The sequence below is a fragment of the Saccharophagus degradans 2-40 genome, assembly GCF_000013665.1.
GTDB lineage: Bacteria > Pseudomonadota > Gammaproteobacteria > Pseudomonadales > Cellvibrionaceae > Saccharophagus > Saccharophagus degradans.
Genome location: NC_007912.1, coordinates 1,931,545 through 1,989,215 on the forward strand (window position 1 = coordinate 1,931,545; position 57,671 = coordinate 1,989,215).

Sequence of the window (57,671 nt, forward strand, 5' to 3'; positions counted from 1 at the left end):
GATGAAGAGCCCGACGTAGTGAGAAGGCCAGAAGCGTTACCCTACTGGAGCCATAAGCGCGGAGTTGTGGCGAGTGACGGGTTGTATATGCCAGAGCACAATAATACAGATTTCGATGGTATTACCGCTGCTACACCTAAGGTAGATTATCAGGTAGATATGCCTTTGCCCAGTACGGGGCAATATAAGTTGATGGTTGAAGTGAACCGCTCTTACGATTTTAATGAGTACTACAGTAAAACCCGTTTCCCTGATGATACTGTGTATAGCGGGCCTGGGTCCTCTGGACAGCCATCGTTAGTGTATGAAGCGATTGTAAACTCTGCTAAAGCAAAGCAATTTATATTTAATTTAGTTGGACACGGACATCATTCAGGTAAAGATGGTGTGCTTTACCGCGGCCTAGAAAATATTACTACGGCCAAAAATATATTGGATTTTATTGTCGCTACATTAGATTAATGTATGCGATAGAAACCTGAATTAAAGACTGAAAAAAGTGTATCTGCAAGTTTATGTATCTCTGCTAAGGCCCTCGTTGTTGATAGTTAACTAGGTGTTTGTGAAGCCTAGAGGTGCTATTAGGTGTCAATTTGGCCGGAGATACGATTTAAGCTGCTTGTTTCTGATAGTTCTATTGGTTATGTTAGGTAGCTATATTAATCTAGATTAAAGGAGCTGTTGCATGCAGACTCATTTGTTGCCTAAATTACTTAAGGGCGGCATCTCTGCAACTGGAGAGGCGCGGGTCATGTTCTCGATGAAGCCCAATCGAAAAGCTATTGTGTTTATCCATGGATTTAATGGGAATGCAATTAAGACTTGGGCAGATTTTCATGAGCTCTTACCCAATTCGCCCAAAAGTGAAGGTCGTGATATTTATTTTTATGGCTACGATGGTTTAAGGTCAGAATTAATAGCTAGCGCGGCTATATTTGGCAATTTTCTAAACCAATTGTTTAATAATATTACCCCAATACTAAAAGACAATTTATCGCAACCTGCGCAACGCTCTTCAAGCTTTGCTTATGATGAAATTCTTATTGTGGCGCATTCGTTGGGGGCTGTTATTTCTCGACGAGCATTATTAGATGCGCCCAAAAGGGGATTTGATTGGGGTAATAAAACAAAACTTGTTTTATATGCTCCAGCACATATGGGGGCAAGGGTAGTAGCTTTAGCCATTGAGACTTCAAGTGCAATTCCAATACTAAAGTACTTTTGTTCATTGGTACGTTTTTCATCCCCATTGGTAGAACAGCTTCAGCCTGGTTCTGCTGTGTTGCAAGCTCTAAAGGCCGATACATTGTCTGCAATTGTTAATAGTAAAAATAAACATTTGGTGGCAAAGAAAGTCATTATCGCCGAATACGAAAAGATTGTTAGCAATGATACTTTTGCCGGTGATCCTCCGCCTGTTGCAATTCCTGGAGTGAATCATATTGGTGTATGCAAACCTACAAAAAGTTTTAACTCGCCACTGCTTCATCTGGAGGATTGTTTATGAATATTAAACAGGCCAATTATGAAGAGTTAATTGCTACCTATTACGAAGAGTCAGATGCGAAATCTGTAGTGGTTGAGCTTGCGAAATTAATTGATGAAGGTGATGAAAACAAAATTAATTGGTTGCTTCGGGATTATCATGTCGCTGCGGTTGTTGATAAGTCTGAAATATTGTTTCGAAGAAGGGCCGATAAGTTCATGAAATGTTGCTCTGTTATAGAGGTGGCGGCTCTAGCGGACTTTATCCCAGATGTGGCTACAAGCGAATTTGCTGGAGAAATTAAAGATGTTCTATTGCATCAGTCTGTGAAGCCATACTACACGGAATTTTATCCAGAGTATTTGCCTCAAGAGCTGTCGAAGAGGATGGAAGGCGTATATAACATAACGGAAGATATCTCCGATTCTGAGGCATATAGAATTATGCTTTCTTTTTTGGAGTTGGATCAGCATTTCGAAGAGAATTTAGCCAATGGATATTTACTAAGGTTGTTGGACTCGTTCACTATAACAAAAAAGAGGCGTAGTATAGGAGTTAAAGAAACAGTTAGATTTAAAGACTTGGTTGCTTTAATGCATTCTCCACAAAAATTTATTGATAGCTTGTTTATGGATGTAAGGAAGCAGGGCGTGTTGGAAAAGGCGGTAAATGAATTTTCTTTGTTTATCCAGTTTTGTTTCGACTTAACCGATCTATTAAAGCTTTGCGATAATTACCCCCTAATACAGCGTGCAATTTGGAGTTGCTATAGTTATTGGTTTGGTGTTCTGGGCGAAAAGCTTGAGGCCAAACTAGGTAAAGCTTTAGATGGATTTTTATCGTGGGTACCCCCAGGTGATTTAGAGATAAATGCGGATGAAGCTATTGCTGATATACAAAAATATGTGGGAGAGGCGCGTTCCGTTTTGGTGGGTTTGGTTTCTTATCGAAATAGATATGACTCAATAGCGCTAAACAGTATTTAATAATTCTATACTTTTTTCTGCTGGTACGCTCGAGCTGTTCTTCTTAAATAGTATGGCTAGGCGAGTTGAGGTGGTCTGCTTCAAATCCTTGGGTGAGTATTTTTGATGATTGTTTTGAGCTGGCTGGCAATACCTACTATACGAGATCGGTTGGTTGTTATGTCTAAAATATTTATTTTAAGCCTACCTAGAACCGGCACCACAAGCACGTGTATTTATCTGCTTGAGAGCGGTTATAAAGTTGCTCACACCGCGTTTAATGAAGCTGCATTTGAGTTGGCAGAAGTGGTTGCCGACACGCCTGTATTTATCGACTACGCAAGCTTGTATTCGCGATACCCAAATTCCAAATTTATTTACTTGCAACGCCCTGAGGGAGACTGGTTGGAGTCTATTCGAAGGTTGTTGCTTAGTATGCGCAAGCGATGGCTAGCCGATAGCAATTTTTTTGAAAGTGATATTAAGCGCTGCTTTTTGGCGGCGTTTCCAGAGTTCTGTTCAAAAAAAGAATTTAGTAATGAGTATTTACTTTCTTGCTATCGTAAGCATCAAATAGCTGTGGATAGGTTCTTTAACGATAAGCCCGAGCAGCTATTAAGGGTAGATATAACCCAGCTCGGTGCAGGTGAAAAAATCCTGAAGTTTTGCGGTAAAGCTCTCGGTGGTTCATCGAATGAGTTACCGCATGTAAATAAAGGGCGGCGTATTACTTACTGGGAAACTATTGAGCACCCAAATAAAGTATTCTCTAAATAAAAGGGGTTCTAGCTATTTTTTCTGGCTACGCCCCGGGGTTTTTAGGCATTCGCGTGCTCCTCGGATTTGAATCCACGTAGGTTTGGAGTGTTGGCCCTATAGAAATACCTCTAGGGCCAGCACGTGTTAAAAGTTGTATGCCAAAGAGGTGAAGTAAGAGTGATCTACATGCTCTAACTCGCCTACTGGTTTGCTATCGTATTGCGTTTCTAGGGTAACTTTTAATGCGAGTTTTTCACTAATTTTTACGGTAAACGCAAGGTTGTTATACGCGTAGCTATCGGCAATGTCGCCTAAGCGAGGCTGCCAGTAAAGTGTGTTGCTGAACGATGTGCTTTGGGTAAGCTGTTTGGCGTAATTTATATAGCTGTTGGCGCGGGCATATTGTTCTTCGCGCTCTTCGTCGGTTGCGGTTTCTGGCAGGTTGTATACTTCTTGGGTGTAATATGCGCCTAATCCAAAATTAAATAAGTAATCGTCGTCTTTTTGCGATACTTTAAATCTGGCGCCTGCACCAATAAGTGCTCTGGAATCCAAAAGCTTAAATGTATCCTCTTGGTACTGCACAAATCCTTCAATGGCTAGCTTGTTGGAGTTGTGGTGAATGTAACGCTGATGGATAAATTTATTATCTGTATCTTTAACTTTATTACTTTCACCGTATTCTGCACTTGCTGATGTTAGCCATTGGTGTGCACCTGCTCGGTAGCTAAGTTGGCCAGCTATGCTGTGGGTTTGCCTGTTACTGTTACCCGATTTGCCTTTTAAAGATAATTCAATATTCCCGTGTAACCCATCTTGTTCACCTTGTTTGTGAAGATACTCCATATTTGTAATGGCTGCTGCTGTAGCGCTGTGTAATGCCGCGGCTGCAATAATTGCTTTGATAAAAGTTCGCATAATTTACTGGGAATTCCTGATTGTAATTTGTTTGAAAATATTAAGCGTGTAAGCGGGAGAGGCGTTGATTGTTGCCTGCCATTGGCAGGTGGCTGGTATGTGTCGCCCTTGTGGGGCTGGCATCATAAAGAAAGCGGTATTGTGCTGCAAGGATCATTTAGGCGCCTAAGTGGAGATGCAGGAGACAGTGCTTTTTATTACCGGCTGACCGATATACAAATTGGAAGACAATGTAATTAAATATTAGTGTAACCAAACGTATCGGCGTGTTACATTTCTCTACGATGTTACCGGATAGGTAACACGCTAATTAAAATTACATAGCGGAGATTTGTTGTGAAAATCATACGGTTGCTTGTTTTGTGTTTGGGGGTAGTAAGTTCTGTGGTTGCGGTAGCTAGTAGCTCAGAGCCACATGATGAAGGTAATGCATTAGAGAGTGCATTGTGGGATACGTTAACTATTCCTGTGTGCTGGGAGAATCCAGAGGCTTTTCCTGTAGAAGAGCAAGCTTGGGTAAGAAAAGCGGTTGAGCGTACTTGGGAGCAGGAGTCATTAGTCCGCTTCACCGGTTGGGGCGAGTGTGGGGCGAACGATGATGGGATACGTATTTTAGTGGATGATGTTGGGCCGCATGTTAAGCAGCTAGGCTCGCGTTTGGATGGCTATGTTAATGGCATGGTACTAAACCATACATTCCAAAATTGGGGCACCAGCTGCAGTTACCGTCGTCAATATTGTGCAGAAGTGATTGCAGTTCATGAGTTTGGTCATGCTCTAGGCTTTGCCCATGAACAAAACAGAGATGACACCGATGATATGTGCGCGGCCGAGGCGCAGGGTACTGACGGCGACATTTATGTCGGCGCCTGGGACTTGGATTCGGTTTTAAACTATTGCAACCCTGAGTGGAATGGCGCGGGCAATCTAAGCGATACCGATATAGAGATGGTTCAGCTGTTTTACGGTCAGCCCATTGAAACGTCTGGTAACGAGCCTGTAGCTATTTGTAGTGTTAGCGCCAGTTCAAGCGATGGCAATATTGCAGAAAATACGCTAGACGGCGATTACGCTACGCGTTGGTCTGCAAACGGCGACGGCGAGTGGATACAATTTAATTTGTGTGAAAGCCAAGTCGCGGATCGTGTCGAGTTAGCTTGGTATAAGGGAGATACTCGCTCAAGTACCTTCTCTATTGAGTATATAACTACCGATGGTTACGTTTGGTATACCACGCCTGTTCGTCGATATTCTTCCGGTGCTTCGCTAGGCTTGGAATCTGCGTCATTTACTGCAGCTGAAATTCAGTCCTTGCGTATTACTGGCTACGGCAACTCGTCTAACACTTGGAATAGTATTACCGAAGCGGTAATTTATACTCCAAGCGCTGGGCTAGATTACCCTAACTTAGTTGCACCTACAGATGTGGCGGCTACGGTAACAGGGCAATCGCAAATTACTATTTCATGGGCAGATACTAATAGCGAAGAAGAAAGCTATTTTGTTGAGGCGCGTATTGGTGGCAACGATTTTTTCGCTATAGGTCTTACTGAGGCGAACGCAACATCTTATACGCATACCGACCTTATTGCTGAAGGCCTTTACGAGTATCGTGTTACTGCCGTAAGCGGCATTATTCGCTCAAACTTTGCAGCTGCAAGTGTATATTTTCAACCTGCAGGCGGCTCGCAGGCTAATCTTGTGCGCCCAGAAAACTTCACTGTAACAGCTAATGCGCAAGGGCAAATAGCACTAAGTTGGGTGGATGTAAGTGAAGGCGAAGAGGGTTATACCTTAGAGTATAAGCTTAGTAGTGAAGCTGAATTTACTGTAATTGAGCTAGCTGCGAATGCCGATTCTGCAATTGTTAGCGATTTGGCTGCGGGTAGTTACTATTTTCGTGTAAGCAGTTATTTCGGCAACAATGCTTCTGAATACAGCGAGCTTTTGGTTACTGTGTTTGCATCAGAAGCGACTATTGTGCCGGTTGATGTTTATGCATCTAGTGATGATGGCAATGTGGCAAGCAATGTTTTTGATAATGATTACTCTACGCGATGGTCGGCTTTTGGTGTAGGTGAGAATTTAACCATTGCGCTGGGGGATAATTATCTCGTTACCGATATGCGCATAGCGTGGTACAAAGGTGATCAACGTCAAACCCGCTTTCAGGTAGAGGTGAGTGATGATAACCAAACCTGGGTGCAAGTGTTTGATGGGATTAACTCGGGTGAGTCGTTAAGTTTAGAGACGACGTTTGGCGGTGATTATCGCGCAAGCTATATTCGAATTATCGGTTTGGGTAATGAGTTTAATAACTGGAACAGTATTACTGAGGTAAGCATTAAAGGGCACCTCTAGATTAGTTATTAATTAGTTATTGATTGGGTATAAGTTACGCAGAAAGGGCGGCCTTACAGGGGCGCTCTTTTTTGTGATTACTTCTCTATAAATACGATAGGTCTAGCAGGGGGGTGAGCACATCTAGCCAAAGTGATTTATTATTTAGTGGTGTAGCTTCGGGTAAATAGGGGTTGGGTAGGCTAAATAATTTTCTGTTTTCTAGCTTCGCTTTGTTTAGCGCTTCTTTAACTAATTCATCGTTAAAAAAATAGTTGTCGAAGCTTCCATCGGCAATCGCTTGATTTAGCCCAGCTTCTATTATTGCCGCCAATTCGGGCTGGTGAGGCGAAACAAAAAGATAGGCTGGCATGGGGTAGGCAATAACCAAGCTTTGCTCTATGGCGAGCGTATCGCCATTTAATTCTCGTAACTCGCCCCAAGGTTCCATTACGCCACGCGGTAGCATATCGAACCGTTTTGCTTCAAGCATGTTATATAGCTTGTGAATATCGCTTGCGGTAATAACGGAAAAACCAGCGTCTTTTAGTATAAGAGTGTCAGACCAGTCAGAGCCCTGGCCAACGGTAAAGCGCTTTAAATCATCTAAGTTATTAACATGTAAAAAGTGGGGTTGATCCTGTTTGCGTATTACGGCTAGGCGAACGCCAAGCAACCCTTTGTATATAGGTATCCTAATGGGGATAAGGTTGACTTCTAATTCAGGCTTTGTGGCGGCCCATAGTAGTGATGATTTGTCCTGTTCTACCAACTGCGCTTCACGTTTTTGGCTGCAGGTTAGGTAATCTTTAGAAAGGCTGTAGGTGGCATCGCTATAGCTAAACGCGAGTTTTACTAAGCCTTCTGTATATTCGTTGCCCCTTACTTTTCCGCTACCGCAACTTTTGTGAATATTAAAGTGCAGGCAAGCTTGGGGCGCTGCGTGGGCGGCTGCGGGTTGTAAGCCGCAGGCTAGCGCCGTAATGGCAGTAATGACGAGTTTGGCCGCCTTGAATACGTTGGCGTTATGCGAACCAAGTCTATTCAGCAAGTGTTTATATTCCTACGTTAGGTATTTAATTTTTCTTGGTGTTGAATCGGTATTGTTTGTTACCGATTAAGCGACGGCTGGGTATTAGCGTTCCTTGTTAAGTGTAGCAGGCAAATAAGGGAGTATGCGCCTGTGCGGTGTATGTTAAATTACCTAATTGAATGCCAAACTCAATTATTATGAGAGCTATGAACCCATATGCAAAAACTTAAGTATGCTGCAAAGCTTGCTACTGCCGAAAATACGGCACTACCCTTTGCTGTTTATACGTCGCTCAAAGAGCAAACGATATTAAATGTGCCAATTGTTAAGCCCTTACTTGTTTTCGTGTTAGATGGTTGTAAAAAGCTGGGTGCTAACGGAGATGTGCGATGTGTAAATGGTCGTTTTGTTTTTTTATCTAACGGTACTAAAATTGATATGCGGAATATTGCTGAAAGTGATGAATATTTTGCGCTGCTAATAGAATTTGACTATACAGATTTCAATTGCCTTCATCAAAAGGCTGTAAATATTAATGCTGCGCCATACTTTTTGGGGGAGATAACCCCTCTTTTAGAGGGCACGCTACAGCAATTTATAGAGTGGGCAGCAATTGCACCAGCTGAACTTTGGCATATTCGCAGGCAGGAGCTTTTGCAAACGCTGTTTCATTTAGGGTATACGCAAGTGTGCTCTATTGCCGGGGCTCCAAGCCTTAGCGCTAAAGTTCACGCCATTATAAGTACAGATTTAACCTACGATTGGACAATGGATGTTATTACCCAAAAGCTCGCGATGAGCGAGTCCACTATTCGCCGCAAGCTTACTGCTGAAGGCACAAGTTTGCAGGCTGTTAAAGATAGTGCCCGGCTAAGTTTTGGGTTGCATCAGGTTCAGTCTACTTTTCAACCCATTAACCATATTGCAGAGCAGTGCGGTTACTTATCTCAATCTAGGTTTACCAATAAGTTTAAGCAGTTGTTTGGTGTTACACCTACGGCGTTAAGAAAAACACGCTTGAGCGATTAGGGCGAAAGTTTGAATGTTTTGCCTGTAAATAAAAGGGTAAACCTTAATTACAATAACCCCACTTTCTACAACAATAGTGAGGTTACTATGAAAAAATCATTCATTCGGGCTTTCGCCAATACCGCAATAACGGCTGTAGCTTTTAGCGTGAGCTGCGCGGTGTATGCTGGCTCACTTGTGCTTACTAGTAGTGATATAGGCGATGGTAAGCATATGGCCAAAACGCAGGAGTATACGGGGTTTGGTTGTGCTGGTGGCAACTTGTCCCCCCAGCTTAGCTGGCGTGGTGCGCCAGAGGGCACAAAAGCATTTGCATTACTGGTGCACGACCCCGATGCGCCTACAGGCAGTGGGTGGTGGCACTGGCAGGTGGTTAACATTCCCGCCGGTACCACGTCGCTACCCGCTGGCGCGGGGGCGGTGAATAGTAAGTTGTTGCCAAAAGGTGCTTCCCAAAACACTAACGATTATGGTGAGAAAGCCTTTGGCGGTGCTTGCCCACCGGTTGGCCACGGCGTGCATCGCTATAGATTTACTTTGCATGCTTTGTCCAAACCACTAGAGCTACCTGAAAATGCTTCAGCCGCTTTAACTGGGTATATGGTTAAAGCGCACACTATAGAGGAAGCAACAATAGAGGCCTTGTACAAACGCGACTAACTTTTTTACGTGACAGCTGTGTTGGAGTGGTTGTCACGTAATTCCCGCTTTTATCGTCCCTTTTTATTTCTTTCTTATCCATTCGCGACCACCTCAAACATGGGCAGCTTTTGAATTGGTTGTGCATACGGTGAAAATTGGTTAACAATTTAAATAAAATATTTTTTTGGTAATAACATAATGTTGTTTTCTGCGTCGTACTCCTTTACCAATTTGTATTTAATTTGGTATATGCATTTTTAAAATATTCCTATTCATTTTTAATCAGTAATCAATATAGGCTTGGATATTATAATTCTTAAATTATTTAATCGTTAAGCTACTATTCATCACAAGACCAACAAAAAATAAAAGGAGGTGATGATAGTAAGAGCGCTGGTTTACATTTGATAAAAATAATAACAACAACCAATAAATTTATATTGGAATTTTTTGTAGCCAAGTTAGATCAAGTCCTTTTCTAATTAGTAGAATATTTTACAAACATTTTTCTTCTTGTTTTAAGAGGGTGGGGTCTTATTGTCTGCAGATTTCTTAGAAATGGATTTATGTACTAACAAAAAACAATGCATCTAACCAGAAAAGATTTTAAGGAAATAATAATGAGAAACAAGAAAATACCCAGGTTACCCAGTGTATTTATGGCTGTTTTTACGCTGTTTTTTGCGTTTTCAGCTTATGCAATAGAACCGATTGCACTTAGTGCGAGCGGTGATGATGGCAACGGCCCAAATAATACGTTAGATAATAATTTAGGCACGCGTTGGTCGGCGAACGGCAATGGCGTATGGATTGAATATGACTTCGGAGCAGAAGTTACAATGGGAGCGGTTGAGATAGCCTTCTATAAGGGCGATCAACGCAGTGCCACATTTGAAGTGCAAAGCTCGCTAGATGGAGCAAGTTGGGATGTTAATTTAAACACATTCTCAAGCGGTTCAACTTTGGCTATGGAACCCTATACGCTAAATGTTCAGGCGAGATACTTCCGAATAGTTGGTTATGGAAATACAAGTAATACTTGGACGAGCATTACTGAAGTGAACTTCGTGGAAGGGGATGGCCCAATTCCACCCGAGCCCCCTGTAGAAGGGCAGCTAGATGTACATTCTGTGGTTGCAAGTAGTGATGACGGGAATGTAGCGAGTAACACTCTAGATGGCTCGCTAAGTACGCGCTGGTCGGCGAATGGGAATGGTCAAACCATTACTTACAATTTGGGCAGTATGCAATTGGTAAAAAGTGTGAGCATGGCTTTTTATAAAGGCGATCAGCGAAGCGCTACTTTCGATATTCAAGTAAGCCCAGATGGATCTAATTTTTCCACTGTGTTTAGCGGGGAAAGCTCGGGTAACACGCTTGCGTTGGAAGAGTTTGATATACCCAATATGCCTGCACAATTTGTACGTATTGTAGGGTACGGTAACAGCGCTAACTCTTGGAACAGCATTACAGAAGTAGAAATATATGGCGGTGGTGATATTAGCAATGTGCCTCCTGTTGCCAGCTTTGATATTGATGACGAAGTTTCGATTGATGTGGCGTTAGTTTTCGACGGTTCGAATTCCTTTGACCCCGATGGCGGCAGCTTAGCTTCATACAGTTGGGATTTTGGCGATGGCAGCGATGCAACCGGGGCAGTGGTTAACCACACATACAGCGCTGGCGGTAGCTATATTGTTAGCTTAACTGTAACTGACGATGAAGGGGATAGCGCAACGGCTACCCATGCCATTACTGTTGACGACAATAAAGAACCGCCTGTTGTGGTGATTGGCGCACCCGCAAGTACCGCGCCGAATGTTGTGCTAAATATTGATGGTAGTGCTTCGTTTGACCCTGATGGCGGTAACCTTGCAAGCTACTTATGGGATTTTGGCGATGGCACGTCCAGCTCGGACGTAGCGCCGCAAAAATCGTATAGCTCAGATGGTGTGTTTGAATTGTCTTTAACTGTAGTCGATGATGAAGGTGAATCTACAACGGCAACTCAAACTATTCGAGTGAGTTCGGTTAACCCAGACTTTGAATTGTGGCCACTAGTGAATGCGAGCTTTGAGCTTAGCACTTCAGAAGGTGGTTGGTTAGAGGTCGACCCTGCAAACGTTGTATCCATGAATGGTACTTCTAATCCACAGCCACCTGAAGGCGGTAGGTTATTAGTTATCGACGGCGATGGCGGTATTATCAAGCAGGCGATTTATAAGCCTATTGCCGGCCACGTATACGAAATTACAGCTTATGTGTATGGCCACGGTACCATCGGCATACAAGATTTAGGCTCCGATAACGTATACGAAACCAGTACGGCGCACGGCAACAGCTGGCAACAAATTTCTGTAACCTATGTGTCTACGGGGTCACCGGCAATGCTTTACGCCAAGTATGGCCCAGGCTCTGGCGATTCTTATTTTGATGTTTTCGACGCGAAAGATATTTCAACCGCCGAAGATTTGAGTAAGCAACCTCCTGCACCAATAATGCGTTATGCCTCACAAGTTATCGATCTTTCTTGGTGGAAAATTACATTGCCAATTAACAATGCAATGGAAATTTACACCCCAGAACTTTTAACTTACGAAATAGACCCTTGGTTTAAATTAGTTGAGGATGAGGACGGGTATGCAGTGCAATTCCGTGCGAATCATGGTGGCTCTACAACAGGTGGTTCATCCAACCCGCGCAGTGAATTGCGTGAATTAACCCAAAATTATCATTACCGTAATTCAAAAAGTGCAGCAGCTTGGAGTAATACAAGCGGTACGCATGAGATGTGGATTAAGCAAAAAGTTACCCACTTAACTTACGTAAAACCACATGTAGTTGTTGGGCAAATTCACGATAGTGGCGACGATGTTACCGTGTTCCGAGTAGAAGGGCACCTAGGGCAAGGCGGTGACTGGGATAACAATGGCACTGTTGGGGTAATGGATACCCACGCAAACATATGGATTACAAACGGCAACGATCGCCATGGTTACCTTGTGGATGATAATTACGAGCTAGGTACAGTGTTTACCGTTAAGTTTATAGCGCGAGATGGCAAGGTGGAATATGAGTACAACGGCCGTAAACTCGATTATGTGCACGAGGAAAGCTTCTCTGGCGCATACTTCAAGCTAGGCAACTACACGCAATCTCATAACGGTACAGCACCCGGCGAAACGGATGACGCCTATGCAGAAACCTATGTTTACGACTATTACATAAAGCACACCGAGTAATGCTTTAGGGGCGCTCTTCGGGGCGCTCCTCCTTTTTGTCCTGCTATGCAACCCCGCTTTCTTCCTACCTGTCTGCTCAGCTTGTGCTAGGCGTTAAATTACCGTGTTGGTAAAACGGTTTTTCTTTGCATGCTTTGCTTGTGTGGTTAATACCCGCTATTGGCGCTCCCTTACGGCACGGTAAAAGTGACTGAATAAAGTAAGTACTGATGGCGTTAGTTGGTCTAGCCGTTGGCTTTTCAAGCGCCGAGAAGCTATTTGGTGGCTCTTTCTAAATTTGGGCTGGCACTGCTTAGCTGGCGTTATTGCTTTATTTTCGAACCCTAGTGGGGGCGGGGCTACTTATTTGTTTTTTAACAAAAAAATTGCCACTACAAACCAGTGGTATTACAGATTGGTTGTTGTTAATTGGTTAACCAACACTGTTTCCATTTGGTCTTTTTAACTAGATGGGGGCATTTTAAGCTAGCTTGGCGCGTTAATTATTAATCGGGTGCCTCTGAGTGGTAATACCATTTGGTTGAATTTTATGTCATAAGGCTGGCGTAAATCATTTACTTAATGTGTGTGACCACTAGTGGCACAAACTAAAGGCTTGGCTAGTTATAAATATAATAAAGCTCGGTAAGCTCGATTTTTCTACGTTCTGAAAGGTATTTCTCGCCTCTTTTGGCGCTAAAAACATCCTAAGCATTTATTTAATCCCGTAATTTTCACAGGGTGTGTTTTTTGTGTGAAATAGGTTTAACCCGCTACGGCTGGGATGGGGCAGACATTTAGCAAACAAATAAGTTTCATTGGTAAAAATAATCGGTTGACAATTAGGTTTATATTCGTTGTACTTCTGCCCATAATAAAACTAACTCTTAATGAGGGGGATCTACATAATGACTAATAAATATACAATCGGTGCATTCGCACTTTCCGCTTTCACCCTGGCTTTTAATCAAGCCGTTTATGCTCAAGAAGATGCTGCTTTGGAAGAAGTGGTTGTAACTGGTATTCGTGCCAGCTTGGAAGCTGCAGTTGATGCTAAGCGCAACGACGGTCGAATTGTTGACTCTGTTGTAGCTGAAGACATTGGTAAATTACCCGATAACAATGTTGCAGAAGCATTACAGCGTGTTACTGGTGTTTCTATTAACCGCGATTTCGGCGTGGGCTCTGAGGTTTCTATTCGCGGCTTACCGCAGAACCGTGTTGAAATTAATGGTCGCTCAAGTGTGGGCGATGGTCGCTCTGGGGTTAGTTTTGATGATTTCCCAGCCAGCTTTTTGCAAGCGGTAGAGGTTGTTAAGTCTCCTACACCAGAAATGATTGAAGGTGCGTTGGGCGGTACTATCAGCCTTAAAACAGCTCGCCCATTAGATTTAAAAGAACGCGTAATTGCTGTTTCTTTAGACGCAGAATACGCAGATAAAGCCGATAACTGGGCTCCTATATTTAGTGGTTCTTTTGGCAACAACTGGGACTTTGGTGACGCAGGTAGCTTTGGTGTAATGGCTAGCGTTGCCTATCAAGATCGTTGGTTGCGTCAAGATACTGCTTCCGCAAGTCTTTTCCCTTCGGATAAGTGGAGCGCCGGTGTAATTGGGCTAGAAGATACTCCTGCTCAGAATACGCCTAGCGGCTTGTATATTGTGCCAGATGAGCACAAATTTGAGCCCTTCACTGAGCAACGCGAGCGTACTGCATTTAACGTTTCCATGCAGTGGGCCCCAGCATCAGAGCAAGGTTCATTCTATATAGATTTAAATAGTACTGAGCGGGATGGTGGTCAAGAAGCGTATTCTATTCTGTCGGTAATTGGTGCGCCCACAGCAACAGCAAATACGACTGAAGATGCAAACGGACAGTTAAATAACTACGTATTGGCGGGTTCACTACCTATCCCCAAAACTTGGAGTCAGTTCCGTTTTACAGAGAGTTTTTCTAACGCAATTGGTGGTGAGTGGAACTTCACTGACAGCTTAAAAGTATCCGGTGAGTACGCCGTAGCTGAATCCGATACTATGACGTTAGCTTCGGAAATGAATTTGCGTGCGGTAGACCCCGTTGCTGAGGCGGCAAACCCTGCAGATGCGAATCAGTGGTATACCGACGTAACCATCATTAACAGTCAAGACCAGATGCCAACAGTCGATTACTTGGCGGACGGTACCTACACTGACGCGAGTCACTTGGCGTTCCGTGAATATCGTCACCGTGAACTCCCAGTTCAAAACAAAGAATCAGCAATGCGCCTAGATGTAGAGTACTCTGAGCCATTCGGTTTGGAATGGTTTTCAGCGCTTAAAACGGGTGTGCGCTTCACCGATCGTGAGTATGAAAAAGGTGAGTCTCAGATACAGATCAAAGATATTTACAAAAACCTTACCCGTGATGGCAACCCAGATATTATTTGGTTGAACGATCTGGATAATGTAAAAACTTTTGACTTTGATGATGCGTTTGAGCACGCCGGAGTTCAAGGTGTTAACGATCTGACAAGCTTTACAGTGTATGACGCAGCAGCTTTACGTAACCCTGGCCAAACGTATGAAATGGTGCAGAACTTGTTAGCCGGCACCAATCTGGCGTTGACTGGAACTCTGCGAGAGAATTTAGATAACGGCGAGTTAAAGGGTTCTTATTCACTTATTGAAGAAGATACATCTGCGTTTTACGTTCAAGGTAACTTCGACTTTGATCACGCGCGCATCATTGTTGGTGGTCGATATGTGAAAAGTGAAATCACTTCTACTGCATACAACCAAGAAGGTGACGCTCTTGTAACTGATGGCAATACTTACAGCGATTTCTTGCCTAGCTTGAACGTAACTGTAGATTTAACAGAAGATACACTCCTTCGCTTTGGCGGTGCTAAAGTAATGAGCCGTCCGAACTTTGGAGAGCTGAGCCCAACGTTTGTATTTAACTCGGATAAAGTGACTGCAACTCGAGGTAACCCACAGTTAGACCCATATCGTGCAACGCAATTTGATATGGCGGTAGAGCACTATTTTGGTACCGGTAATATGGTATCGGCCACAGTGTTTTATAAGGATGTTGCATCTTTCCTAAGTGAAACAATTTACTGTGCGTACGATGCTGATGCTGTTGCTACACAGAACACTACTATCTTTGACAATATTTGTCTGCGAGATGACGCCACTAGCGATAAGCAACAATTAGTGTTTGCTGATAGTCAAGCGGTGTTTGATGCTGCTCTAGCTCAAGGTCGCAATGGTGTTCGTACTACTACCAACACAAATGGCGAAAGTGGCTATGTACGTGGTTACGAGTTAGGTTACCAGCAAGCCTTCGACTTTTTGCCTGGCATCTGGTCTGGTTTAGGTGTGAATGCAAACTACACGTATGCGGATAGTGAGCAGCCAGGTGGTACTCCGTTAGAGGATATCTCTGAAAACACCTACAATACTCAGGTGTACTGGGAATACGAAGACTTTGCAGTTCGTTTGGCTTATACCTACCGTGATAAGTTCTTGGACGGTATTGTTCACAAGCGTGTTGAACGTGTTGGTGCGCAGGTTTTACCCTCAGCAACTCGCTCTACCGATCCTACTTTGGGTAACGACTACCGAGATGGTCTGTCTCAGTTAGATTTATCTGCAAGCTGGGATGTTACTGATAGTATTACTCTTGTTGCGAACGTAAGTAACTTAACTGGTGAGCCAACTATTAACCAGGCGGTAACTGGTACCACGTTCCAATTACAAGAGTCTGATCGTCGCTTCTCTTTCGGCGTTCGCGCTAAGTTCTAATCGATATTCAGTTATCGACGCTTAGCTGAGGCTGGGTACAATTGCGGTGGAGGGGGTAACCCCGAGAGCTAATGATCGTACCCACCTTAAAGCTTAGCTAAAAGCCTGCTTGAGGCATGTAGTTTGTACTGCATGCGTCAAGCGGGCTTTTTTATTTGTGGTCTCTTAATTCCCTCCTTTAGTTTTCTGCTCGGTTGTTGGTTAGCCACTCTGCTATACTCGCGGCTTATTCGTGCCCTTATAGGGTGTTGTATTCATCTTCAGTGCGAACCAGCCAGCTTTTTGCCCCGAGACGCCAATGACATTTTCTACCCTTGGTCTATGTGACCCAATCCTGCAGGCCTTAAACGACGTGGGCTACGAAGCGCCTACTGCCATTCAAGAGCAGGCTATACCACCTATTTTGGCTGGGCGAGATGTGCTGGCGAAGGCGCAAACAGGTACAGGTAAAACGGCAAGCTTTGTGTTGCCAATACTGCAAACCTTTAAAGATAAAGCGAACCGCAGAGCCAAGCGCATAAAGGCGCTTATTTTGGTGCCTACGCGCGAGCTGGCCATTCAAGTAGAAGATAACATTAGGTTGTACGGTGCGCATTTAAGCCTCACATCTATGGCTATGGTAGGTGGGGTAGATATTGAGCCGCAAAAGGCAAAGCTTGTGGAGGGGGTGGATATTCTAGTCGCCACGCCGGGCCGACTTATAGATTTAATGCATCAGCGTGCCTTACATTTCGATGAGCTGGAATTTTTAGTATTAGATGAAGCCGATAGAATGCTCGATATGGGCTTTATAGGGGATATCAATAAAATTATTGAGCGCCTGCCGGAGCGCAGGCAAAGCTTGTTATTTTCTGCAACGCTTTCTGATAAGGTGCGTTTGCTAGCAAAAACCGCCATAGTTAATGCGGTAGAAATTTCCATTGCCGCGGATAAAAAATCTACCCCGCCGATTACTCAGTGGTTGGTAACTGTAGACAAACATAACAAGTCGGCACTGCTCACGCATTTAATTAATGAGAATGGTTGGAAGCAGGCGTTAATATTTATCCGCACCAAGCACGGTGCAGCCAAGCTGGTTACACAGCTAGAAAAGCGTGGTATTAAGGCCGAATCAATTCATAGCGGCCGAAGCCAAGCAGTACGCACCCAACTACTAGCAGATTTTAAGGCTGGAAAAATAGGCTTTTTAGTGGCCACAGGCATTGCCGCACGCGGTATCGATATAGATGATTTGGACCGTGTAGTTAACTATGACTTACCCGACGATGCACATGATTATGTGCATCGTATTGGCCGCACAGGCAGGGCAGGCGTAAGTGGCGAAGCCGTATCGTTAATTTCTATGGATGATTTTAAGCGCTTGTGTGCAATAGAAAGTAGGCTTGGCCATATTATTGATAGAAAAGAAGTGGCAGAATTTAAAGCAGTAAAAGAAGTGCCTATATCTATATTAAATTACGTTAAGAAAAGTGCAAAAAAGCCACAGAGAAGGTAACGCTTTGTGGCTTGATTTAATTATAACTTGATGGCGCTGGCACTATTGATTCCGTTCAGAAATCTTCATCGTCATGGATGACAGGAGTTTACACGTGTCATTAATTTGTACATAAGTACGCGAAAAGTAATACTCATAAACGCGTTGTTGTGTTCCGCTACTATCACTACTTGGCCTATGTTTGGTTACGCTTGAAATACCACTCACTACTACTGTATCCCCGCTGCGTTGAATGTTTTTAAACTCAGATTCTCTCAAAATTGGGCGATCATAATCTGTCTTGTTTATTCGTGTTAACAGCATGCTTTTTGATTCAATGTTCTTGGCTAGGGTGTGAATCCAGCTAAAGTTGTCTGTAAGTAGCTCGGTTAAAAATGCCTCGTTCGATGTTTGAATCGCATGTTCATACTGCTGGTCTAACAAGTGCATATTGGCATCGTTATCGCAGTTTGTAACAGGGTTTGCCGTTGCGTAAGCGCATGTTAAGAGGGTAAAGGCTGCTAATATTAATGGAATTGTCTTCATGGTAAACGCGGTGTCCCCTAAAGGCTTGATAGTTATTCGAGTATAGTTGCGGTTATTTGTGATTAGTATAATAGTAATTTGGGACAATCGCATTGTGGTAAGCTGGCCGCCCTCGCATTTGGCTAGCGTATTCGGTTAGCTGCATGTGCCATTCTGTATTATCGGGCTATTAAATTGGTTTTCGCTTCTTCTAAAAACAAGGTTTCTGGGCCCATTTCTGGATTTATTCTTACGCGTGCGCGTAGAGAAATTGCCGGTAAGTTATGTTTAGAGTGTTGGCTGAATACCCCTAATGGAGCCGTTCAGCTTATAACTGATACGCAAGATGATGTGTTTTTTATTGCGCAGCAGGACTTTACTGCTGCCAGCGAGTTGCTTGCTGGTCTGGATTTTCGATATCGCCCCCTTGAGTTAGCCACTTTTGAGCACTTGCCTGTAGGGGCTTTGTATTTTAGTAGTGGGGCTACCTCTTTTAAAGCTAAGCAAATATTAGAAGGGAGCGGTGTTACCCTTTACGAAGCGGATATTCGTTTAACAGATCGCTACCTCATGGAGCGCTTTATTTATGGTAGCGCGCAGTTTAATGGCGTGCATAACGCTACAACCTCCCAGAAGTTTCAAAGTTATTCTAACGCCCAGCTTAAGCCAGCCAATTACACGCCCAGCTTAAAAGTTTTAAGTATTGACATTGAGTGCAGCGAGGTAGGGGAGCTTTTTTCTATAGGTTTGGCTGCAGACGGATACAAATGTGTGCTTATGATAGGTGGGCGACAAGACGATGCCCCGAGCTGGATAGACTGGGTGGATGACGAGCGTGCGCTATTACAAACGTTTGTGCGCCGAGTAGGGCAGTTCGACCCCGATGTGTTCGTAGGTTGGAATGTAATTAATTTTGATTTTAGGTTGCTAATAAAGCGCGCAGAGCTACACCGAGTTCGATTAAACCTTGGCCGCGATGCAAAGCCACTACATTGGCGCGATGCCCCCGGTGAAGTTGATCAAGGTTATGTCTCTATGCCCGGGCGCGTAGTAATCGACGGTATAGATGCTTTGCGTACCGCAACCTATCATTTCGATAGCTTTAGCTTGGAATATGTATCGCAGGCGTTGCTTGGTAAGGGTAAGAAAACTGACAACGTAGAAAATAGGTTGGCAGAAATAGAGCACGATTTTTTACACAATAAGGTAAAGCTAGCAGAATACAACTTGCAAGATTGCGAGTTAGTGTTGGATATTTTTGAGCATACACAATTGCTGGAATTCCTTGTGCTGCGCAGTCAAATTACAGGGTTGGAGTTAGATAAATTAGGTGGCTCTGTCGCTGCATTTATAAATTTATATTTACCAAAGCTACACCGAGCTGGTTATGTGTCGCCCAACCGGCCGGAAGGTGGCGGTTTGGCAAGCCCTGGCGGTTACGTAATGGATTCGCTGCCCGGCCTTTATAAACATGTGCTGGTGCTCGATTTTAAGAGTCTTTATCCGTCAATTATTCGCACGTTTAAAATAGACCCCTTAGGTTTGATTGAGGGCTTAAAGCAACCAGAAAATGCAATTCCGGGCTATAAGGGGGCGTTGTTTTCAAGAGAGAAGCATTTTTTACCGCAAATTATTACCTCGCTTTGGCAGCAGCGTGACGAAGCGAAAAAGAATAAAGACAGTGCGCGTTCGCAGGCGATTAAAATATTAATGAATTCGTTTTACGGCGTGTTAGGTTCTGGTGGCTGCCCGTTTTACGATACGCGACTTGCCAGCTCGATTACCATGCGCGGCCACGACATAATGAAACAAACGGCAAAGTGGATAGAAGCCGAGGGCTACAAGGTTATTTATGGCGATACAGATTCCACCTTCGTGTGGCTTGATGGTGAGTATAGTAATGAGCAGGCTCAAGCAATTGGGCAAAGCTTACAGGTGCTAATAAACGAAAAGTGGCAACAACTTATTCGCGAGGAGTACCGGCTAGAGTGTAACCTAGAAATTGAGTTTGAAACGCACTTTTCGCGCTTTATTATGCCTACCATTCGTGGTTCTTCGCTTGGCAGTAAAAAGCGCTATGCGGGCGTTAAGCAAACTAAACAAGGTGGGGAGCTAGTTTTTAAAGGGTTAGAAACGGTGCGTTCAGATTGGACTGCACTTGCCAAAAAATTTCAAACCCAACTTTATAGTATGGTGTTTGAAGATAAAAACGTTAAACAGTATGTACAGAAGATAATTGCAGAAACTCGCGCAGGGTTACACGATAATGAACTAATTTACCGCAAGCGATTGCGCCGCAGGTTGGATCATTACGTAAAAAGTATACCGCCACATGTTAAAGCTGCGCGTATGGCAGATGCTGCGAATGCGCTTGCTGGCAAGCCTTTGCGCTATCAACATAAAGGGTGGATAAACTATGTATTAACACTAAATGGGCCAGAGGCCGTAGAGCATCAAACTAGCCCAATAGATTACGATCATTACATTGAAAAACAAATACGCCCAATTGCCGAGGCCATTCTGCCTTTTATCGGCGTTTCTTTCGAAGAAATTAGTGCTTCTCAGCTGGGGCTTTTTTAATACAATCGCACCGTGTTGTGTAGACCGGTAGGTAGTGTAGTATTGGGTGTTTAGGCGCTTAGGTAGCGAGCTAAGTAGGTAAACTCATCATTAAAAAACCGCAAAAAGCAGGGTTGTTTGGGCTAAGGCTTGGTGAAACATGTTTTTTCATTTCTAAAATATAGGCGCGATATTTCTCATAAAACTCCCAGCTTGGCGTGGGCTTGTAAGTAATACCTTCGAGTTCAAAGTAATTGACTATGCCTTTGACTGTGGTGGGTTTAACAAATATTTCTTCCTGTAAGCGGTAGTAAGCTGGCACTGCGCTAATGATTGACCACTTCGCTAGTTTATCTATTTTTAGTAATTCTAACTGTAGCTCAAACCCCTGTTGGTGCTTGCCGTGTAGGGCGAGTTTTAGCCCGTCGACAAGTGTCTTTTTCTCATCGCTATTACGCGTATTTATAAACGATTTAAATTTGGGCTTCTCGAACATAGATATCATGGAGGAGCGACTAATAACTTTAATCCAGTCTTCAAGTATTTGCTCTGTATGCTTAAATTTATTTTTTGCAAACGCTTCTTGGCAAAAATCAGACAGCTTATTTACATTGTGCTTTTTGCCGATGGCAACGATTTCGGGGTGGGCAAAGCCCCCAGGGTAAGCCGCTAAAAACTGCTCTTCGGCAAACTTGAGTCGCTTTGTGTGCATAAGTTTTAACCTCGCGTTGGTACTGGTAGTAGCCTGCAATGATGGTGGCGCCGCGTGTGTACTGCTAGTGGCTTTTAGTTACAAACTGCAGCCAAGATTGTAGTGCTTCTTTAAAGTCGGTTAAGCCGCACTCCGCGTTCGATTCTAATTCATAAAGCGAGATGTTTTTTTCGAATTCAATATCGTCGTCAATGGCGTGAGCCATAACTGACACCTCATCACCTGCGATATGTAACTCGAACTCAGACCCGTGAAGGGTTAGGCTCGCTTTATGGCCTAATTCTATCTGTTCTATATGGCTTAGCAGGCTCGTTATGCGCTGGGTGTTGCTTGCTAACTCATCGGTTAACCAGCGACCAATTGCTTCGTGCCCCATCGAAAAAGTAGCCACGGGGCTACCGCCTAGGTCTTTGTTGAATTCGTATTCCACGTTTTACTCAATACTGGGTGCATGTGCTTGGATAATAGCAATTGTCGACTTTGTTAGGGGAATTTAATACAGTGAGTAGCTAATTTGGGTGGGTTAGGGCGTGTTTGAAACGCTCTAAAACACCAGTGAGCTTATTGGCGAGTGTGCGTTGTTATGACGCACACTCCAAATTCCAGAGTAGAGAGTAATTATGACTTTAACACCAGCACAGCAGGCAGCCGCTAAACAAACAAGAACAGTCGTTCACGGGGCCGGTGAGCCTACCCATGCCGTTATTTGGTTACACGGTTTGGGAGCCTCATCGGATGATTATCCGCCTGTAATCCCATATTTGGGGTTGTCTAATTCTCGCACCATAAGATTTGTATTCCCTCAAGCCCCTGAGCGGCCCATTACAATTAACGGCGGCATGGTCATGCCTGGCTGGTACGACATAAAGGGAATGGATTTGGTCGATAAAGAAGATTTAGAGGGGATGAGCGAGTCCCGTGCGACTTTAGAGCGTTTAATTCAGGAGCAGGTGGACAAGGGGGTACCTACGAGCAACATTGTTATCGCTGGCTTCTCGCAGGGGGGAGCGGTTGCTTATTACACCGGTTTACGCTACTCGCAAAAACTGGCTGGGATTATGGCGCTATCTACCTATATGCCTTTCGCCGGTACTGCAGCGAGTGAGCACTCAGGTGTGAATGTGCAAACACCCATTATGGCAATGCATGGCCTGCACGATGGTGTGGTGCCGCTAAGCATCGGCAAGCAAAGCGCCGACGCAGTAAAAGCCTTAGGTTATACCGTAGAGTGGAAAGGGTATGCCATGGAGCACAATGTAATCCCTGAGCAGCTTACTGATATTGGTGTTTGGCTGAATAGGGTGTTTGAGGGGTAGTTGTCGCCAACTTCGTTGGCTTACTGTATATGCACAATAGGGCTTCTAGTTGGAAGTCTCTTTTACGTGTATTGCTTATTTGGTCTTAGCATCTCTCTTGACGGCTATTTTTCTAGGCGTCCATATCATTCGGTTTTAAGGTGCTTCTTATCCCCTCATAGGTTTCCAGCTCTCTAATGCGCCGGCATATTGTTGGCCTAGATATGCCCAGTATTTTAGCTGCTTCGGTTTGGTTTCCTTTGGTTAGCTGTAATGTTCTGCGTGTTTTTTCAAGGGCCATTATATCTTTGGCTCTTTCGAGTGAAATGTTGGGGTTGAATAATGCAGTAGTAAGGGTTTCCGTTGTGTGAAATGGGCGCGTTCCTGGAAGCGCTGCAAGTATTTGCGGAGTGTAATATTTATTTTCTGAGTATATTAGGCCCAACAGGAATATTGTAACGTTGAATGATGTAACTATTGTTGCGTTCACTTGTAAGCCTAGTTGCATAAGAAATGCAATTATTAACGAAGATATTACAAATGGCCCAGAGCAAAATAGGAGTACTTTGCTACGGTGTCTAATTACATCTTCTTTGTGTAGAAAAGCACCATAACTTAATAAAAGTAGCGTAAATATAACAGCACTAAACATCCCGCTTATATAAACAGAGTAAAAAGGGCCCGGTATGCGAGTTATTGAGTATGCTATTTTAGTTGTGCCTAGTATTGCTAAATTGGGCATAGCCACAAGTATGGAGAGGCCGAGCGCAATGAGTAATGGCAAATAAAAATTTGATAGCTTATCAACTGTTCTTAATGCTACACCCAGAATTGAGTATATGGAAAACGCATAGAACACGTGGTAGGCAACTACCAAGTTTAAGGTGGCCTTGGAGTTAAGCTGAAAGCAAAAAAGTGTTAGTTCGCAGATGTTTAGCCCAAGTAGGGCTAGGAACAATATTAAAAAGAGATTATCAGAAAGGAATCTTTGCGATTCCCCTCTCGAGTGTGAAAATGGTCGTTTCCAAAGGATTATTAGCTTAACAAATATTGCTAATATGCTAGGCAAAGCGTAAAGCAATCTAAACATCCTTTTAAATAGTTACCGCTTCAGGGTGTGCGGGGTCGTAAGCCTAGGGTATTAAAGCTTACGTGCTTTTGTATATTGGCTCTCAATTAGCTTGATTCTTCTGCAGATCGTGGGTCTAGAGACACCAAGAATTCGTGCAGCTTCGCTTTGATTTCCTCTTGTTAGTTCTAGCGTGTATCTAGTCTTTTCTATATCCATCAGTTCTTTTGCCTTTTCTAGAGGCATGTTTGGGTCGAACAAGGCTTGAGTCAGGATTCTGGCGCTGTCGTTATATTTGGTGCCTGGTAGTGAGGAAAGAAGCCCGTATATATGGTACTTGCCCTCTAGATACAATAAGCCAAAAAGTAAAATATTAATGGAGAACGATATAACAACAGTGGCGTTTATTTGAAAGCCAAATTGCATTAAGGCAACGATTATAAAAAGGCTTACAAATGATGGGGTTAGGCATATTAATAAAACCGAGCATTTATTTTTTATTTCTTTAGATTTGCTTCTAAGGGCGCCGTGTATTAGCAAGCCAATTGATGCACTAAATGGAACAAGTAGGGCAAGTTGGACTACGAAATAGTATGGGCCTTGAATCCTTGTATAGGAATATCCAATACTTTTTGTTCCTTCTATTGCGAGCCCTGGTATTGCGATAAAAATCGCCATTAAACAACCAAAGGTTGCAAGCGTGCGAATAGGAAAGACCTGTCGAGTAATCGACAGAGTAATCCCTAACACGGAAAGAATGGAAAAAAGGCCGAATATATAATGCGCCATAACAAGGATTGTTGCGCCACTCTCTTTAAGGTTGAGTGTAAACAACAACATCTCACTAATGTTCAGAGCCAGTAGTGAAATGAAAACGGCTAAAAAAGCTTGGTTCGTTATCAGCAGGCTTTGTCTGGCTCGCCATAATAGAACTAGTTTTATAGCAATAGCCGAGATACTTGGGATGGCGTATAGCAAAAAAGTAATCCTTCTAAAAGGTGTTAACTATTAAAATATTAATCCGCTTTGGCACACGGAGAGGCCGCTGCCAGTTCCCATAATCAAGATTTTTTCACCTCGTTGGGGGCGGTTTAAGAACATATTTACAGGTATTGAGGCGGAGGTCAAATTCCCGTAATTATCATAGGTAATAGGCGCCTTGTTGATGGGTTGGTGCGCCAAACTGGCCATTCCTTGGTGCGGTTTAGCTCCAGTTTGGTGACAAAATAGTTTGTCAATACTTTCTGGCTGCCAACCCAAAAGTTCATAGGTACTGTCTATGAACATTTTATGAAGCCGTAATATTTGTACTGTAATCTCGCGCATTAGCATCTGACCTTGCGTGCCACTATCCGTATGTTTGTAATAGCATAGGTTTGTATGGCTACCATCAGACATAAAGTTCATTTTTTGGAAACCCGAATGTTCATTACCACGCTGAATAATCATTGCCCCTCCAGCGTCACCTACTGTTAGCCCTCCAAGTCTTTTGCGGAACTCTTCTTTACTTGATAGCTTTTTAAGTTGATCAATTGCTTCGTAGGTTAGGTTACTTTGCTTCTCGCCGGTGCACACAAGTACGGTTTGGGCGCTGTGATTTGCAATAAATGCATCTGCTATAGAAATGCCATTTAAAAAACCATGACAAGCATTCGTAACATCCAGAACTATTGCTGATGTGGCCCCAAGCTCGGCCTGTATTCTATGGGCCGTTGCTGGCTCTTGCCAATCTCTTTCGATGCCACAATAAAGGATTAAGTCAATTTCGTGAGCTTGTACGTTTGCATCTCTTAGTGCTACTTCAGAGGCCATGATTGCCATGTCTGACGCGAGTGTTTTTTCATCTGCCATTCTGCGCTCTATGATGCCAATCTTGTTTGAGATATAATTCTCTGGTGTGCCAAAGCGCGTGCTTGCTATTTCCGCCATTAACTCATCTGACGTCACACGTTGCTTTGGTAAATAAGCGCCAATGCCAGCAATTTTAGATATGCAATTCATTTCCATTTTGTTTCTCCAGTTTTTTGTTTAAAAGTAAAAAATAATGTTGTTTTGGGGTGTGTCACGAATGAAACACCTGCTCACAAAGCCGTAAAACCATGTATCAAAAAAAAACAGTTGATTTCATGGGTGTCAGCAATAGGATCAGCTGAAAATAATTAACTCATTGAGAGAGGTTGTTATGGCTAATCAAACTGCAGTACAGGACATCAATATCAATCAACCAAGTTACCTGCAAGTGGCACCGTTAATTCGGTTGACTAAAAATGACATTTCTATCCTAGAACGGTTAGAACAGGACGGTGTATACGACCTTGCGGGTCACCCAGATAGAGCTTCTACAATCGAATCTATTATTTATGATCTGCTCGATGCAGTTCGTGGCACTGAAAGTAAATCTGCTTAGTAAAAATATTTGGCGCGTAAATATTTAAAAAGAATTTGGCGACAGATTTTTAATTTGATTTCAAAACGGGGTGCAATCGCACTCCGTTTCTCCCATTCCCTCCCAAAGCTTTATTTTTTATTCTCTTGTCTGCTTCTATAAGTCGGCATACCTATTGTTATTCTTTGGTTAAAAAGTAGTCGCTGCTCGATTGTGCTTCTATTTTAGGTGGTTGGCTTAGTACTAGGGGGAAGCGTTGTTGGGTTGTATACTGTTTCTTTTGTTTATGTGAATAGAGAGTGTTGAATGTACCGTATTGGTCGATCTTACCCCTTGGAAGTGGTTAAACGTGTTGAGTTTGGGGTTTACCTTGACGCTGGCAACTTAGGTGAAATTCTTCTGCCTAATAGGGTTGCGCCAGAAGGGCTGGAAATTGGAGATTCGGTGAAGGCCTTCCTCTATTTAGATTCAGAAGACCGCCCAATAGCGACAACCAAGCGCCCTCGGGTTCAGGTTGGCCAGTTTGCTTATTTGCAAGTGGTAGAAACTACGCATTTTGGCGCTTTTTTAGACTGGGGCCTAGATAAGCACCTATTGGTGCCCTTTGCCGAGCAGCACGTAAAGATGTTAGAAGGGAAGTCATACCTTGTATATGTATACCAAGATAGACGCGATGGCCGTATTGTGGCCTCATCAAAGGTAGATAAGTTTATCGACGATGATAAGCCTCACCGGTTTAAGCCTCGGCAAGAAGTGAGTTTGATAATAGCTAATTCCACTGAATTGGGCTTTAAAGCCATTGTTAATCACAGCCATTGGGGTGTGTTATATAAAAATGACGTGTTTCAGCGGTTAAGTTTTGGCCAAAGTGTAAAGGGGTATATCCAGCAAGTGCGAGCTGATGGGCGGATAGACCTCACTTTGAATGGGGGCTATAAAGCGCGAGACAAAAATTGCCAAACCATTCTCGATTACCTTAAAAAGCAGGGTGGTTATGCTGCGTTGCATGATAAATCCGACCCCGCGGAGATCTCGGCTCAGTTGGGTATGAGCAAAGCGGCCTTTAAAAAGGCTATTGGCGGTTTATATAAGCAGCAGGTAATTACTATAGAAGAGGCCGGTATTCGTTTGATTGCGGGCCAAAGCTAGTTATGCACGCCAATCACTCTGCACACATTCAATTACTGGCGGATTTGCCACCGGTTGTGGACGACGGATTCGGCAACCTCGCTTTTTGTAGCGCGGATGACGGTGTTTTATGGCTATGTTATGAAGTGCGCCGAGATTTTCTTTCTGCGCCTCGTCAATTTAATGTTTTACGTGTGGTATTAGCCGACGAGCCGTTTATTGCGACAGGTGGTCAGTACCTTAACGATTTGCAATGGGAGTCGCTGCGCAAGGCTGGATTTGGCATATACCGTGTTGAAGGCAGTGAGCTTGTTGAAGGCGAGGGGGAGTTGCACTTGGTGTGTTATACCCCCAAGCAGATAGTGGAGTGCTGTGCGCTACAGGTTACATCTGAGCAGCAATGTTTCCATGCCGCATCGCCATACCAAGCCCTTGTTAGTTTTTTGGCGAGCTGAAAAACATTACGCTAGTAGCGCTACCTAGTTAAAGAGAAACAATAATGCTGCTTAAGTTGTCTGGTGCACCAGCATCTAAGGCGCCAGTTAAAAAGCTTTGGTTTATTTTATCAATATTATTTGCATCCACGCGCAAGGCGAGCTGTTCGTCGCTATACACCTTTGTTAAGCCATCGGTGCATAGCAAAAAGCGATCTTCTTCATATATATAGTCACATATATAATCTACATATGGGCTTTCATCTACGCCAATTGCTTGGGTAAGGGTATTGGCGGCAGGTGTGTTTTTTATTTCTTCTAAGCTAAGTATGCCTTCTGCTAAAAGTTCTTCGGCCTCTGTATGGTCGCGGGTGATGAGCGTGAAGGTGTCATCCCTCAATAGGTAGCAGCGGCTATCACCACTCCAAAAGCAATGGTAGCGGTCGTTTTCTAATACAAGTACCACTACGGTACTTCCTATTACGCTTTCGGTACTAATGCTATTGGCATACCTATAAAGCTCTGTGTTTGCTGCTTGAATTACAGATGGTATGGCATCCACAAGAGCTTGCCCTTGGTAATTAGCAGCCGCTTGATATAAATGGCTTATTACGCACCGACTAGCGTAGTCGCCAGCGTCGTGGCCGCCCATGCCGTCTGCTACAGCCCATATCCCCGATTTGGGCAGTGCAATTAGAGCGTCTTCGTTTTTCTCTCTTACGCAGCCTGTGTGTGTCATGCTGCTGGTGGCTATACCCACATTTAAGTTTTGCATTAGTTGGCAATTATCCTTAATTTTTATTTTCTAATACAGATTCCAGGTTCCATCCCCACTGTTGCCAGTTGCCATCTAGCATGGCTGCAAATTGGCCTGCATCGGGTAGGCCACTGTTTACCAACAGTGTAGGTGCAATATGCTCTGAGCCCTGTGTCCACCATATGCCGTAGGCACCGTAAATTCGCTGGTAGGCTTTGTGTAATAGGTTTAAAGGCAGTTGTTGGTCGCTGTTACTAGGTGGTGTTTCGACTACAAAATTTTCTGCGTAGGAATGTTGAGCGTGCAGTGTTTCAAAATTGCTAAACTCAGGTAACTGTAGCGAAGGTAGCATTTCGAAGTTGCCGATAAAATTAGAGTAGCTAGTATGTTCTTCTAAAGCTAAAAGTGCAGCGCTCTCCAGTTGGCTAAACCACGCATCGCCATGTAAGTAAGCAGACCAAGGTGTGTGGTTATATATTTGTACTAAGGTAAGCGGGAAGTAGCGGCCGACTTCATCCACACTTGGGATCATTATGCCCGCCACGCTTTGCGGGTGTGTAATAGTGGGCATAAGTGAAAAGCGCCAAACAGGGCTGGTTAAATAAAAATCTAACCAGGTGTCGCCAAGCTGTTCTTTACTTACACCCAAACACCCTTGCAGCCAAGCATGCCAAACATCTGTAAATGCAGCAGGTAAAAAGTGCGAAATAAAATCACCTTGTTGCGGCAGTTTGCCAAACAGCCCGCAGGTATCTGTCTGCGGTGCTGGATTAGCTGTGCTGTTTGTTTGGAAATCACCAACAGCTTCCATTAATTGATCTCTCCAAGTATTTACAGCTGTGTGGGCAAGCTAAACTTTTGCACATCTTTATTATGGTAAGGGTTGTCGGTACTTGCGGGCTGAATGATATAAGCCGAAGCAATTCCATCCAGTTCAAAAGTAACCAATAATCCGTCGGATTCTTTCTTGCGTTCTATCTTGCTGTGTTCGTCTAGCAGTCTAAACCAGCTCCACTCGCCTTCGGTGCGAGCGCTAATTGGGGTGCCTTTACTGGACAGGCTAAAAACAATTTTAGATAGGTCTGTTTTTGCGCCAGGCCATAGTACATTTACATTGCGCACTGGGCCGTGATTGTAGGCGATAGTGGTACCTGCTGTTTCTAGTAAAAAGCCACTGGCAATATGGTCGAGTGTGTGCGGCTTCATCGAGAATGCAACTTCTGGTTCGCCGCTTTTATCCGAGAAGTAGGCATTTTTAATGTTTTGGGCTTGATAAAAAAGTTCTAGGCTGTTTGTGCTAAGGCCTATATTTTTCTTCCAGCGCCACGGGTGTTTAGATGTGTCTACAAAGGGTTCTATATATTCCACAAAGTAGGAATCTAATATGCCGGCGGGGCCAAAAAATTTTGTGAAGTCTGCTAGTTTAACATCACGCTTACTTTTTGGGTTTAAGGGGTATTTATCTTTAATCGCACGATTATAAAAACTCACAACCTCTGTTTGCCAAATATTATTCATATGGCTTTGGGTAGCTGCTGCGGTAACCTGCGCGGTATCTCTTGCAATAGATGAGAACCAAGTTTCAATTTGAGGTGGTGCATCGGATATAGCGCGCTGTACAAATACAACAGGGCTGCTGCCACCTTTCCATTCTTTACTAGCGTCAAATGCGGCTTGTTTGGTGTTTTCAGAATAAGCTAAGTTTTGAAAGTAGTCGTCTAAATTAATTAAAGCTTGCTGTAACTGCAGTAAAGGCAGGCCTTCTTCAGTATTTATATAGCTGTTTAGGTCTTCGAAATGCTCGGTTACGTCGAAGCCGGGGAGTTTTATATTACTAAGCCCCGCAGATTTTGGCACTAACCGTTCGAGTCTACCTTTTTGACTGCTGGAAAATTCTTCAGCTAATTGGTTAGCGGAATCTTTCATGTTGTCGCTAATAACAGGCGCTTCGCTTAGTGCGGTATGTTTGCGAATTTGAACAAGCAGTTTAACCAGCGGTTGGTCAGAGCTGGCAAGCATTTGCACCACAGATTGGCCTCGGTTAACGGTGCCAAACGATTGAATAGCTACATCGTTTAGGTATTCATCCCAGCGCGCAATATACTCGTTAAAGTAATATTGGTTTACTCTGCTGCTTATTTCTTTTATGCGCTCTTCAGTAAGCGCCTCTTCTTGTTTGTCGCCATAAATCCATTGTTCATCGGCTAGGCGTTGCGATAATTTAATGTTCTCTAAGTTAAACCCTCGATGAAACCCAGAATAGGTGAATAATTCTGGAATGCCATTTTCAAGAGCCTTTCCACTTTTTCTATAAAACATTGCATCTGCTTTTTTGCCTAATACGCTTTTGATCGAAAACTCTTCTGGATGAAGATCCATGTAATCATTTTTTAAGCGTCGGTATACGCGTAGATCAAGCGGGGTTTTTATAAGTATGTTACGGGCCATTTCGACTTTAGTGTCGTCGATAGGAAACGGGGATACTTTTTCGCTTAGCGCAGTTTTAAGGTGGCTATTTAACTCACTTAATAAAACTTGCTTGTTTTGATTAGGTAGTTGGCGCTCCCATAGAATGTTTACCCATAAGGTAAAACTGTCTGTATCCATTTTGCTGGAGTGGTAGGGCATTAAGTAGAACTTAAGGGCTTCGTACAGTCGCTCATCGTCATTTTTAGCAAGCTCAAGCTGTTCGCCTAGCATTTCTTCTAAGTGCTGCATAAAAAACGATTCGAGCGCTTTTTTATAGGTGGTTTCGGCTTGTTCACCTAACTTGTTACCTTGGTATAAACCAAAACCCTGTTTAAAGGTATATTGGCTATCTTTAAGCATATAGCCTGTGGGTAAGTCTCGCAGTAGGTTTAGTTTTAAGGCGAGGTTGTGCCAGTCTCGCACTGCAGTATTTTGTTTTTTATCAATTTTAGAATACTTTTCTAGCTGGTCTTCAATTTCGTGAATGTAATCCTTATTTAAGGTTTTACTGTGCGACCAGGCGATGGCCAAGCAAGAAAAAGCAGCAATAGCACAGCCTGTTAGGCCAGTGTATATCCAGCGGTAACGAGCGCGCATTTTGTCGTTTAGTGTTGCTAGGTTGGCCTCAGCAAAGATAACTTTTTTAAGTAAGTTATTAACGAAATAGGTTTTAGGTTGAATGCCAATTATGTCAATTGGGGGCGCGCATTGTTCTGGGGGTAAAATACCTGTTACCCAGCGCGAAGCCATATTGCTCTGCGTGCTACTAAGCAGGTATAAGCCGCGCCACATAATAGGGGTTTCAAATTGATTGGGGGTAAAAATAGGGGCTACAAACTTAAGAATCTCAGTTTTAAGTGCGCGCATCTGACGAGGGAACTCGTAGATTAATGCACGCTTTTGTGGGCTGTGCTCATTATTTAGCCGAGATAGCACACGGTCTTCAAGGCGTTGTAGTAGTAAATCAAATTCATTGTTAAACACTTCTTCAGTAGCAGAAATATCGCCCGCTTTGAACTGGCTGTAGGTAAACCCCCATGCTTGTTCTCTGTCTTGCGCTTCTAAATCAGAGAAAAAGCTGTTAAAGCCTGCAACCATGTCGAGTTTGCTTAATACCAAATACACCGGTATTTTCATGTTTAAATGATTGTTGAGCTCTTGTACGCGCTGCTTTATTGCCGTTGCTTGTAAAGCTTTTTGAGTGGGCGTCTTTTGCAGAATATCCTGTATGCTTACAGTAACAATTATGCCGTTTAAGGGTTGCTTGGGTCTCGCTTTTTTAAGGCGCGCTAAAAAGCCAAGCCACGCTTCACTGTCTTTAGTTTGTGGGTTGTCTTGCGTGGTGTACCTGCCGGCGGTGTCAATTAATATGGCTTCCTCGGTAAACCACCAGTCGCAGTAGCGTGTGCCGCCTTCGCCTTGAATGGGGGCGTCGCCAAGTTTATTTTGCAGCGGGAAGTTAAGGCCAGAATTCTTTAACGCTGTGGTTTTTCCTGAGCCTGGGGCGCCGATTACCATATACCATGGCAGCTTATACAGTTTATTGTCTTTGCCAAAGCCACTACCTTGTAGCAAGCCAAGGCTTTTTTGAAGGTTGGATTCTAAAATTTGTTCATCGGCCGATGGTACCTTCTTGGTTTTGCTAGCAGCTGGCTTGGCATCTTCCGCAATAGCATTTGCCAATTTATCTGTGGCTTGGTTTGTTCTGGTTCTCTTACGTAAATTATTTAAGCCCCAAAGTATAAGGGCAACAAATACCATGCTTAATCTTACCCACTCGGCGCTAAGTGGTTTGTACTCTGCAATTGCTATAAGTGGCCCTATGTACCAAATAATCAAGCACAGCAAAAGTACGCCCAAAAGAGAAAGAAACCAGGGCTGGGTAAATTGTTGGAAAAAACGTTTCAAGCTGGTGCTCCCTATTTAGCTTGCTGTTCGCTAGCTATTAATCCTTGATGGTAATAAACGTCGATAACAACACGGCGATTGTGGGCGCGCCCAGCGGCGGTGTCGTTACTCATAATGGGTTCGTTAGCCCCGCGTCCTTCAGGTAGTAGGCGTGATTTAAGGTCTGCACTTGCAGCTAAGTACTTAACCACTTCACTTGCGCGAGCAAGGGAGAGGTGCCAGTTAGAAGGGTAGCGCGGTGTGCGAATAGATTCGTTATCGGTATGGCCAGATACGATAATTCTGCCCGGTATGGCTTCCAGTGCCTTGGCTATTTTATCTAATATTGGCTCAAAAGAGGGTGTGATATTGATATTGCCAGAGGTGAAAAGCTCTTGGTTGTGCAGCACTATCGAGGTGTGAGTCGGGTAGTCCTGCACACTTAAAATACCTCTGTCTATTTCTGGGGTAAGTAAAGCGCGCAGCTCGATAAATTCAGGCCGAACCATACTGGGGTCGAGTACTTTTTTCTCGGGCGTGGGAATTAGGTTAGTCATTAGTACGCGCGTTGTGTCCGACTCTTTGTTTAAGCCGATAAGCCAATAGCTGTATAGGCCAAATGCGGCGAGCACAAGTGTGCCGATTAACAGCCAAGCAGGTAAAAATGAGTATAGGTGTTGCTTATTACTGATTTGCGGAGAAATATTAACCGATAGGGTGTTGTTGTATTTCTCTCTGGATCTATGTAGTACGTCGTAAAGACGACTACGGATTTTTTCAATTTTTATAGGGCCTTGAGGGTCTATTCTCAGCTTTCCCATAAAACCAAGTGACATTGCAACAAAAAGTATTTCTAGTAAATCTTTATGCTCGTAAGGGGATTCTAAGCTTGTATCTAATATGCGGTAGAATTTTTCTCCACCGTAGGTTTCTTTGTGAAAAATACTGAGTATAGGGTGTTGGCTCCAGCCAGACATCTCACCCCAAGTGGTATTTAGAATGGTCTCGTCAATAAGAGCGCACAGTATATAGTTGGCGTCTTGCCTTATTTGAATATCGCTTTCAAGTTTGGTTATTTTGCTATCAAACTGTTTAATGGACTCTTGCACATAATTTCGTAGGCGCTGGCCATCTACTTTACCTTGAATTTGCTTTAGTTGAGTCGCAAGCGCCAAAACGGGGGATGCCGCCTCGGCAATTGTTGTTGCGTGTGTGTTCTCTATGGCTGCGAATTTTAAGTCTACAGTTGCCGATTGGTTTGGGTGGCGAGGCTTTATAACAGTCGTATCGCCCATTGCCGCAGTGGGAGGTGTGCGCTTGCCGCCGGGGCGAGGGCGCGGCTTTATTATGGTCTGATCCGACGACGGAGTTACGCTTTGTTGGGGCGCGTTTGCTCGCTTTCCTGGTCGAGGCTTAATTACTGTTATATCCGAGTTGTCCATCTGTATCCCTTGCTGGTGTTACGCGCAAACTCAATTAGTTTCGAATAGCCCAAAATTCTACGGCTAGTTCCGGTAAATCGCCGGCAATATGAAAAGCGAAACCACCAGAGTTGTTGAGCGATTGCCATTGTTCGCCGTGAGCGTCCAGCTCAAAATACACAAACCCTGCGGTATAAGAAATCTCTCTAGGTGCCATGGCGAGATTTGTAAGGGTGATACCAGTTAGCTGGTTATTTACCAAGTCGCGAATGGTTTCTACGGAGCCAATTTTTACATGTTTTGGCAAGTGGGCACGCAGTTGATCAGTACTGATATTAGCCTTGGCGGCCAAAATAAATCGTGACTGAGATAGAAGCGAACGGTCGGTAATGCGCGATACATAAATACCGTACTGGCGCTTCTCCATCGGCAGAGAAATTGCGGTTTGCTCTAATACAACGCTAAGCTGCTTACTTAGGGTTTCGATTACAGGCAAATAACATTTGTATAGGTCGTTATGCTTGTAGGGTTCAAAGTCAACTGGGCGCTTAGACTTTGTTGTAAATGTCGCTAGTTCTCCAGATAGAGATACCAGTTTGGCATACAGGGTTTCTGGGTGTGTTTTCTTAATATTGTTCAAGTGGCGTAGAGCCGGTTCTGCGCCATTAATAAGTTGTAATAACATAAAGTCGGCTATAGCTGCAGAATTATTATCTTGAGTGCCTGAATTAAACCTATGTGAGAGTAAGTCACCGCGTTGGTGCAGCATCCCAATAATGTCACTTAGGTAACCCTGAAGCAGCGGGTTGGCTTTTACAGAAAGTACAGGTGGAATAAATTTCTTATCTAAAATTATGGCGCCTTCTTGCGTGACTTCCGCTATTCGCGCGATAGGTAAGCAGGTGAATCCACCTAGGTTTTCGTGCTCTAGTGCTAGCCTGAACTGTAATGTGGCGCTTTCTACTTGCTCAGCATTGTTGTTGTCTGAACAGTAATCAAATACTTCCAATTCTTGAAGCCGGTATCGTGCAACACCTTCCCCTGCATTACTGCTTTCAACATAGCGCGAACCCGCTTGGTATATTGGCAGTACAAGGTATACAAGCTCATTTTTTACCTGCTGATCCACTTGAATTGGAGCTGGCAGTGGTGCGTTATGAGGTAAATCGAAAGGGCAGCCATCAGTCATTATGCCGCTTGCACGTGTGAGGGCAATGCGCTGTTCGTTTAGTAGCGTACTGTCAAGCTCGAGCGCTTCAAAGCCCCATACAAATGGTCTAATCGCTTTCGCGCGGTGCTCTATGGTGGCTTCAATATAGCGTTCTTGTTGCTGGAAGTGGTGTGGGAATAAGTATTGGCTTTCCATCCACGCTATTTTGTTGTGCTTAACCATAATGTGCTTAGTCCGTATTATATTCTGGTAAAAAGTGAGTAGCGGGTACCCTGCTAAAAATGCCTAATTTGTTAGTCGCGTTCTCTGCGCCGTCGCTGTTGTTTCTTCTGAGATTTTGGAACGTCAACGAGCCCTTGCTGAGTGACCATTATTTTATGTGAGTAATAGCCGGTATCATTTATCTTATATAGGTGCTTCCAACGCGTAGAATCAATGTCTCTGTAGGCGGCGAGCACAGCAATATGGGTAACGCCGCTAACTAAGGCTATTTCGTGCTTGAGCTCTTCTTTGGGTTGAAGAATAAATTCTTTTTGCTCCAGAAGTTCGTCACTTAAGAAATCTTCCCCGCGATAAAATAATTTATCGAAATCTAAATTGTCGAGTGTTGTGCGAGATGTAAGTTGGTATACCTTAATTTGAATGGGGGAGGGTCTACCACTGCCATCTGGGTTAACGTCTTTATTGGCTATTACCGTTAACTTGTCGTACGGAGATACTATATAGTTTGTTGCTGCGCAGCCGGTGAAGCCAATAAGTACCGCCACAGCAATAGCTATGTTTGCCACTGTACTGCCGAAAAAGTAGTGATTATTTGGTTGCATTGTTTTTATCCCGCATACGTTTTGCGTGGGCTAGCAGCGTTTTAGTTTCAAAGTCTTTACCTATTTGAGCGCTAGCTTTCTCGCAAATTTTTGCCCAATTTGCGGTGTAGAAACTCCACTTTTTAGATTGCGACATAAATTTACTACTAAGGCTTTCTATCGCGCTATTTTTTTGAGCGTGTGCCTTGTGAGCTTTTTCTAGTGCCTTTTCGATTTCCACGGGGGCTAAACACTGTTGTGCTTTAGTTATTGCTGCTTGATAGCCCGCGTTGAGCTCGATTTGATCTTCCAAGTTGTATTTAAGTGTTGCACTTAGCAGTGACGGTATTTTTTTCTGATCCCGATGCCTTGTATCTAGTAGTGCTTCAATAATTGAATCCGCGTTTGGAAAGCTGCCCAAAGCGTCTGCTTCCATTTGGCGTTCAGTGGGTATTTCGTCTAGGCAAGCTTTGCTTTTAGCCTCTTGTAATACACGTCGCTGCGCGACAGCGCCCATCAGCGAAATGCGTAATGCCTTGCCTAACAACTGGGCCGTTTCGGGAGTTATTTGGTCTGCGGTGAATTTCGACTCGGGTGCTAGCCCGCTAAGTAGGCTTTCTATTAGTTTTGATTTTTTGTTAGAAAAATCTATAACTTGGGCTTTTTCCGGTTTTGCGGCAGGTAGTTCGGGGGATGCTAAATCTAGGTCCCAGTCCTTGGGTATAATAGTCGTGGGTGGTGTGAATTGATCGGTGGTCGAGCCAAAATCAATACGGGCATCGGCTATGTCCGATGTGGCGGGTTGGGTTGTAACTGCGTTATTGTCTAAAACAATATTAGCTTGATTTGTACTTGGTGCAAAAGCTGGTATATCGTCTTCTTCCACATCAAAATTGGCTTCTAATTCATAGTTTCCAATTTGAAATACATCGCCGTGTTTTATTGGGTGGCGCTTGCCCATACCTAAGGGCTCGTTAGATTTGTTGATATAAACGCCGTTAATGCTACGGTCTATTAATAAAAATGCGCAGTCTTCCAAGCGAATTTCTGCATGCACTCTCGATACGGATTTTTCCTCGCAAGGTAAATATAATTCGCACTCAGAGCTTCTTCCTAGCTTGCCGCCATCCATCCCAAACAAAGTAAATTTAGGTGCATTCGTATCCAATGCATCATGATTTTTTACATCTATTCGTAAGGCCATAGTTTTCTACTGGTGTGAGACTGTTAATGTGTTGATGTTTTTAATGCCTTTAATTAGTTTTTTAAACTAAAGTATGGGGTTCGGTGTGTAAGCTTTGGCACGTGGGTGCTTGGGGGAGGTGTTGTTGCGATAATAGTTTGTATCGCTTTGGGATGTGGTCGTTCTCATTCAAATTCCCTCCGTGGTTTTTTGAATAAAATTGGTTGGAGTAGCCTGCGATAAATATTAACAAGGTATATTGTTAAAAAAGTTTTATCTGGTAGCTGTTTCGATGTGCGCAAGTCTATCATGATAGAAAATAAATCAACTAGCCGACATGAAATGTATTTGCGACAGCATTCACATAATAAAAATGTTAAGCGTAATTGGCTTTCCTGTTCTGTAAAACGCATTTATATTGTTCGAAAATATTTTGAGCGCCATTCAAATATTTTTATTTTGCAAAAAATAAAACGCGCTTAACATAAGCTGTCGTCAAATTTGTTTTGTGTTCAAAAAGTGTTCTTGTTGTGGCGCTTATTATTGTTTTTGGCTGCTTTTGGTAGAGCAGCAGTCGGTGCTAATAGCTATGTATGTTTTCTAGTGCCTAGGTTTTTTCTTATAAAAAGGATTTTCAGCGCGATAGCTAACTTTGCACATGGATGAGTTCCTTTAGTTTAATAATTGATGTGCCTACGCTAACGGCGATTGGTTACATTCTTATCCTGTCTGCCTGGCTCTGTGAGCATCTAGCTCAATGCAGGCTATTTCGCTTTAATTTGAAGAATGGAATTGGATAAAAAACGCAAAATGGAAGCGGCAACTGATCTTAAAAATATAGACACCCAAAAAATTGAGCAATTACCTAGCGGCATCCAGTTAGCCGAGGGAACCATCTTGCTTGGTCGTTATATGCTCATGCGACAAATAGGGCAGGGCGGTACGAGTAGTGTTTACCGTGTGCGCGACATGCTTGCGGTATTGGGTGGTGACGAGAGCGAAAGTCACATTGCTGCAAAAATAGTCAAGGTTCCGCCTGCATCTGCTAGTAATCATGAGCAGCAAATGATGTTGCGTGAGGCGCTTACTACCCGCCATTTGGCCCACCCGAATATCTTAAAGGTTTACGACTATCATCAAGACGGAGATTTATACTTCGTGACGATGGAGCTAATAGAAGGGGAGTCGCTAGCCGACCTTGTAGCTCGCAAACCAAATAAAAAACTAGCCTATAAGCAAGTCAAAGCGATCATTAGCGCAGTTGCCGCTGGCCTAACCGAAGCACATCAAAATGGTGTTATTCATTCGGATGTAAAGCCTAGCAACATATTAATTAGTGAGTCTGGCGAAATAAAGGTCATAGATTTTGCAACGGCAAGATCATACATAGATGCCAGGGTTAAAGGTCAAAAAATAGACGATGGTGCAAACTATTACGGCTTTACGTTGGCGTATGCTAGCCCCCAAACCATTGCCGACGAGCCAGCATCCCCAAGCGATGATGTTTTTTCTTTAGCGTGTATTGTTTATGAACTGTTGAGCGGTAAACACCCATACGCACGCAAACCAACAAGCACAATTGCAAAAAAATACGTACCGCCGCGTCCTAAAGAGATAGGGCTATTTCAGTGGTTAGTGTTGCGAAAAGGCTTAAGTTTGGTTGCATCAAAACGCTACAGCTCGATAAATGAGTTTGTTTCACGCCTGTTTTTCGCTAAAAATTTATTACCGTACGCGACCGTTTTTACAGGGATAGCTGTGGGGTTAGTGCTAGGTGTTTCTAGCTTAATAAGCGCTGTAAACGCATATATTGATACGCGATCGGCGCATGAATCTGCATATCAACAGTTAAGTTATCAGCAGCAATTGGTTTCAAGTTTGCTGGCAAATCTACCCGAAAATAGCGCATCGTTAGTCCAGCGCTTGCAAGGCGTAGAAGGGGCAGAACGCCAAGTGGTGCTGGCTTCTATTAAGGGTGGAATTTTAGATAAGCTCAGTGCACAAGCTAAAAATGTGTTGGGGTACTCTGCTGCTAGTGTTCAAGCGTCTCACTTTGATAGCTTTCTAGCTCATGCTTCAGGCTATAAGGCAATTTTCCCAGATTCCAATAAATTGCTTGGCTTATTGGCTGATGTAGAAAGTGAGCGAAACGCCTACGCGCTAGGGTTGCAGCATCAATATTATAGTTTTTGGCAAACCACAAACTTTTCGCAGGCCGATGCTCGTCATTTGGATTTACTGCAAGAAAAAATACTATCTTTCGACCCGGTATTTGAAGTTGTACTTGGCGCAGATGTGACCAGTATGATTTTAAATAAGGTTGATGATGCAATAGCCAACAATAATATTTCACAGCTTGCGCAAATCAACGCGTTTATTAACGGTGTTGGAAAGCCGCATTTTGAGTTTTTACTACCCGAGCAGCTACGCGCACTTTCCAATGCTGTATTAGTCACTAACTATCTCGCAGGGTTAAAAATAGATACTGCTGATGCTGGTGAGTATCCAATAGAAGCAACGCTTTACTTTATAAAAGAAGACTTAAAAGCGTTAGAAAGTAGTATTGCAGACTTATGGTTTGATAAAGATATGGCTGCTGTAAGTGATAGTTTGTTAGCGCTGGTAACTGATTTTGCAATACCTGCGGATTCGCCCGTAATGACATCGATTCAGCAAAAGTTGCTTGAAAAGTTAGAGGGCAAGTTAAAGTTTCATAAGCGTAAAGGCAACAGTGAATCTATTGTCGTAATCCAAGGGCTTATTGATAAACATAAAGCGGTTAATTCCAGCCAAGCGGTACTGTAGAGGAGGCACAATGGAATTGTTTAACTCTAATGAAGAATTGTCTGCCATGCTTGAGCCTTTGCAAGAGGGGGAGCCTGTCGGGCAAGATTTACGCGAGAATATCTCACCAACATCTAGCTACCAAGTACTTCGCGATGCCCGCACGCTAGCAAGAAATAATGAGCGTGCTGCGTTAGCGAGTGGCGAAAGTATGTACTTTCATATGCCAGATTGGACGCTAATTCTCGAAAAAGTGCCTGAGGTTTTAAAGACAGAAAGTAAAGATATAGAACTAGTAGCTTGGTATATAGAAGGTTTAACTCGGTTTCACGGTTTTGCTGGGCTTGCTTCAGGTTTTAGTATTGCTAGGCAGCTTATAGCAAGCTTTGGCGAAGCATTGTACCCGCGGCCAGATGAGGATGGCATTGCTACACAGCTGGCACCACTTATAGGTTTGAACGGGTTCGGTTCGGAAGGCGCCTTGATTGCCCCGATTAAATCTATACCCATTACTCAGGGAGATTACCCTGGCCCACTAGCCACGTGGGAGTGTGAACAAGCCTTTGAGTTAGCTCGAATTACTGACCCTGACAAGCGTGAAGCTCGACTAAAGCAGGGCGGAGTATCTCGCGAGGCATTGGATCAGGTTGTTGCGCAAACCAGTACTGAATTTTTGCAGAAAATGCATGCAGATATAAGCGCAGCAATCTATGAGTTTGAGTTGTTTCAACAGCAGATAGATGCATACTGCCCGAATGATCCTCAGCCAACCGGTAAAATTAAAGAAGCATTAAAAGCCTGCTTGCAAACATTCCAATATATTGCTGGCGATAGAATTCAAAGTGAGGCCAGTGAAGTCGAGGCTATGCAAGAGCAGGAAGAAACCGGCGGGCAACCCGCTGCCGATTCGCAGGTTAACCTAAATGCAAAAATTGTCGATCGGCAGCATGCGTTGAAGTTATTGCGAGAGGTTGCAGACTTTTTTAGAAAAACCGAACCACATTCCCCTATATCTTACTCGGTTGAGCAAACGATACGTTGGAGCTCGTTACCGCTTACAGAGCTTATTAAAGAATTGATCCCAGAAGAGTCCGCAAGAAAAAAATATCAGAACCTTTCTGGAATGTCGATGAGTGGGCAAGATTAGTGTGTTGTCTTACTAAGTGAAACTGGCGTTTTATAGTTTTTAGCGCGTAATTTTAATCAGCAAAAGAAAGAGGATTTCCAACATGGAAAGCATACATAAAAAGTTAAGTCGAGTTAGAAAGCCTCGGGTTCACATTAGTTACGATGTGGAAACCGAAGGGGCTACAGTACAAAAGGAATTGCCATTTGTTGTAGGCGTAATGGGCGATTTTTCTGGCGACCCAACTGCACCGTTAAAAGCGTTAAAAGATCGCCGGTTTGTGCAGATAGACCGAGATAATTTTGATGAAGTGCTTAAAAGCATGACTCCAGGATTGTCAATTCAAGTAAATAACACCTTGAAAAACGACGGCAGCCAATTCGCGGTAGATTTGAAATTTGAATCTATGGATGACTTTGAACCAGGCGCCATTGTGAACCAGGTAGAGCCACTTAAAAAATTGTTGGATACGCGTAATAAATTACGCGACTTATCAACCAAAGCAGACCGTTCTGAAGAATTAGAAGGCATTTTAGAGCGTATATTGAATAACGAAGCTGATCTTGGCGAATTAGCCGAAGCGGTTGGCGCAGACAAGGAGTCCTAATCATGAGTGATGCAGTTGCAGAAGCCCAAGAAGGCGCAGTAGAAACCCAAACCTTAAGCCTGTTGGATCAAGCTATTCAAGCTACCAAACAAACAGACACAGAAGAAGCTCAAGCCCTGTTAAAAACCTTAACAGAGGAAGCGCTTAAGGGAACCGTTAGCTGGAATAAAAACTTGATGGTCACCTTTAACAAGGCCATTGAAGCAATCGACAAAGCAATTAGTGAGCAGTTGCGAGAAATTATGCACAACGAAAGTTTCCAGAAGTTAGAGGGAACTTGGCGTGGCATGCACTACTTGGTAAACAACAGTGAAACCAGCACTTCTTTAAAAATAAAATTACTAAATGCAAGTAAAAAGGAAGTGGCTAAAGATCTTTCTAAAGCTGTTGAATTCGACCAAAGCCAAGTATTTAAAAAGCTATACGAAAATGAATTTGGTACTCCCGGTGGTGAGCCATATGGCGCGTTGATCGGCGATTTCGAATTCACTAATCATCCCGATGATATTGAGCTGTTAAGCGGTATGTCTAACGTTGCGGCTGCTGCATTTTGTCCGTTCCTATCTGCCGCCGACCCGAAACTATTTGGCTTTGATAAGTGGAACGAACTTTCCAAACCACGCGATTTAAGCAAGATATTCGACTCTGCTGAATACACCAAATGGCGCTCTTTCCGCGATTCTGACGACTCGCGTTTTGTGAGTTTGGCCATGCCGCGTGTTCTTGCGCGTTTGCCCTATGGCGAAACCACAAAGCCTGTAGAGGCGTTTAGCTACGAAGAATTACCAGACGGTGAAAAGCCTCTTTTGAATCAATATTGTTGGTCTAACGCAGCATATGTACTCGGTGCGCGCTTAACTGACGCATTCGCACAATACGGCTGGTGTACAGCTATTCGTGGTGCAGAAGGCGGTGGTCGAGTAAATGATTTGCCTGTGCATTTGTCTACTACCGATGATGGCGATATCGATATGCAATGTCCTACCGAAATTGCTGTTACCGATCGTCGTGAGGCCGAGCTTAGCTCTTTAGGGTTTATGCCTTTGTCTCACTACAAAAATACTGACTACGCCGTTTTCTTTGGTGGGCAAACTACTCAGCGTCCTCGTGTATACGCTCAGCCAGAAGCAACCGCCAATGCAGCTATTTCTGCGCGTTTGCCTTACATAATGGCTACTTCTCGTATTGCTCATTACTTGAAAGTTATGGCTCGCGATAAAGTGGGTAGTTTTATGGAATCTGACGATATGCAGCATTGGCTAAACCGTTGGATTAACGGCTATGTAAACGCGAGCGAAGAAGGCGGGCAAGATATGCGTGCGCAATACCCGCTTCGCGAAGCTAAAATTGAAGTTAAGCCCGTACCAGGCAAGCCCGGTTCATATAATGCCGTTGCGTGGTTGCGCCCTTGGCTGCAAATGGAAGAGTTGAGCACTTCTTTACGAATGGTTGCTCGCATACCAGAGATTGGTGGCTAGGTAACTGCTCTAACTAGCTCAGCTTACTGTGATTGGTAGGCTGGGCTAGTTTCGCAGAAAAGTAACGTTGTATAAGAGCACAAATTAATAGTTTGAGTAGAGAAGTCAGTAACTGCAGACTCTACTTCTACCTCACAAAAGGAATTGGCTTTCAGCCGCTATAACAGTGACTAACTATTCGGAAAACATAGAGGCAGAATCGCTGGAGCAATCAGTGGACTATGCAATCGAGACGCCGGAAGTGGAAGAAGGGGGAATACCATCTTTACTGCTGCACTGTTTTAATAGCGCGTCGAACAATGTACAAGATTCGGATATTGACGATTGGGTTTATCGGTCGTTAGTGACCAAAAACATCACTTCTAAAGACGCTGCCATTTATCTTATTGAAAAGACTATTTTGGAAATAGATAAGATATTGTGCGCTCAAATAGATGAAATATTACATCACGAAAGATTTCGCGCACTTGAGGCGAGTTGGCGCGGAGTAATTCATTTAATTGATACCCAATCCGATTACGATGAAGAGCTTACAGTAAAAATTAAAGTATTAAATGTTGGTTGGAAAGAGGTTGGTAAAGATTTAGCTCGTGCAATTGAATTTGATCAAAGCCAGTTGTTTCAGCGAATATACAGTGATGAATTCGACACCCCAGGCGGTGAACCTTTTGGCGTGCTGCTTGGCGACTATTATGTTTCTCACAGGCATAGAGCCGGCTCGCTTTACAATGATTTAGACACACTTAAAGAGCTTGCAAATATTGCAACAGCGGCCCTGTGCCCGTTTATCACCGGCGCGCATGCATCTTTATTTGGCTTAGATAGCGCAAGAGAAATGGGTTACCCGATTGATTTACAGGCCGTTTTTAAACAAAAAGAGTATTTACGCTGGAAGTCATTACGCCAAACAGAGTCGACACGTTTTGTAGGGTTAACATTACCTGAAATGTTAATGCGTGAGCCCTACCGGGCCGACGGAACCCGAGCAGAAAACTTTAATTACAACGAGCGTACGCTGAATGCAGATAGCGATTATGTGTGGGGTAATGCCTGTTTTGCGTTCGGTAGTGTACTTATAAGAGCTTTCGCTAATACGGGGTGGTTTGCAGATATTCGTGGTGGCGTGCACGAGTTTGGAGAAGGCGGTGTAGTACGAGGCATGCGCTATTCGCGTTTCGAAACAGATATCTCCAATAATGCGGCGCAACCTACAACCAAACTACAAATAGATGATTATTTAGAGCGCGAGCTGAGCGATCTTGGGTTTATCCCCATGTGTAGTTACTTTGGTTCGGAAATTAGCGCTTTTTACAGCAATAGCTCGCTCCATGACCCAGCAGAATACACCACAGAAATTGCCAAAACTAATGCTCGTTTATCGGCAATGATCCAATACATGCTCTGCGTTTCTCGGTTTGGCCACTATTTAAAAGTCATTGGTCGAGACCGTATAGGTAGCATTATTAGTGCGCAAGATTGCCAACGTGTATTTCAAAACTGGTTGAATCAATACACAACTTCTAGTGAAGGGGCGTCGAATGTTTTAAAGGCGCGTTATCCACTGTCAGAGAGTCGTGTGGAAATTCATGAGCAACCAGGGCGTATTGGTTATTTTACCTGCGTTGTACATTTAAAACCCCATTTTCAGCTAGATCAACTTGTGTCTAGCATTAAATTAGTAACCGAACTGGCAGTGGGAACTGTTGGCTCTCAACATTAAAATAAGGATTGAACATGGCTACGGCAAGCGAAGAATATTCAGCAGGAAATATACAAGCAGCACTTGCTGCGATTGCAGAAGAGATAAAAGCGTCGCCATCGGATGCTAAAAAGCGTGCTTTTTTTATAGAGCTGCTATGTATTGCAGGTGAATACGAACGAGCAGATCAACAACTAAATACATTGGTCGTGCTAGACCCGCAATCAGCCATTACCGTGGGCACTTGGCGACAGCTAATTAGGGCTGCGCAGACGCGTATGGATGTTTACCAGAATAATGCTGTGCCTGATGTTATCGATCAGCCTACGCCTGTTATTGCCAAATCCTTAGAATTGTTAGTGGCGTTAAATGCTGACGATGCTACCCAAGCTGCAGCTGCATTGGAGCAGTTAGAAAAAGTAGTTAAACCACTTTGTTTGAACGTAAATGGGAAAGCTGTAGAGCATTGGCGTGACCTAGACGATGTAAACGCGTATGTGTTGGAGCTATTGGGCACCAACGGAAAATACTTTTGGATTGATTACGCGCAAATTGAATCTGTTGAATTTGACCAGCCTGCACGCCCATTAGATATGCTGTGGCGGAAAGTGACCATTACTCTAAAAAGCGGTAGCGTTGGCGAAGCATTTGTGCCAGCTGTATACCCCTATAAAACAGAAGATGATGCTGCGAAACTCGGTCGTTTAACCCAATGGCACGAGCAGTGTGGCTTGAGCCGAGGTGAGGGTTTGCGAACTTGGCTACTAGGGGATGAGGCATTAACAGTATTTGAAGTAAATAACATTACTGCTAGCAATAGTGACCAAAACTCAAATGAAACGTCTATAGCCTCTGAAGCTGTTAATTAATTTATGGCGAGAATACGAACAGATTTACCGGTGTTGCCTTCTCTATTGGATCGTTTAATTGACGATGATCCGGATAGAAGTTTGGAGGCGGTAAAACCCGCAGGAGTTGTGTTGGCAGATATAAAAGCAAACATTCGTCGGGACCTCGAAAATCTGTTGAATACTCGCATTTATCGCCAGCTAAGTATTGATGCTTACCCAGAGCTACAAAAGTCGCTTGTTAACTACGGAATAAAAGATTTTAGTCATGTTCAGTTTGATTCGGATGAAGAGCGAATACAGTTTGCTTGGTCTATTCGTCGAGCTATTGAAGACTACGAGCCGCGATTTCAATGGGTGCAAGTTGATATAGAGCCATTTGGTGAAGATTTTCAGCGAACCTTATATTTAAAAATATCTGCAACATTGTTAATAGAGCCAGACCCAGTGCCCCTAATATTTGATTCAAGAGTTCGTACAACCGATAGAGCCCTCAAGTTGAGGGAGGTAAATCATGGATGATACTTTACTTTCCTATTACAATAGGGAACTTAGTTACGTACGTAAATTGGGCGCTGAATTTTCAGAGCAACATCCCAAAATTGCAGGCAGGCTTAGATTAGATAGTGAAACGGTGGAAGATCCACATGTTTCTCGATTGATCGAATCATTTGCATTTTTAACTGCACGCATACGGCAAACAATTGACGACAGTTTCCCTGAGTTAACAGAAGCGTTAATGGGAGTGCTGTACCCAGAATTTCATGCCCCGTACCCCGCAATGAGTATTGCTCAGATTCGAGTAATAAGAAAAACTCCTTCTCCACAAACCATAGAATGTGGGCGCAAACTACATGTAAAAGGGGAGGGTTACGGGGATTGTGTTTTTTCTACTTGTAACGAACTAGAAGCACTTCCCGTTACGATCGAAAATACAAGGGTTGTAAATGCTCCAGCAAAGGCGCCAAATTTGGTTTTACCTGGCAAGGAGCGATTGCTGGTAAAGTCAGTACTTTCATTTGATGTTAAACCATTTGAAAGTGCAAAAGTTGCTGAGTTTAAAAACGACTCTTTAAGCTTGTATATCGATGGGCAGTCTCAACTAACGTTTAAGTTATTTGAGTATTTGATGCAAGGTACCCTAGGTATTACTATTGCAAAAAGTGCTATGGACCCCAACCCAATTTGTTTACCTGCAAATCGCTTAGTTGCGAGCGGGCTGCTACGCAATGGTGAGGTGTATGGTGATAGCTTCGACGGTAGAACTTGCGTAACCTATAAAAAAATAATGGATTTCTTTGCGTTTCCAAAGCGATTTCTTTTTATCGATTTGGTAGGCATGAGGGAAATATGGCCCTTGTTTGAATCGGGCTTCAGCGTGTATTTTTATTTCGATGAAACAGACCCTGAGCTGGTGCAAGGGGTAGATGAGACAACCCTTCAGCTGGGTTGCGTGCCTATCGTTAACCTTTATGAAGGTCGCATAGAGTACATCGGTGCAAAAGAAGTGAATCTGGAGTCGAAGCTGGAAGTGCATCGATCTCTCGCAGATTACGCAGATGTACATCATGTTAGCCGAGTGTACGCCAAAAATAATGAAGGTGAAACGAAAGAGCTTTTGCCTTTCTATGGTTCTCATCGTCAAGCACATTCAACAGATTCCCCTGTTTATTGGGGCTTGCGACGAGAAAATACTCGCTTTGACAATGGCCGGGTAAGTGCCGGTACCGATACCTACATTTCGTTTGTCGATACTAAATTCGAAGTGGTTAACCTGCAAAGCGACTGGCTTATTGGAGCAGATGTTATTTGTAATAATCGCGACGTAGCGGCAAAACTGCCGTTCGGCTCTGAATTGCCACATACCGATTTTATCGAAGGTGGGGCCGGAATGCGTGTAAAACTCACTATACCGGCTACATCGACTATATCGCCTAAACTTAAGTCGGCCACAAGGTGGCAACTTATTGCGCAGCTTACACTGCAGAGCTTCGCCGGCAAAGATGGGCTGGGTGTACTAAAAGAAAGTTTACGTTTATACGATTTAGTGGGTACTCGAGAATCTCAATCAATGATTGACGGCATTATCAATATGCATACCTCACCGAGTACCGCGCGCATTGTTCAGCAGGGCCGATCCGCGATATGCCAAGGTACCAAGATAGAGTTGGAGTTCGACGAGCAATTTTACAGTGGCAGTAGTGTTGTGCTGTTTGGTCATATTCTCGATGAGTTTTTTGCTCAGTTTTGTGCAATAAATAGCTTTACTCAGTTGTCTATTAAAATAAAACAAAAACCCGGAAGGTTAATAGAATGTCCGCCACGGATAGGTTTTCAGCAGCTTATATAAATGCTGATACCGTCGTTGACGGTATGGATAAAAATATAAGTTTTTTCTTTTTAGTTAGCTTGCTGGAGCGGGCGCATCAATGCGCGCAACAGCAGGCAAGCTCTGTTGTGGGGCAGTTGGGTAGTGACAGCCAACCACAGGATGAATCCCTTCGGTTTAAAACTAAATACGACCTTGCTTTTAGAGCTTCCTCCATTGCCAGTGTTAAGCCTGCAGCGGGTGAGGGCGGCGGTGTAATAAATAAGTATTTGGTGGTTGTTAATTTTATTGGGCTTGCCGGCGCTGCAGGAGTGTTGCCTTTACACTACACGCGTTTAATTATGGATCGTCTTAAACAACGCGATAAGGCAATGGCCGACTTTTTGGATATTTTTCATCATAGATTGGTATCGCTATTTTATCGAGCCTGGCAAAAATATAAGTTTACAGCGCAATACGAAGCTAGCTTGGTGCTAGGAAAGAAGGACGTATTTAGCACTGTTATAGAAAGCTTGGCTGGAGTTAGTGAGCAAGAGCGTTTTGAGTTACAGAGCTACTACGCTGGGCATTTTGCCAAAAAAGTTCGCACGGTTAGCTCCCTACGAGCTGTTCTGATGGATTATTTTGGGTTGCCAGTAGAGGTGAATAGTTTTAAAGGGCAGTGGCTGCAAATAGAAAAGCGCGATCAGTTTTGCCTTTCTTCTAAGGCTAAAAAGCAACGACTTGGTGCAGGCATATTACTAGGTAAAAGATGTTGGGATGTGCAAAGTAAAATTGAGATAGACGTAGGCCCTATGTCTCTCGAGCAATATCAACGAAAAGGGCCTGGTACAGAATTTTTTAAAAGTGCCCGTAAACTTATGAACCGGTTTTTGCCGGCGCACATTAATGCTGATATGCATTTCAAAGTGGAGAATAAGGCCGACTTTAGTCTGCCGCTTGGAAAAGGATTACGCCTGCAGCGCAACGGTTGGTTAAAAAGCACTAAAAAAGACCCACTTATCGCTACGGTATCAATTAATAGGAACGAGTGACGCTACTCGATAATTTAAAGGAAATGACAATGGAATTTGAAAAGTTAGTTAAAAACCTATCGAATGAAAGCAAAGAGCTATTCGAGAAATCTATTGCGTTGGCGTCTTCGCGCTCGCACTTTTATATTGATGTTGAGCACTGGCTTACCGAAGCTCTTGCAGAGGAACAGCGTGAAATAATAGCGATATTGAAACACTTTAACGTCGATGTGGATCGCGTGCATGCGGATTTGGATTTGGCGCTAGAGAACACAAAAACAGGGAATGATGGGTTTCCTAAAATATCGCCAGACATTGTGCGGCTATTGTTTGAAGCTTGGATGATCGCTTCCAGTCAGTATGCGTCTGTGCAGGTTTTACCCGTGCATATATTGTTGGCGCTAGTAGATAGTGCTGGTCTTAAAACAAAAATTGGTAAAATATCTAAACAATTCGAGGCTATTAGTGGTGAAGAAATTCGCACTCAGTGCGAAACCTTGTTGCGCGGTGAAGCGCTGCAAGACCAGGGTGAAGCTACTAACAAAAAATTAACTAAAACACCCAGCTTAGATCAGTTCACAACAAACCTTACTCAGCAAGCCAAGGATGGGAAAATAGACTCAATTCTTGGGCGTGATGACGAAATAAGACAGATCATCGATGTACTGTGCAGAAGAAAACAGAACAACCCCATTTTAACGGGGGAGGCTGGTGTTGGTAAAACAGCTGTTGTAGAAGGTTTGGCCGTTAAAATTGCGCAGGGGGATGTTCCCACTGCGATAGAAAATGTAGAAATTAGAAGTTTAGATTTAGGCTTACTACAAGCAGGGGCTGGAGTAAAGGGCGAGTTCGAAAACAGGCTTAAGAATGTAATTAAAGAGGTACAGCAGTCTGTACAGTCCATAATTTTGTTTATCGATGAGGCTCATACACTTATTGGTGCGGGCAATCAGGCCGGTAGCGGAGATGCTGCCAATCTATTAAAGCCTGCTTTGGCGCGCGGTGAGTTGCGCACAATAGCAGCAACTACCTGGGCCGAGTACAAAAAGTATTTTGAATCAGATGCCGCACTTACTCGGCGCTTTCAGGTTGTGAAAGTAGAGGAGCCGAGTGTAGATAAAGCCATTATTATGCTTCGCAATGCTGCTCCAACCTTAGAGCAACATCACAAGGTAGTAATACTTGACGCCGCGGTTAGCGCTTCGGTTAATTTATCCCACCGCTACATTCCTGGTCGTCAACTACCTGATAAGTGTGTAAGCCTACTCGATACCGCCTGCGCGCGTGTAAATCTTAGTCAAAACACCACGCCTGCTCGAATTGTTCAATATTCACAGGAAATAAAAAACATTGAGTTTGAAATTGAGCGGTTAAATCAAGAAGCTGAAAAAGGTTACGAGCACTCAGCGAGTATTGTTGAACTTGAAGTTAAAAAGGTAGGTATTACCGAGCGCTACCAAAGCCTATGCGCGAGATGGGAACAAGAAAAGCAGATAATTAATCAAATTAATAGTGCGCGTGAAAAGGCTGAGGAAAAAGTACAGGATTCTGATAATGAAGAAAGTGCGACTGATTTAACAAATACGTTAATAGCAGAGTTGCGCGTCAAATTAAAAAGTATTTCTGGTAGTCAGCCTCTAATTTATGAATGCGTAGATGAGCAGGTTGTAGCAGAGGTTGTAGCTGACTGGACAGGAATACCCGTTGGCCGTATGCAAAGTGACGAGATTCAAAATGTATTGTCGCTAGAGCAAACAATGGAAAAACGTGTGATTGGGCAGAGTCACGGCTTAAAGCTTATTTCTAAAGCTGTTCAAACTGCAAGAGCGAAACTAAGTGACCCTAAGCGGCCATTAGGCGTATTTATGTTGGTTGGCCCAAGTGGTGTGGGTAAAACAGAAACGGCACTAACCTTAGCTGAACAGTTATACGGATCAGAACAAAATATGACCGTCATTAACATGTCAGAATTTAAAGAGGAGCATAAGGTATCTATGCTTATGGGGTCGCCCCCCGGTTATGTTGGATATGGCGAGGGTGGCGTGCTTACCGAAGCCGTCAGACGCAAGCCCTATAGTGTTGTGCTATTAGACGAAATGGAAAAGGCGCATCCAGGCGTACAAGATATTTTTTATCAGGTTTTTGATAAGGGTATTTTGCGAGACGGCGAAGGTAGAGATATAGATTTTAAAAATACTGTAATAATAATGACAAGTAATACAGCCAGCGCTCAAATAGAACAACTGTGCATCGACCCCGAAACTAAGCCCGAGCCAAAAGCATTGCTTGAAGCAATAGAGGGTACCTTGCGTGAAACATATAAACCTGCCTTTTTGGGGCGTATCAATTTGATTCCATACTACCCGCTAGATGAGCAGTGTTTATCTGAAATTGCGGTAATGCAATTACATGCTATTCAGCAACGAGTGGAAACTAATTATAAAGTTGAGCTGAATTATTCAGATAAACTTGTTGAGCATGTTGTGTCATTGTGTGCGCAATCCGACACTGGAGCACGAAAAATATCTGCCTTGTTAAATAACACTTTGCTGCCAGTGTTGGCAGAGAAAATACTTACCGAGATAGCATTGGATAAGGCTTTGGAGTCTGTTGAGGTAGATGTAAGCGAAGAAGGGGAATTTGTTGTTAAAATAAATTCAAAAAAAGAAAATACAGACGACATGAAAATTAAAAAAACGGTAACTGGATAACAAAAAAGACAAAAAATTATTTTATTCATCCAGAATTAAAACCGAATAATATATAATTTTTTTGTCTTTAAAAATGACTTAAAGGCGTTTAAATTTAGCGAAACATTAAAGGATAAAGGAATAGGATATGTCTATTTTTGTAAATTATGAAGGAATCAAAGGTGAGTCTTCAGATAGCGGCCATAAAGGATGGATGGACGTTGAAGCCGTTTCGTGGGGAGTTGGTCGTAACATTACCTCTAACAGTTCTACACAGGGCGATAGAGAGTCTTCTAACGCTGTAATCAGTGATTTGCACGTTACTCGCTACATGGATAGCTCTACTCCAAAGCTATTTATCGAGTCATGTTGTGGTACTGGTAAAGAAGTAAAAATTCACCTAAGCAAAACAGGTTCTGGCTCTGGTGCAGACGTGTATATGGAATACACTTTGAAAAATGCACTTATCAGCAGCTACTCTGTAAACGCTGTTAGTCAAGACAATCATCGTCCTACCGAAACTTTCACCATTACATTCGTTGATGTTGAAGTTAAGTACACTCCGTACGACGAAGATGGCAATGCTGAAGCTGCTATTGCAGTTGGCTTCGATACCGCATCTAACGTTAAGCGTTAATGTGTGTTTGCGGCGCGCATTGCGCGTCGCTATTTAGTTACTGTTCTATTTGTATTTCATTCCCAAATCTCTTCTTCTCATAACTCCTTTACAGCTAGCTTAAAAATAAGGATATTTAATGGCCAACGCTGAATCTACGCAAGATAAAAATCTAGTTAGAGTTAGTACTGTATTACCCGATAATGCACTAATTGCAACGCGTTTATCTATTTCTGAAACCCTGTCGGAAGGTTTTTCTATTGTTGTGACGGCCTTTTCTGAGAAGCGTCACGATTTAACTGCAGAAGATTTAGTTGGAACGCCCCTCACTGCAGTGTTAGTTCAGCAAGATAACTCTTTGCGCTATTTTAACGGCTATATTCAAGAAATTACTGCTACTGGCAGTGAACGAGCAGGGCAAAGAAGTACTTATAAGCTAACGGTTGTGTCTTGGTTGCAGTTGTTGTCGGGAAAGCGCAGGGATAATCGTATTTTCCAAGAGAAAAATGTTAAACAGATTATAGAAGAAGTGTTCAAGCCCTTAGGGTCTATCGCAGATTACAAATTCGATATTAGTGGCGAGCACCCAGAGTGGCGCTACTGTACACAATACGATGAAACAGATCTAAATTTCTTTAATCGGTTGTGTCAAAGAGAAGGGCTGGCCTACTATTTTTTACATGATAATGGCGCCCATAAACTGCATATCGTCGATGTGGCTAATATTCGTTCCCTTGCGGATAACAAGCCTAAAATAGTCGAGATTCAAGCTGGTACACCAGCTTTTGATCATTTCTCTCATTGGCAAAGTACTGGTAAGTTTGTTGCTGGCACGTATACACAGCGAACATATAATTATTTAAAGCCTACGCAGTTAATTGAAGGCTCGGAAAAAATTAAAGGCGATGCGCTTAAAATCCCAAAAGTTACGGATATAGAGTACTACTCCTATAGCGAGCAATTTCATACCTCGGAAGAGGGTAAGGGTAGCGTATCTACAAAAGGTCATGGTGCCAGTCAGGCTGTGATTTCGCAGGGAGCGGGCAACTGTAGGCATTTAAAAGTTGGCCATACTATACAAGTGGCTCTGCCTGGTGCGGCAAACTTCGCCGATAAAGGCAAAGAGTTTACTTTAACGAATGTTACTATTAATGCAGACGACACCTCTGGTGTAATGAATTGCTTTGTAGAAGCGTTACCTAAAGGAAATTTATTATTTCCGGCCAGCTCTACCCCAACCATTAATAGCTTACAAACGGCGGTGGTAACTGGGCCAAAAGGCGAAGAAATACATACCGATCAATTAGGTCGAATTAAAGCACAGTTTCACTGGGACCGAGCCGGTAAAAAGGATGAAAACTCAACCTGTTGGCTAAGGGTGATGCAGGGCTTTGCTGGGAACAATTATGGTGCCCACTTTACACCTCGAATCGGCCACGAAGTGGTTGTGGCGTTTGAAAACGGCAACCCAGATAGACCATTTGTTATAGGGTCATTGTTTCACCAAGAGCATAAGCCACCGTATTCTGAGCAGCTTGGCTCGCGTTCTGGAGTAAGAACCCGTTCTACCAAAGGTGGTGGCGAAACAAATTTTAACGAGTTGTACTTCGAGGACACCAAGGGTAAAGAAGAAGTCTATTTCCAAGCAGAAAAAGACTTAAACGCTGTTGTAAAAAACGATGAAACGCGTGAGGTTGGCAACGATCAAACATCCGCAATAAAACACGATCGTAAAATGGATGTTGGTAACGACCATACTGAAACAATTAAAAATAAGCAGACTATCACTGTTGGTAAAGATCAACAAAACAATATTAAGAATAATCAAATTACAGAAGTAGGCAAAAAAAGCGTACACAAGGTGGGTAAAGAGTTAGTCTTGGAAGCGGGCAGTAAAATTATTCTTAAGGTTGGTGGCAGCTCTATTGAAATTACCGGCAGTAAAATCGCGATTAATTCGTCTGGTCAAGTGGATGTTGATGGTGGAAAAGTAAAGTTGAACTAACGTTTGTTTCATACACTCAGCTTCATTCCCGCCCCTGTAGGGGCAGGCTTGTGCAGTTACTATTGCTTAGCGGCTAAGTTATACTGCCTCTTTTAGCTTGTGCAAGCCCATGAAAACCACCAAATACCTATCCGCATACCCCGCAGAGCTTCAGCAAAAAATTCAACGTTTGTTTGAACAAAATCGCGTAGCTGATTATTTGCGCAGTCAATACCCCTCTGTGCACAGCGTGGCGACGGATGGCGATTTGCGAGAATACGCGATGGAGCTAAAAAATCAATACATGAAAAAGACAGCCCCATTAAGTAAAGTGGTGTACGACAATAAAATTCATGTGGTGAACAATGCGCTAGGCCTGCATACCTATGTTTCTAGGGTACAAGGTGGCAAGTTAAAGGCTAAAAATGAGTTGCGAGTGAGCAGTGTATTTAAACGCACTCCCGAGCCGTTTCTTAATATGATTGTTGTGCACGAGTTGGCGCACTTAAAAGAAAAGGAGCATAACAAGGCGTTTTATCAGCTTTGTCGCCACATGCAGCCCAATTATCATCAGCTTGAGTTTGATGTGCGCGTGTACTTAACGCACTTAGAAGATGTAGGGCCCGTGTACGAGCCCTAAGCGGGTATATTTAGATTCGTTTAGCGCGGTATTTGCGCTTCTAAATAATGAATAATATCGGATGACTGGTAAAGCCAGCTCACGCTGCCATCGTTACCCTCAATTCTTAAGCAGGGTACTTTTAGCTTACCGCCACCCTCTAAAAGTTCTTTCTTTGTCGTCTCGCAGCGTTTTGCATCTCGAGTTTCTACCAAAAGGCTATTGCGTTTTAGTGCGCGGCGTACTTTTACGCAAAAGGGGCATGCAAGGTATTGGTATAAGGTATAGTTCGCCATCTTTAGGTCTAGCTGTGCTTGCAGCTCTGGGTCGCGTTTTACGCTTTTGGGGGTAAAAAGCCAATCCAATAGCAGGATTATGCGTCCAAGTATGTATCTAATAATTGCCATGAGTTAAATCTACCTATTAATGAGCCGGCGATTATACCTGTAAAATGCACCATTTGGCTGCCCTAGGGCTAGAGTATTAACCTCTGTTAAGCGTAAAGAATGACCAATTAGGAGTATGCATTGATAGTACGGTTGAATGAGTATGGTTATGGCCAAGGTGACGCCTCATATAAAGCCGCAGGTGAGATAGAAGGCATTACCCGTTTGGTGGATGCGTTTTACCATTTTATGGATACTCTGCCAGAGGCAGCTAAACTGCGCAGCATGCATGCTCAGAGCTTGGCAGAGTCGCGTAAAAAGCTGGCATATTTTCTATCTGGCTGGCTTGGAGGCCCTAGGCTGTATGCTCAACATTTTGGTTCTATTAATATTCCTGGTGCCCATAGGCACCTAGCTGCAACTCCTGAAGACGCAGATGCTTGGATGCTGTGTATGGCAAAAGCCGTAGACCTGCAACCCTACGAACCCAGCTTTAAGCAATATCTATTGCAGCAGTTGCGCGTACCGGCGGATCGAATTGTTGAGGCTGGTAGAAAACCCCTTTAGTTGGGTGACGGTTCGCGCCGCTAAAAACAGCTAGACAGCTGTATATAACAACAGTATTCTTTCGGCATGCGACTATTTATTGCCGAAAAACCCAGCCTAGGGCGCGCTATCGCCGACGTTTTACCAAAACCCCACTCGCGGGGTGATGGTTTTATTCGGTGCGGCAATGGCGACGTTGTTAGTTGGTGTATAGGGCATTTGTTAGAGCAAGCCGAGCCCGAAGCCTATAACCCAGTGTTCAAGCAGTGGCGTTTAGAGCATTTGCCTATCATTCCCGATCAATGGCAGCTAAAGCCAAAATCTAAAACCCGTAAGCAGCTAACGGCTTTGCGCAAATTGGTGAAGGAAGCCACCTGCATTGTGCACGCAGGCGACCCAGATCGTGAAGGGCAGTTATTAGTCGACCAAGTAATTGATTTTCTTGGGGTGAAAGGTGCAAAGCGCGAATCCGTTCAGCGCTGTTTAATTAACGATCTCAACCCCGCTGCCGTTAAACGCTCCCTCGATACATTGCGGTCAAATAAAGAATTTATTCCATTAGCCACGTCGGCGCTTGCTCGTTCGCGTGCAGATTGGTTATACGGTATTAACATGACTCGTGCCTATACCTTGCAAGGGCGTAAAGTGGGGTACGAAGGGCTGCTTTCTGTTGGGCGTGTGCAAACGCCCATACTGGGTATGGTTGTAGAGCGCGATAGGGCAATTGAAGAGTTTGTTTCAAAACCGTTTTACGAAGTATTAGCACATTTAACCACTTTAACTGGTGAGCCGACTGCATTTACCGCCAAATGGTTGCCAAGCGAGGCATGCGAGCCCTATATGGATGAAGATGGGCGTGTACTTAGCAAGAAGTTAGCCCAAAACGTTATTGCGCGCATAACGGGTGAAAATGGCGTTGTCGAAAAAGTAGATAAAAAAGCCAAAGCACAAGCCGCGCCGCTTCCTTATAATTTGTCGTCGTTACAAATAGATGCCGCAAAACGGTTTGGCTTTGCCGCACAAAAAGTGCTGGATATTTGCCAAAACCTATACGAAAAACACAAGCTTATTACTTACCCGCGTTCAGATAGCCGCTACTTGCCGGCGGATCATTGGCATCAAGCAAATGACGTTTTGCAAGCAATATCTGCCAATGTTGCCGAGCTAGTGCAGTCGGTGAGCGGTGCAAACAGCAAGTTAAAAAGTAAAGCATGGAATGATGCTAAAGTGGATGCGCACCATGCGATTATTCCAACTGCTAAGAAAGTATCGTTTTCATCGATAACCAGCGAAGAGCAAAAGGTATACAGCCTAATTGCTCGGCAATATGTTTGTCAGTTCTACCCCAAATGGGAATATTCTGACACGGTAATTCACCTAAAAATAGCTGGCGGACAATTTGTATCTAAAGCTCGTTTAACACATAAACAGGGTTGGAAGGTACTGTTTGAACGAAAGGGAGGTGAGCCTAACCCTAAAGATGACGACGAGTTTC

At 43.5% G+C, this 57,671-nt stretch carries 46 protein-coding genes (2 of these 46 only partly in view); 30 read left to right on the forward strand and 16 right to left on the reverse strand.

Features of this window, described 5'->3' with window-relative positions; translation table 11 throughout:
- The 4 genes from SDE_RS07845 to SDE_RS07860 form a co-directional block, all read left to right on the forward strand.
- Positions 1 to 462 carry the final stretch of a DUF4405 domain-containing protein gene (locus SDE_RS07845; RefSeq protein WP_011467980.1) on the forward strand. Its footprint begins 561 nt before the window's first position, so 462 of the gene's 1,023 nt are visible here — the last part of the coding sequence; its start codon lies off the left edge, out of view; it ends in the stop codon at positions 460 to 462.
- Between the two features lie 223 nt (positions 463 to 685).
- Complete coding sequence (locus SDE_RS07850; RefSeq protein ID WP_011467981.1) at positions 686 to 1,507, forward strand: esterase/lipase family protein; 822 nt, start codon at positions 686 to 688, stop codon at positions 1,505 to 1,507.
- A complete protein-coding gene (locus tag SDE_RS07855) occupies positions 1,504 to 2,472 on the forward strand; it encodes a hypothetical protein (protein WP_011467982.1) in 969 nt (322 codons plus the stop codon). The genes SDE_RS07850 and SDE_RS07855 overlap by 4 nt, the downstream gene beginning before the upstream one ends.
- A 159-nt stretch (positions 2,473 to 2,631) precedes the next feature.
- The gene (locus SDE_RS07860) at positions 2,632 to 3,228 is read left to right on the forward strand and encodes a sulfotransferase family protein (RefSeq protein WP_041325528.1); all 597 of its coding nucleotides are present in this window, start codon (positions 2,632 to 2,634) and stop codon (positions 3,226 to 3,228) included.
- A 126-nt stretch (positions 3,229 to 3,354) separates the two neighbouring features.
- Here SDE_RS07860 and SDE_RS07865 read toward each other — a convergent pair whose 3' ends face one another.
- Entirely contained in the window at positions 3,355 to 4,128 is a 774-nt protein-coding gene (locus SDE_RS07865; RefSeq protein WP_011467984.1) for a DUF481 domain-containing protein, read from the reverse strand.
- Positions 4,129 to 4,464: 336 nt separating this feature from the next.
- Here SDE_RS07865 and SDE_RS21875 point away from each other — a divergent pair, with 336 nt between their 5' ends.
- Entirely contained in the window at positions 4,465 to 6,489 is a 2,025-nt protein-coding gene (locus tag SDE_RS21875) for a discoidin domain-containing protein (protein WP_011467985.1), read from the forward strand.
- A gap of 85 nt (positions 6,490 to 6,574) precedes the next feature.
- On the opposite strand, the gene SDE_RS07880 is transcribed toward SDE_RS21875, so the two are convergent.
- The gene (locus SDE_RS07880; RefSeq protein ID WP_011467986.1) at positions 6,575 to 7,519 is read right to left on the reverse strand and encodes a hypothetical protein; all 945 of its coding nucleotides are present in this window, start codon (positions 7,517 to 7,519) and stop codon (positions 6,575 to 6,577) included.
- Positions 7,520 to 7,717: 198 nt separating this feature from the next.
- Between SDE_RS07880 and SDE_RS07885 the strand changes: the two genes are divergently transcribed.
- From SDE_RS07885 to SDE_RS07910, 5 genes are all read left to right on the forward strand, one after another.
- Positions 7,718 to 8,530, forward strand: a complete 813-nt coding sequence (locus tag SDE_RS07885) for a helix-turn-helix transcriptional regulator (protein WP_011467987.1) — start codon at positions 7,718 to 7,720, stop codon at positions 8,528 to 8,530.
- Positions 8,531 to 8,617: 87 nt separating this feature from the next.
- A complete protein-coding gene (locus tag SDE_RS07890; RefSeq protein WP_011467988.1) occupies positions 8,618 to 9,190 on the forward strand; it encodes a YbhB/YbcL family Raf kinase inhibitor-like protein in 573 nt (190 codons plus the stop codon).
- A gap of 602 nt (positions 9,191 to 9,792) precedes the next feature.
- Positions 9,793 to 12,414 (forward strand): polysaccharide lyase family 7 protein, encoded by a 2,622-nt coding sequence (locus SDE_RS21255; protein WP_011467989.1) that lies wholly within the window; start codon positions 9,793 to 9,795, stop codon positions 12,412 to 12,414.
- Positions 12,415 to 13,301: 887 nt separating this feature from the next.
- A complete protein-coding gene (locus SDE_RS07905; RefSeq protein WP_011467990.1) occupies positions 13,302 to 16,178 on the forward strand; it encodes a TonB-dependent receptor in 2,877 nt (958 codons plus the stop codon).
- 298 nt (positions 16,179 to 16,476) lie between these two features.
- A complete protein-coding gene (locus SDE_RS07910) occupies positions 16,477 to 17,673 on the forward strand; it encodes a DEAD/DEAH box helicase (RefSeq protein WP_011467991.1) in 1,197 nt (398 codons plus the stop codon).
- A gap of 42 nt (positions 17,674 to 17,715) precedes the next feature.
- Here SDE_RS07910 and SDE_RS07915 read toward each other — a convergent pair whose 3' ends face one another.
- Positions 17,716 to 18,198: a nuclear transport factor 2 family protein gene (locus SDE_RS07915; protein ID WP_049762597.1), complete on the reverse strand. Its 483-nt coding sequence runs from the start codon at positions 18,196 to 18,198 to the stop codon at positions 17,716 to 17,718.
- A gap of 174 nt (positions 18,199 to 18,372) precedes the next feature.
- Between SDE_RS07915 and SDE_RS07920 the strand changes: the two genes are divergently transcribed.
- Positions 18,373 to 20,757 (forward strand): DNA polymerase II, encoded by a 2,385-nt coding sequence (locus SDE_RS07920; protein ID WP_011467993.1) that lies wholly within the window; start codon positions 18,373 to 18,375, stop codon positions 20,755 to 20,757.
- Between the two features lie 70 nt (positions 20,758 to 20,827).
- Here SDE_RS07920 and SDE_RS07925 read toward each other — a convergent pair whose 3' ends face one another.
- Together SDE_RS07925 and SDE_RS07930 are read right to left on the reverse strand one after the other, a co-directional pair.
- Positions 20,828 to 21,448 (reverse strand): hypothetical protein, encoded by a 621-nt coding sequence (locus tag SDE_RS07925; RefSeq protein ID WP_011467994.1) that lies wholly within the window; start codon positions 21,446 to 21,448, stop codon positions 20,828 to 20,830.
- Between the two features lie 64 nt (positions 21,449 to 21,512).
- Positions 21,513 to 21,878, reverse strand: coding sequence for a YacL family protein (locus SDE_RS07930; protein ID WP_011467995.1), 366 nt, complete (start codon positions 21,876 to 21,878; stop codon positions 21,513 to 21,515).
- A gap of 190 nt (positions 21,879 to 22,068) precedes the next feature.
- Here SDE_RS07930 and SDE_RS07935 point away from each other — a divergent pair, with 190 nt between their 5' ends.
- Complete coding sequence (locus SDE_RS07935; RefSeq protein ID WP_011467996.1) at positions 22,069 to 22,764, forward strand: alpha/beta hydrolase; 696 nt, start codon at positions 22,069 to 22,071, stop codon at positions 22,762 to 22,764.
- Between the two features lie 112 nt (positions 22,765 to 22,876).
- Here SDE_RS07935 and SDE_RS07940 read toward each other — a convergent pair whose 3' ends face one another.
- From SDE_RS07940 to SDE_RS07950, 3 genes are read right to left on the reverse strand one after another with little or no spacing between them, the layout of a single operon-like run.
- A complete protein-coding gene (locus SDE_RS07940) occupies positions 22,877 to 23,824 on the reverse strand; it encodes a helix-turn-helix domain-containing protein (RefSeq protein ID WP_158303866.1) in 948 nt (315 codons plus the stop codon).
- A gap of 60 nt (positions 23,825 to 23,884) precedes the next feature.
- On the reverse strand, positions 23,885 to 24,790 hold the full coding sequence (locus SDE_RS07945) for a helix-turn-helix domain-containing protein (protein ID WP_011467998.1): 906 nt from the start codon (positions 24,788 to 24,790) through the stop codon (positions 23,885 to 23,887).
- 30 nt (positions 24,791 to 24,820) lie between these two features.
- Complete coding sequence (locus tag SDE_RS07950; protein WP_011467999.1) at positions 24,821 to 25,819, reverse strand: ketoacyl-ACP synthase III; 999 nt, start codon at positions 25,817 to 25,819, stop codon at positions 24,821 to 24,823.
- A gap of 175 nt (positions 25,820 to 25,994) precedes the next feature.
- On the opposite strand from SDE_RS07950, the gene SDE_RS07955 reads away from it, so the two are divergent.
- The 3 genes from SDE_RS07955 (at position 25,995) to SDE_RS07965 (ending at position 27,781) form a co-directional block, all read left to right on the forward strand.
- The gene (locus SDE_RS07955; protein WP_041324418.1) at positions 25,995 to 26,219 is read left to right on the forward strand and encodes a hypothetical protein; all 225 of its coding nucleotides are present in this window, start codon (positions 25,995 to 25,997) and stop codon (positions 26,217 to 26,219) included.
- A 285-nt stretch (positions 26,220 to 26,504) separates the two neighbouring features.
- A complete protein-coding gene (locus SDE_RS07960; RefSeq protein ID WP_011468000.1) occupies positions 26,505 to 27,347 on the forward strand; it encodes a CvfB family protein in 843 nt (280 codons plus the stop codon).
- A gap of 2 nt (positions 27,348 to 27,349) precedes the next feature.
- Entirely contained in the window at positions 27,350 to 27,781 is a 432-nt protein-coding gene (locus SDE_RS07965; RefSeq protein ID WP_011468001.1) for a hypothetical protein, read from the forward strand.
- A 28-nt stretch (positions 27,782 to 27,809) separates the two neighbouring features.
- Here the strand turns inward: SDE_RS07965 and SDE_RS07970 are convergent, their stop codons facing one another.
- The 7 genes from SDE_RS07970 to SDE_RS08000 form a co-directional block, all read right to left on the reverse strand.
- Positions 27,810 to 28,535 carry a PP2C family protein-serine/threonine phosphatase gene (locus SDE_RS07970; RefSeq protein ID WP_011468002.1) on the reverse strand — a complete coding sequence of 242 codons (726 nt, stop codon included), beginning with the start codon at positions 28,533 to 28,535 and terminating at the stop codon, positions 27,810 to 27,812.
- A gap of 16 nt (positions 28,536 to 28,551) precedes the next feature.
- Complete coding sequence (gene tagF, locus SDE_RS07975; protein ID WP_011468003.1) at positions 28,552 to 29,328, reverse strand: type VI secretion system-associated protein TagF; 777 nt, start codon at positions 29,326 to 29,328, stop codon at positions 28,552 to 28,554.
- A 20-nt stretch (positions 29,329 to 29,348) separates the two neighbouring features.
- Positions 29,349 to 32,894: a type VI secretion system membrane subunit TssM gene (tssM, locus tag SDE_RS07980; protein ID WP_011468004.1), complete on the reverse strand. Its 3,546-nt coding sequence runs from the start codon at positions 32,892 to 32,894 to the stop codon at positions 29,349 to 29,351.
- An 11-nt stretch (positions 32,895 to 32,905) separates the two neighbouring features.
- Positions 32,906 to 34,315, reverse strand: a complete 1,410-nt coding sequence (gene tssL, locus SDE_RS07985) for a type VI secretion system protein TssL, long form (protein ID WP_011468005.1) — start codon at positions 34,313 to 34,315, stop codon at positions 32,906 to 32,908.
- Between the two features lie 34 nt (positions 34,316 to 34,349).
- Positions 34,350 to 35,687 carry a type VI secretion system baseplate subunit TssK gene (gene tssK, locus SDE_RS07990; protein ID WP_011468006.1) on the reverse strand — a complete coding sequence of 446 codons (1,338 nt, stop codon included), beginning with the start codon at positions 35,685 to 35,687 and terminating at the stop codon, positions 34,350 to 34,352.
- Positions 35,688 to 35,758: 71 nt separating this feature from the next.
- Positions 35,759 to 36,289, reverse strand: a complete 531-nt coding sequence (tssJ, locus tag SDE_RS07995; RefSeq protein WP_041324421.1) for a type VI secretion system lipoprotein TssJ — start codon at positions 36,287 to 36,289, stop codon at positions 35,759 to 35,761.
- On the reverse strand, positions 36,276 to 37,472 hold the full coding sequence (locus SDE_RS08000) for a type VI secretion system-associated FHA domain protein (protein ID WP_011468008.1): 1,197 nt from the start codon (positions 37,470 to 37,472) through the stop codon (positions 36,276 to 36,278). The genes tssJ and SDE_RS08000 overlap by 14 nt, the downstream gene beginning before the upstream one ends.
- A 771-nt stretch (positions 37,473 to 38,243) precedes the next feature.
- Between SDE_RS08000 and SDE_RS08005 the strand changes: the two genes are divergently transcribed.
- From SDE_RS08005 to SDE_RS08065, 13 genes are all read left to right on the forward strand, one after another.
- Positions 38,244 to 40,256 carry a serine/threonine protein kinase gene (locus SDE_RS08005; RefSeq protein WP_226986480.1) on the forward strand — a complete coding sequence of 671 codons (2,013 nt, stop codon included), beginning with the start codon at positions 38,244 to 38,246 and terminating at the stop codon, positions 40,254 to 40,256.
- A 10-nt stretch (positions 40,257 to 40,266) separates the two neighbouring features.
- Complete coding sequence (gene tssA / locus SDE_RS08010) at positions 40,267 to 41,382, forward strand: type VI secretion system protein TssA (protein ID WP_011468010.1); 1,116 nt, start codon at positions 40,267 to 40,269, stop codon at positions 41,380 to 41,382.
- 82 nt (positions 41,383 to 41,464) lie between these two features.
- A complete protein-coding gene (gene tssB, locus SDE_RS08015) occupies positions 41,465 to 41,968 on the forward strand; it encodes a type VI secretion system contractile sheath small subunit (protein WP_011468011.1) in 504 nt (167 codons plus the stop codon).
- A gap of 2 nt (positions 41,969 to 41,970) precedes the next feature.
- Entirely contained in the window at positions 41,971 to 43,446 is a 1,476-nt protein-coding gene (tssC, locus tag SDE_RS08020; RefSeq protein WP_011468012.1) for a type VI secretion system contractile sheath large subunit, read from the forward strand.
- 166 nt (positions 43,447 to 43,612) lie between these two features.
- Positions 43,613 to 45,166: a type VI secretion system contractile sheath large subunit gene (tssC, locus tag SDE_RS08025; RefSeq protein WP_011468013.1), complete on the forward strand. Its 1,554-nt coding sequence runs from the start codon at positions 43,613 to 43,615 to the stop codon at positions 45,164 to 45,166.
- Between the two features lie 14 nt (positions 45,167 to 45,180).
- Complete coding sequence (locus SDE_RS08030) at positions 45,181 to 46,014, forward strand: type VI secretion system accessory protein TagJ (RefSeq protein WP_011468014.1); 834 nt, start codon at positions 45,181 to 45,183, stop codon at positions 46,012 to 46,014.
- Between the two features lie 3 nt (positions 46,015 to 46,017).
- The gene (gene tssE / locus SDE_RS08035; RefSeq protein WP_011468015.1) at positions 46,018 to 46,515 is read left to right on the forward strand and encodes a type VI secretion system baseplate subunit TssE; all 498 of its coding nucleotides are present in this window, start codon (positions 46,018 to 46,020) and stop codon (positions 46,513 to 46,515) included.
- A complete protein-coding gene (gene tssF / locus SDE_RS08040) occupies positions 46,508 to 48,343 on the forward strand; it encodes a type VI secretion system baseplate subunit TssF (protein WP_011468016.1) in 1,836 nt (611 codons plus the stop codon). Before tssE ends, tssF begins: the two co-directional genes overlap by 8 nt.
- A complete protein-coding gene (gene tssG, locus SDE_RS08045) occupies positions 48,307 to 49,356 on the forward strand; it encodes a type VI secretion system baseplate subunit TssG (RefSeq protein ID WP_083762969.1) in 1,050 nt (349 codons plus the stop codon). The genes tssF and tssG overlap by 37 nt, the downstream gene beginning before the upstream one ends.
- 29 nt (positions 49,357 to 49,385) lie before the next feature.
- Entirely contained in the window at positions 49,386 to 52,046 is a 2,661-nt protein-coding gene (gene tssH / locus SDE_RS08050; RefSeq protein WP_083762970.1) for a type VI secretion system ATPase TssH, read from the forward strand.
- A 127-nt stretch (positions 52,047 to 52,173) separates the two neighbouring features.
- Complete coding sequence (locus SDE_RS08055) at positions 52,174 to 52,662, forward strand: Hcp family type VI secretion system effector (protein ID WP_011468019.1); 489 nt, start codon at positions 52,174 to 52,176, stop codon at positions 52,660 to 52,662.
- A 118-nt stretch (positions 52,663 to 52,780) separates the two neighbouring features.
- Entirely contained in the window at positions 52,781 to 54,646 is a 1,866-nt protein-coding gene (locus SDE_RS08060; RefSeq protein ID WP_011468020.1) for a type VI secretion system Vgr family protein, read from the forward strand.
- Positions 54,647 to 54,755: 109 nt separating this feature from the next.
- Entirely contained in the window at positions 54,756 to 55,265 is a 510-nt protein-coding gene (locus SDE_RS08065) for a M48 metallopeptidase family protein (protein WP_011468021.1), read from the forward strand.
- A 20-nt stretch (positions 55,266 to 55,285) separates the two neighbouring features.
- On the opposite strand, the gene SDE_RS08070 is transcribed toward SDE_RS08065, so the two are convergent.
- Complete coding sequence (locus SDE_RS08070) at positions 55,286 to 55,651, reverse strand: glutathione S-transferase N-terminal domain-containing protein (protein ID WP_011468022.1); 366 nt, start codon at positions 55,649 to 55,651, stop codon at positions 55,286 to 55,288.
- A 120-nt stretch (positions 55,652 to 55,771) separates the two neighbouring features.
- On the opposite strand from SDE_RS08070, the gene SDE_RS08075 reads away from it, so the two are divergent.
- Together SDE_RS08075 and SDE_RS08080 are read left to right on the forward strand one after the other, a co-directional pair.
- Positions 55,772 to 56,197, forward strand: coding sequence for a group II truncated hemoglobin (locus tag SDE_RS08075; protein ID WP_011468023.1), 426 nt, complete (start codon positions 55,772 to 55,774; stop codon positions 56,195 to 56,197).
- Between the two features lie 66 nt (positions 56,198 to 56,263).
- Positions 56,264 to 57,671 carry the 5' portion of a DNA topoisomerase III gene (locus SDE_RS08080; protein ID WP_011468024.1) on the forward strand. Its footprint extends 530 nt past the window's final position, so only the first 1,408 of its 1,938 coding nucleotides appear in the window; its start codon is at positions 56,264 to 56,266; the stop codon falls past the right edge of the window.

Bases quoted from the DNA above. Each gene is read 5' to 3' on its own strand.
- SDE_RS07850 (WP_011467981.1), top strand. From the start codon at position 686: ATGCAGACTCATTTGTTGCCTAAATTACTTAAGGGCGGCATCTCTGCA.
- SDE_RS07855 (WP_011467982.1), top strand. From the start codon at position 1,504: ATGAATATTAAACAGGCCAATTATGAAGAGTTAATTGCTACCTATTAC.
- SDE_RS07860 (WP_041325528.1), top strand. From the start codon at position 2,632: ATGTCTAAAATATTTATTTTAAGCCTACCTAGAACCGGCACCACAAGC.
- SDE_RS07865 (WP_011467984.1), bottom strand. From the start codon at position 4,128: ATGCGAACTTTTATCAAAGCAATTATTGCAGCCGCGGCATTACACAGC.
- SDE_RS07885 (WP_011467987.1), top strand. From the start codon at position 7,718: ATGCAAAAACTTAAGTATGCTGCAAAGCTTGCTACTGCCGAAAATACG.
- SDE_RS07890 (WP_011467988.1), top strand. From the start codon at position 8,618: ATGAAAAAATCATTCATTCGGGCTTTCGCCAATACCGCAATAACGGCT.
- SDE_RS21255 (WP_011467989.1), top strand. From the start codon at position 9,793: ATGAGAAACAAGAAAATACCCAGGTTACCCAGTGTATTTATGGCTGTT.
- SDE_RS07905 (WP_011467990.1), top strand. From the start codon at position 13,302: ATGACTAATAAATATACAATCGGTGCATTCGCACTTTCCGCTTTCACC.
- SDE_RS07910 (WP_011467991.1), top strand. From the start codon at position 16,477: ATGACATTTTCTACCCTTGGTCTATGTGACCCAATCCTGCAGGCCTTA.
- SDE_RS07915 (WP_049762597.1), bottom strand. From the start codon at position 18,198: ATGAAGACAATTCCATTAATATTAGCAGCCTTTACCCTCTTAACATGC.
- SDE_RS07925 (WP_011467994.1), bottom strand. From the start codon at position 21,448: ATGCACACAAAGCGACTCAAGTTTGCCGAAGAGCAGTTTTTAGCGGCT.
- SDE_RS07935 (WP_011467996.1), top strand. From the start codon at position 22,069: ATGACTTTAACACCAGCACAGCAGGCAGCCGCTAAACAAACAAGAACA.
- SDE_RS07950 (WP_011467999.1), bottom strand. From the start codon at position 25,819: ATGGAAATGAATTGCATATCTAAAATTGCTGGCATTGGCGCTTATTTA.
- SDE_RS07955 (WP_041324418.1), top strand. From the start codon at position 25,995: ATGGCTAATCAAACTGCAGTACAGGACATCAATATCAATCAACCAAGT.
- SDE_RS07960 (WP_011468000.1), top strand. From the start codon at position 26,505: ATGTACCGTATTGGTCGATCTTACCCCTTGGAAGTGGTTAAACGTGTT.
- SDE_RS07965 (WP_011468001.1), top strand. From the start codon at position 27,350: ATGCACGCCAATCACTCTGCACACATTCAATTACTGGCGGATTTGCCA.
- SDE_RS07970 (WP_011468002.1), bottom strand. From the start codon at position 28,535: ATGCAAAACTTAAATGTGGGTATAGCCACCAGCAGCATGACACACACA.
- tagF (WP_011468003.1), bottom strand. From the start codon at position 29,328: ATGGAAGCTGTTGGTGATTTCCAAACAAACAGCACAGCTAATCCAGCA.
- tssL (WP_011468005.1), bottom strand. From the start codon at position 34,315: ATGGACAACTCGGATATAACAGTAATTAAGCCTCGACCAGGAAAGCGA.
- tssK (WP_011468006.1), bottom strand. From the start codon at position 35,687: ATGGTTAAGCACAACAAAATAGCGTGGATGGAAAGCCAATACTTATTC.
- tssJ (WP_041324421.1), bottom strand. From the start codon at position 36,289: ATGCAACCAAATAATCACTACTTTTTCGGCAGTACAGTGGCAAACATA.
- SDE_RS08000 (WP_011468008.1), bottom strand. From the start codon at position 37,472: ATGGCCTTACGAATAGATGTAAAAAATCATGATGCATTGGATACGAAT.
- tssA (WP_011468010.1), top strand. From the start codon at position 40,267: ATGGAATTGTTTAACTCTAATGAAGAATTGTCTGCCATGCTTGAGCCT.
- tssB (WP_011468011.1), top strand. From the start codon at position 41,465: ATGGAAAGCATACATAAAAAGTTAAGTCGAGTTAGAAAGCCTCGGGTT.
- tssC (WP_011468012.1), top strand. From the start codon at position 41,971: ATGAGTGATGCAGTTGCAGAAGCCCAAGAAGGCGCAGTAGAAACCCAA.
- SDE_RS08030 (WP_011468014.1), top strand. From the start codon at position 45,181: ATGGCTACGGCAAGCGAAGAATATTCAGCAGGAAATATACAAGCAGCA.
- tssE (WP_011468015.1), top strand. From the start codon at position 46,018: ATGGCGAGAATACGAACAGATTTACCGGTGTTGCCTTCTCTATTGGAT.
- tssF (WP_011468016.1), top strand. From the start codon at position 46,508: ATGGATGATACTTTACTTTCCTATTACAATAGGGAACTTAGTTACGTA.
- tssG (WP_083762969.1), top strand. From the start codon at position 48,307: ATGTCCGCCACGGATAGGTTTTCAGCAGCTTATATAAATGCTGATACC.
- tssH (WP_083762970.1), top strand. From the start codon at position 49,386: ATGGAATTTGAAAAGTTAGTTAAAAACCTATCGAATGAAAGCAAAGAG.
- SDE_RS08055 (WP_011468019.1), top strand. From the start codon at position 52,174: ATGTCTATTTTTGTAAATTATGAAGGAATCAAAGGTGAGTCTTCAGAT.
- SDE_RS08060 (WP_011468020.1), top strand. From the start codon at position 52,781: ATGGCCAACGCTGAATCTACGCAAGATAAAAATCTAGTTAGAGTTAGT.
- SDE_RS08065 (WP_011468021.1), top strand. From the start codon at position 54,756: ATGAAAACCACCAAATACCTATCCGCATACCCCGCAGAGCTTCAGCAA.
- SDE_RS08070 (WP_011468022.1), bottom strand. From the start codon at position 55,651: ATGGCAATTATTAGATACATACTTGGACGCATAATCCTGCTATTGGAT.